General features: G+C 68.5%; 32 protein-coding genes. 17 read left to right on the forward strand and 15 right to left on the reverse strand.

The window, feature by feature from the left end; all coding sequences use genetic code 11:
- Positions 1 to 474: 474 nt before the first annotated feature.
- Positions 475 to 1,554 carry a porin gene (locus tag DPV79_RS31140; RefSeq protein WP_021158488.1) on the forward strand — a complete coding sequence of 360 codons (1,080 nt, stop codon included), beginning with the start codon at positions 475 to 477 and terminating at the stop codon, positions 1,552 to 1,554.
- Between the two features lie 136 nt (positions 1,555 to 1,690).
- Here DPV79_RS31140 and DPV79_RS31145 read toward each other — a convergent pair whose 3' ends face one another.
- Entirely contained in the window at positions 1,691 to 2,029 is a 339-nt protein-coding gene (locus DPV79_RS31145) for a P-II family nitrogen regulator (protein ID WP_006398637.1), read from the reverse strand.
- Positions 2,030 to 2,112: 83 nt separating this feature from the next.
- Entirely contained in the window at positions 2,113 to 3,828 is a 1,716-nt protein-coding gene (locus tag DPV79_RS31150; protein WP_059496626.1) for an NAD+ synthase, read from the reverse strand.
- Between the two features lie 111 nt (positions 3,829 to 3,939).
- Here DPV79_RS31150 and DPV79_RS31155 point away from each other — a divergent pair, with 111 nt between their 5' ends.
- Positions 3,940 to 5,118, forward strand: a complete 1,179-nt coding sequence (locus tag DPV79_RS31155) for a GNAT family N-acetyltransferase (RefSeq protein ID WP_113047262.1) — start codon at positions 3,940 to 3,942, stop codon at positions 5,116 to 5,118.
- A 95-nt stretch (positions 5,119 to 5,213) separates the two neighbouring features.
- On the opposite strand, the gene DPV79_RS31160 is transcribed toward DPV79_RS31155, so the two are convergent.
- Complete coding sequence (locus tag DPV79_RS31160; RefSeq protein WP_060218473.1) at positions 5,214 to 7,472, reverse strand: glycoside hydrolase family 3 C-terminal domain-containing protein; 2,259 nt, start codon at positions 7,470 to 7,472, stop codon at positions 5,214 to 5,216.
- Positions 7,473 to 7,622: 150 nt separating this feature from the next.
- Between DPV79_RS31160 and DPV79_RS31165 the strand changes: the two genes are divergently transcribed.
- Entirely contained in the window at positions 7,623 to 8,657 is a 1,035-nt protein-coding gene (locus DPV79_RS31165) for a helix-turn-helix transcriptional regulator (RefSeq protein WP_113047263.1), read from the forward strand.
- A gap of 49 nt (positions 8,658 to 8,706) precedes the next feature.
- Complete coding sequence (locus DPV79_RS31170) at positions 8,707 to 9,591, forward strand: GIY-YIG nuclease family protein (RefSeq protein WP_113047264.1); 885 nt, start codon at positions 8,707 to 8,709, stop codon at positions 9,589 to 9,591.
- Positions 9,592 to 9,647: 56 nt separating this feature from the next.
- On the opposite strand, the gene ppa is transcribed toward DPV79_RS31170, so the two are convergent.
- Complete coding sequence (ppa, locus tag DPV79_RS31175; protein ID WP_027786751.1) at positions 9,648 to 10,175, reverse strand: inorganic diphosphatase; 528 nt, start codon at positions 10,173 to 10,175, stop codon at positions 9,648 to 9,650.
- 233 nt (positions 10,176 to 10,408) lie between these two features.
- On the opposite strand from ppa, the gene DPV79_RS31180 reads away from it, so the two are divergent.
- The 5 genes from DPV79_RS31180 (at position 10,409) to DPV79_RS31200 (ending at position 15,996) form a co-directional block, all read left to right on the forward strand.
- Complete coding sequence (locus tag DPV79_RS31180; protein ID WP_021158433.1) at positions 10,409 to 11,848, forward strand: aldehyde dehydrogenase family protein; 1,440 nt, start codon at positions 10,409 to 10,411, stop codon at positions 11,846 to 11,848.
- A gap of 91 nt (positions 11,849 to 11,939) precedes the next feature.
- Positions 11,940 to 12,698, forward strand: a complete 759-nt coding sequence (locus tag DPV79_RS31185) for an SDR family oxidoreductase (RefSeq protein WP_027786749.1) — start codon at positions 11,940 to 11,942, stop codon at positions 12,696 to 12,698.
- Between the two features lie 124 nt (positions 12,699 to 12,822).
- Positions 12,823 to 14,127 (forward strand): MFS transporter, encoded by a 1,305-nt coding sequence (locus tag DPV79_RS31190; RefSeq protein WP_113047265.1) that lies wholly within the window; start codon positions 12,823 to 12,825, stop codon positions 14,125 to 14,127.
- Between the two features lie 226 nt (positions 14,128 to 14,353).
- Positions 14,354 to 14,773 carry a helix-turn-helix domain-containing protein gene (locus tag DPV79_RS31195; RefSeq protein WP_113047266.1) on the forward strand — a complete coding sequence of 140 codons (420 nt, stop codon included), beginning with the start codon at positions 14,354 to 14,356 and terminating at the stop codon, positions 14,771 to 14,773.
- A complete protein-coding gene (locus tag DPV79_RS31200; RefSeq protein WP_113047267.1) occupies positions 14,770 to 15,996 on the forward strand; it encodes an alpha/beta fold hydrolase in 1,227 nt (408 codons plus the stop codon). The genes DPV79_RS31195 and DPV79_RS31200 overlap by 4 nt, the downstream gene beginning before the upstream one ends.
- A gap of 114 nt (positions 15,997 to 16,110) precedes the next feature.
- On the opposite strand, the gene DPV79_RS31205 is transcribed toward DPV79_RS31200, so the two are convergent.
- Genes DPV79_RS31205 through hemC form a run of 3 tightly spaced genes read right to left on the reverse strand, consistent with a single transcriptional unit; the run spans position 16,111 to position 20,275 of the window.
- The gene (locus DPV79_RS31205) at positions 16,111 to 17,298 is read right to left on the reverse strand and encodes a heme biosynthesis protein HemY (protein ID WP_011352869.1); all 1,188 of its coding nucleotides are present in this window, start codon (positions 17,296 to 17,298) and stop codon (positions 16,111 to 16,113) included.
- Positions 17,299 to 17,300: 2 nt separating this feature from the next.
- Positions 17,301 to 19,271: a fused uroporphyrinogen-III synthase HemD/membrane protein HemX gene (gene hemDX / locus DPV79_RS31210; protein WP_059618841.1), complete on the reverse strand. Its 1,971-nt coding sequence runs from the start codon at positions 19,269 to 19,271 to the stop codon at positions 17,301 to 17,303.
- Positions 19,271 to 20,275: a hydroxymethylbilane synthase gene (gene hemC, locus DPV79_RS31215; RefSeq protein ID WP_059816324.1), complete on the reverse strand. Its 1,005-nt coding sequence runs from the start codon at positions 20,273 to 20,275 to the stop codon at positions 19,271 to 19,273. The genes hemDX and hemC overlap by 1 nt, the downstream gene beginning before the upstream one ends.
- A gap of 207 nt (positions 20,276 to 20,482) precedes the next feature.
- Between hemC and ppc the strand changes: the two genes are divergently transcribed.
- Positions 20,483 to 23,497, forward strand: coding sequence for a phosphoenolpyruvate carboxylase (gene ppc, locus DPV79_RS31225; protein ID WP_113047268.1), 3,015 nt, complete (start codon positions 20,483 to 20,485; stop codon positions 23,495 to 23,497).
- 135 nt (positions 23,498 to 23,632) lie between these two features.
- Here the strand turns inward: ppc and DPV79_RS31230 are convergent, their stop codons facing one another.
- The gene (locus DPV79_RS31230; protein ID WP_027786741.1) at positions 23,633 to 24,385 is read right to left on the reverse strand and encodes a class I SAM-dependent methyltransferase; all 753 of its coding nucleotides are present in this window, start codon (positions 24,383 to 24,385) and stop codon (positions 23,633 to 23,635) included.
- Positions 24,386 to 24,603: 218 nt separating this feature from the next.
- On the opposite strand from DPV79_RS31230, the gene DPV79_RS31235 reads away from it, so the two are divergent.
- From DPV79_RS31235 to DPV79_RS31245, 3 genes are all read left to right on the forward strand, one after another.
- A complete protein-coding gene (locus tag DPV79_RS31235) occupies positions 24,604 to 25,413 on the forward strand; it encodes a helix-turn-helix transcriptional regulator (protein WP_059531903.1) in 810 nt (269 codons plus the stop codon).
- Between the two features lie 138 nt (positions 25,414 to 25,551).
- The gene (gene argH / locus DPV79_RS31240) at positions 25,552 to 26,961 is read left to right on the forward strand and encodes an argininosuccinate lyase (RefSeq protein ID WP_113047269.1); all 1,410 of its coding nucleotides are present in this window, start codon (positions 25,552 to 25,554) and stop codon (positions 26,959 to 26,961) included.
- Between the two features lie 94 nt (positions 26,962 to 27,055).
- The gene (locus tag DPV79_RS31245; RefSeq protein ID WP_113047277.1) at positions 27,056 to 27,739 is read left to right on the forward strand and encodes an HAD family hydrolase; all 684 of its coding nucleotides are present in this window, start codon (positions 27,056 to 27,058) and stop codon (positions 27,737 to 27,739) included.
- An 81-nt stretch (positions 27,740 to 27,820) separates the two neighbouring features.
- Here DPV79_RS31245 and DPV79_RS31250 read toward each other — a convergent pair whose 3' ends face one another.
- The 5 genes from DPV79_RS31250 to apbC form a co-directional block, all read right to left on the reverse strand.
- A complete protein-coding gene (locus DPV79_RS31250; RefSeq protein WP_113047270.1) occupies positions 27,821 to 28,648 on the reverse strand; it encodes a lysozyme inhibitor LprI family protein in 828 nt (275 codons plus the stop codon).
- Positions 28,648 to 30,927, reverse strand: a complete 2,280-nt coding sequence (locus DPV79_RS31255) for an arginine/lysine/ornithine decarboxylase (protein ID WP_021163792.1) — start codon at positions 30,925 to 30,927, stop codon at positions 28,648 to 28,650. The genes DPV79_RS31250 and DPV79_RS31255 overlap by 1 nt, the downstream gene beginning before the upstream one ends.
- Before the next feature lie 81 nt (positions 30,928 to 31,008).
- Positions 31,009 to 31,578 (reverse strand): dCTP deaminase, encoded by a 570-nt coding sequence (dcd, locus tag DPV79_RS31260; RefSeq protein WP_006398615.1) that lies wholly within the window; start codon positions 31,576 to 31,578, stop codon positions 31,009 to 31,011.
- 112 nt (positions 31,579 to 31,690) lie between these two features.
- On the reverse strand, positions 31,691 to 32,227 hold the full coding sequence (gene sodC / locus DPV79_RS31265) for a superoxide dismutase [Cu-Zn] (protein WP_060062624.1): 537 nt from the start codon (positions 32,225 to 32,227) through the stop codon (positions 31,691 to 31,693).
- A gap of 133 nt (positions 32,228 to 32,360) precedes the next feature.
- Positions 32,361 to 33,452 carry an iron-sulfur cluster carrier protein ApbC gene (apbC, locus tag DPV79_RS31270; protein WP_113047271.1) on the reverse strand — a complete coding sequence of 364 codons (1,092 nt, stop codon included), beginning with the start codon at positions 33,450 to 33,452 and terminating at the stop codon, positions 32,361 to 32,363.
- A gap of 348 nt (positions 33,453 to 33,800) precedes the next feature.
- Between apbC and DPV79_RS31275 the strand changes: the two genes are divergently transcribed.
- A complete protein-coding gene (locus DPV79_RS31275; RefSeq protein WP_021163796.1) occupies positions 33,801 to 34,445 on the forward strand; it encodes a YiaD family glycine zipper/OmpA-like lipoprotein in 645 nt (214 codons plus the stop codon).
- A 376-nt stretch (positions 34,446 to 34,821) separates the two neighbouring features.
- Entirely contained in the window at positions 34,822 to 36,975 is a 2,154-nt protein-coding gene (metG, locus tag DPV79_RS31290) for a methionine--tRNA ligase (protein ID WP_059686614.1), read from the forward strand.
- A gap of 68 nt (positions 36,976 to 37,043) precedes the next feature.
- On the opposite strand, the gene DPV79_RS31295 is transcribed toward metG, so the two are convergent.
- A complete protein-coding gene (locus DPV79_RS31295; protein WP_113047272.1) occupies positions 37,044 to 41,135 on the reverse strand; it encodes a translocation/assembly module TamB domain-containing protein in 4,092 nt (1,363 codons plus the stop codon).
- A 25-nt stretch (positions 41,136 to 41,160) separates the two neighbouring features.
- The gene (locus DPV79_RS31300; protein WP_113047273.1) at positions 41,161 to 42,975 is read right to left on the reverse strand and encodes an autotransporter assembly complex protein TamA; all 1,815 of its coding nucleotides are present in this window, start codon (positions 42,973 to 42,975) and stop codon (positions 41,161 to 41,163) included.
- Between the two features lie 265 nt (positions 42,976 to 43,240).
- Between DPV79_RS31300 and DPV79_RS31305 the strand changes: the two genes are divergently transcribed.
- Positions 43,241 to 43,429 (forward strand): DUF3460 family protein, encoded by a 189-nt coding sequence (locus DPV79_RS31305; protein WP_006478107.1) that lies wholly within the window; start codon positions 43,241 to 43,243, stop codon positions 43,427 to 43,429.
- A gap of 4 nt (positions 43,430 to 43,433) precedes the next feature.
- Positions 43,434 to 44,306, forward strand: a complete 873-nt coding sequence (locus DPV79_RS31310) for a segregation and condensation protein A (protein WP_021164248.1) — start codon at positions 43,434 to 43,436, stop codon at positions 44,304 to 44,306.
- Positions 44,307 to 44,317: the final 11 nt, after the last annotated feature.

Raw genomic sequence — 44,317 nt, forward strand, 5'->3', positions numbered from 1 at the left:
GAAATACTTACTAATTTCTCCTGTCTGGCGCATACGCCCGCGCCCCCTGCAACGTCAATAGTGGCAATCCTTGATCCCTGTTTGCGAAAGCCGTGTCTCCCTTGTGGGACAAGGGTTTTCCGTTAATTGCAAACCCTCGGCGCACCTGTTGCCCACCGTGTTGCATGGCAATTTGGCGACAGGTGTTAGTCAAACAACGATTTCCATCGCCACAAAATTGTATTTTTGCTAAATTAGTAACCAAAGTAGCAAAACGAAGTTCGTGAAATGTAGTTTAGCTTCACGACACTACAAGGAGACCCCGCAGGCCGACCCGGCTGCGCGGGACCGCTCAACGGTTTTCCGTCCGCTTGCCCGCGTGCTGCGCTTACCGGCCCTGCACGAGGTCTCCCTGGTTATCCCGCTTTTGCCCGGCGCTCGCGCTCCGGGCATCTCGTGCAGTCTGGGTTGACTTTTTGACAGGGTATGGAGGAGATGATGAAGAAAGCTTTGGTCGCGGCCGCGCTGATGGCTGCTGGGGTGGTGACGGCGCACGCGCAGAGCAGCGTCACGCTGTATGGTCGCCTGGATGCCGGCCTCGAGTACCTGAACGGCCTGCAAAACGGCCACCAGGTGCGCGCGGAAAGCGGCGACTGGGGCACCAGCCTGTGGGGCTTGAAGGGCACCGAAGACATCGGCGGCGGCAACAAGATCCTGTTCCACCTCGAAGGCGCGTTCAATACGATGACGGGCGGCTTCAGCGGCTCGATCTGGGATCGTTTCGCGACCGTCGGTATCTCGAACGACCGTTACGGTACGCTGCTGCTGGGTCGTGAACTCGCGATCGCCAACGGCGTGTGGGACTTCGACCCGTTCGGCCAGTCGGCCTGGTCGACTGCCTCGCTGGTGCGCGGCCGCAACTGGAACAAGACCAGCAACAACGTGTCGTACCAGTCGCCGCAGTTCTACGGCCTCGACTTCTACGGCCAGTTCTCGTTCTCGAACTCGACCAGCTTCAACGGCAACACGACGGCCGGCCAACCGGGCCGTGCAGCCGGCGCACAGGTCACCTATACGAATTCGCTGTTCCAGTTGCGCGGCATCTACGACGAAACGCGCGACAGCAACGGCCGCTTCTCGGACGTGTTCAACTACTCGCGTGAATACTTCGCGGGCGTGAACGTGTTCCTCGGCCAGTTCAAGGTTCAGGCCGCTTACCAGGCCTCGCGCGCGGACGGCAGCGGCGGCCCGGCGGTGAACGCCGGCGTGACGGGCACCCAGCAGGTCTGGGGCGGCGTGACGTGGCAGGCAACGCCGGCAGCGGCGCTGATCGCGGCCGTGTATCACGTGAACGCGAACCACGGCGGCGGCAACGCGAACATCTACACGGTCGGCGGCTCGTACAACATCTCGAAGCGCACGCTGTTCGACCTGCAGGTCGCGACGGTGCGCAACAGCAAGAACGCCAACTTCGGCCTGAACGCGAACGGCGCCGGTACGGCCGTGTCGACGGGCAACCCGAATCCGGGCGGCAGCCAGACCGGCGTCTACGCCGGCATCCAGCACCTGTTCTGATCAGGCGCCGTCAAAGAACGATTCGACAACACTTTCCACGCTGCTGCGAGAGGCGCGTATCGGTGCGGTACCCAATCGGGTATCGCACCGTTTTTTATTGGCGGGGCCTGAAACGGCCCGCTGACGAATACGGCGCTCAGACGGCCGCTTCGTTCTCTTCGCCGGTGCGGATGCGGATCACGCGCTCGACATCCGACACGAAGATCTTGCCGTCGCCGATCTTGCCGGTGCGCGCCGCGCCGATCACGGCGTCGATCACCTGGTCGACCTGCGCTTCCGCGACGACGACCTCGATCTTCATCTTCGGCAGGAAGTCGACGACGTATTCCGCGCCGCGATACAGCTCGGTATGCCCCTTCTGGCGGCCGAAGCCCTTCACTTCCGTCACGGTCAGGCCCGTGAGACCCACTTCGGCGAGCGCTTCGCGGACTTCGTCCAGCTTGAACGGCTTGATGATGGCAGTGATGCGTTTCATGGTGGTTGTCCCCCAATGCTCGTTTGGATGAAAAATCGCGACCCCGATTGTAAGCCTGCGAGCCGCATGCGGCCCAGCACGGCTCAGTCGAGGCGTTCGGTAAAACGTGACGTGATCGGGTAGCGCCAGTCGCGCCCGAATGCGCGATGCGTGACGCGAATGCCGATCGGCGCCTGGCGGCGCTTGTATTCGTTGATCTTGATGAGCCGCGTCACGCGTTCGACGTCCGCCTGCGCATAACCGGCCGCGACGATCTCGGCGAGCGGCCGATCTTCTTCCATGTACATCCGCATGATCGCGTCGAGTACGTCGTAAGGCGGCAGGCTGTCCTGGTCGGTCTGGTTCTCGCGCAGCTCGGCCGACGGCGCACGCGTGAGGATCCGCTCGGGGATCACGTCGCGCAGGGCATAGTCGGCCGTTTCGTTGCGATAACGGCAGAGCCGGTACACGAGCGTCTTCGCGATGTCCTTGATCACCGCGAAGCCGCCGGCCATGTCGCCGTACAGCGTGCAGTAGCCGACCGCCATCTCGCTCTTGTTGCCGGTCGTCAGCACGATCGAGCCGAACTTGTTCGACAGCGCCATCAGCAGCGTGCCGCGGATACGCGCCTGGATGTTCTCTTCCGTCGCGTCTTCCGCGCGGCCCGCGAACTCGCCCGCGAGCGCCGCGCGAAATGCATCGAACATCGGCGCGATCGCGATCTCGTCGTAGCGCACGCCGACGCGCCGCGCCATCTCCGCCGCGTCGGTGGTCGAGATGTCGGCCGTGAAGCGCGACGGCATCATCACCGCGCGCACGCGCCCGGGCCCGAGCGCATCGCATGCGACCGCGAGCACCAGCGCCGAATCGACACCGCCCGACAGCCCGATCAGCACGCCCGGAAAGCCGTTCTTGCCGATGTAATCGCGCACGCCGGTCACGAGCGCGCGGTACACCTGCGCGTCGGTCGACAGCTCGGGCGCGATCGCGCCGGGCAGCGGCCGCGCGCCGTCGAATTCGACGATCGCGTGCCCTTCGTCGAACTGCGGCATCCTCGCGACGAGCGCGCCCTGCGCGTCGAGCACGAACGAACCGCCGTCGAATACGAGTTCGTCCTGGCCGCCGACGAGGTTCACGTACACCATCGGCAGCCCGGTTTCGCGAATCCGCGCGCGCAGGATGTCGACGCGCACCGCTTCCTTGTTCATGTGGTACGGCGAGCCGTTCGGGATCAGCAGCACCTGCGCGCCGGCCGCCTTGGCGATCTGCGCGGCCGATGCATGCCACGCATCCTCGCAGATGATCACGCCGTACTTCACGCCGTTCAGCTCGAACACGAGCGGCTCGGCGTCCGTCGCGAAGTAGCGCTTCTCGTCGAACACCTCGGTGTTGGGGAGGTCCTGCTTGCGGTAGGTGCCGACGATTTCGCCGCCGACGATCAGCGATACCGCGTTGTAGGTATCGGTGGGCGGCACACCGCGCTCGATCGGGCGGTTTGCATTACCATCGACGGCTGGCGCATGCGGATCGCCGCACGGCGCGCCCGCGCCGCGCAACGGATGGCCGACCAGCACCGCGAGCCCGTCGAACGCCTTCAAGGCGCCGGCGAGCGCGTCGAGCGCGGCCGCTGCCGCCGCGTAGAACGCCGGACGCAGCAGCAGGTCTTCCGGCGGATAGCCGGACAGCGCAAGTTCGGGTGCGATCATCAGCTGCGCACCATCGTTGTGCGCGGCGCGCGCGGCCGCGACGATCCGCGCGACGTTGCCGGCGAAATCGCCAACGGTGACGTTGATCTGGGCGAGAGCGAGTCGGGTCTTCATGGCGGGATCGGCGCAGCCCGGCGGCGCGCCCTGAACGGCTGACGAAATCGTCCCGGTGCGGGCCCGCGCAGGCCCTCGCATCCGGCGACACAGAATGGTACGGATTCACGCTTGAAACACGAACGCATCGATTATCGCACGGGCATCCTGTCGTCCCCCGCGGAGGTGCCGGCCGACGAATGGAACGCGCTGCTCGCCCGCGACGCGCAGCCGACGCCCTTCCTGCGCCACGAATTCCTCGACGCGCTGCACGTCGCGCGCTGCGCGGTCGACGACACCGGCTGGTCGCCGCATTTCGTCACGCTGACCGACGAGCGCACCGGGCGCCTCGCGGCCGCCGCGCCCGTCTACGCGAAGCAGCATTCGTACGGCGAATACGTGTTCGACTGGGCCTGGGCCGATGCGTACCAGCGCAACGACCTGCCCTACTACCCGAAGCTGCTGTGCGCGGTGCCGTTCACGCCCGTCCAGGGCACGCGCCTGCTCGCGGCCGACGACGATGCGCGCCGCCGGCTCGCGGCCACGCTGCTCGCATTCGCCGAGCAGAGCGACGTGTCGTCGCTGCACGTGCTGTTCCCGACCGGCGACGAAGCGGCGCTCCTCGAATCGATGGGCATGATGCTGCGCGAAGGCGTGCAGTTCCACTGGATCAACGACGGCTACCGCCACTTCGACGATTTCCTCGGCACGCTCGAGCAGAAGAGGCGCAAGAACATCCGCGCGGAGCGGCGCAAGGTGCACGAGGCGGGCGTGACGTTCCGGCGGCTGACCGGCGACCGGATCACCGACGCCGACTGGCGCTTCTTCTCGCGCTGCTACCGGCAGACCTATCGCGAACACTATTCGAGCCCGTACCTGAACCTCGACTTCTTCCGCACGATCGGTGCGACGATGCCCGAGAACCTGCTGCTCGTGATCGCGGAAGCCGGCGGCCAGCCGATCGCGAGCGCACTCGCCGTCTACCGGCGCGGCGAGAACGGCGGCGGCACGCTGTACGGCCGCTACTGGGGCGCGGTCGAGCACGTGCCGTGCCTGCATTTCGAAACGGCCTACTACCAGCTGCTCGAGTTCTGCATCGAGGCCGGGCTCGACACGTTCGAAGGCGGCGCGCAGGGCGAACACAAGCTCGCGCGCGGCTTCCTGCCGACCGTCACGCACTCCGCGCACTGGCTCGCGCACCCGGCATTCTCGGACGCCGTCGCGCGCTTTCTCGAACGCGAGACCGAGCACATCCACGCGTACGTCGACGAATTGCGCGAACACGATCCGTTCCGGCGCGGTGGCGGGTAACGGCTGCGCGCCGGAAGCCGCCGGAACGTGGCAGTACGTGCCGGCACGCGACGAGACCACGACCGGCCTCGCCGCGTGCCGCGTGGCCGCCCGGCTCAGTGCGCGGCGAGCGTCACCGTCGTCGACTGCGCCTGCGGGTCACGCGACGAAGCCGCCGCCGACAGCCCGTAGCTGCCCGCGGCGATCCGCCACGCATGCGCATTCGCATCCCACACCGCGAAGCGCTGCGCCGGCACCGCAACGCTGACGGTACGCGCCTCGCCCGGCTGCAGCGCGACCTTGGTCCAGCCGACGAGGCGCTTCGGCGGTTCACCGAGCGACGCGGGCAGTGCCGCGTAGATCTGCACCGTCTGCGCACCGGCCCGCGCGCCGGTGTTCGTCACCGTCACGCCGACCGTCACGTTGCCTGCCGCATCGGCCCGCGCGGACAGCGCCGACAACGCATACGTCGTGTACGACAGCCCGTAGCCGAACGGGAACAGCGGCTCGATCGCCTTCGCGTCGAACCAGCGATAGCCGTACGCGAGCCCTTCCGCGTAGACGGTCTGCGTGCGCGACGGATCGATCGCCGGCTGCGGCAGGTCGGCCTCCTGCTTCGGGAACGTCAGCGGCAGCCGGCCCGACGGGTTCGCATCGCCGAACAGCAGATCGGCGATCGCCTGGCCGCCCTGCGCGCCGGGATACCACGCTTCGAGCACGCCATGCACGTTCGCGAGCCACGGCATCAGCACGGGGCTGCCGTTCTCGAGCACGACGATCACGCGCTTCGCCTTCGCCGCGACCGCCGCAATCAGCGCGTTCTGGTCGTATTGCTGGTTGTACGGATCGGCCTTCGCATCGGGCAGCGACAGGCTCGCGAGGTCGAGCCCTTCCGTCTGCCACTGCGTTGCGAACACGATCGCGACATCGGCCTGCGCGGCCGCGCTCGCCGCGGCATTCGCGTCGGTTCCGTCGAGGTAGCTGACCGCCGCGTTCGGCGCCTTCGCGCGAATCGCCGCGAGCGGCGCGGACTTGTACCACGTCGCACAGCCGCCGAACAGCGTGTCGGCGGGTTGCTGGCAGGTCGTCACCGCATTGCCGTCGATCGCCGGCACCGCGCCAGAGCCGCCGCCCGACAGCACGCCCGCGTCCGCATGCCCGCCGATCACGACGACCGACTTCAGCGCGCCGGCCGCCAGCGGCAGCACGGGCTGCGCATCGCCGGGCGCGGCCGCGTTCTTCAGCAGCACCGCGGATTGCCGCGCGATCGCGAGCGCATCGGCGTTGCCGGCCGCTTCGTCGATCGCGCCGCCCGGCTTCGGCGGTGCATCCATCACGCCGATGCGGATCAGCGTGCGCAGCTTGCGCTGCACCATGTCGTTCAGCCGCGCGGCCGACACGCTGCCGGCCTGCAGCGCCGCACGCAGCTTCGTGTTGAAGAACGAGCCGAGCGGCGCGTTGTTGTCGTCCGCCGCGCCCGGCTCCTCCTCGTCGAGCCCCGCCTGCACGGCCGCGACCGTCGAATGCGTCGCGCCCCAGTCGGACTGCACGACGCCCTTGAAGCCCCATTCGTTCTTCAGCACCGTGGTCAGCAGATACGGGTTCTCGCACGCATACACGCCGTTCAGCTTGTTGTACGAGCACATCACGTTGCCCGGCTGGCCGTCCTTCACGCCGATCTCGAACGCGAGCAGTTCGGCCTCGCGCATGGTTCGCTCGTCGACGACCGAATCGATCGTCATCCGGTTGGTTTCCTGGTCGTTGAACGCGAAATGCTTGATCGTCGCGATCACCTTCTGCGCCTGCGTCGCCTGCGTGCGCGCGGCGCTCAGCGTGCCCGCGAGCACCGGATCCTCGCCCATGTATTCGAACGTGCGGCCGTTGCGCGGCTCGCGCGCAAGGTTCACGCCGCCGCCGAGCCCTTCCGCGAACCCGAGCGCACGCAGTTCGAGCGCGATGCGCGTGCCGTAGGTGCCGGCGAGCGCCGGGTCCCACGTCGCCGCGAGCGCGACCGGCGCGGGCAGCGCGGTCACGCGCGCGTTCTTCACGTTCACGCCGCCCGCCGAATCGGCACTGCTCACGGCCGGAATGCCGAGCCGCGGCACGCCCGGGATGTAGCTCGCGCCGTTCAGCGCGTCGGCCGGAAACGGGCCGCCCAGGCTGAGCGCCGGCATGCCGGTGCCATGCACGAGCTGCAGCTTTTCGTCGGTCGTCAGTTGCGCGACGAGCGCGGCCGCGCGCTGGTCGGCTGCGGCATCGGGGTCGGCCGGCGCGGCCGGCCCCGCGTGGATGTCGTCGCCGCCGCACGACGCGAGCAGCACCGTGAGCGCGCACGCGGACGCAATCGTCGAACACCGGAACAGCGAAGTTTTCATTGATCCTCCTGAATCGATCTGTTGTACTTGTCGCCACACTCCAGCGTCCGAGTCTAAAAATCGACCGGTCACCACGCTTGACCGGCAGGAGCATGCGTTGACCTCTCGCAGCGGGGACAAACCCGAACGGCATGACGAAGGGGGACAGACATGGAGTTGCAACAGAAGTCGGTATCCGTGCGGATCTACCGCTGGCTGTGCGAAGACGCGCGCGCGAACGGCATCGATCTCGCGCCGTTGTATGACACGCTCGGCATCGGCCCGGCCGAACTCGCCGACGACACGCGCCGCATCGCGGGCGACCGGCACGTCGCCGCGATGCGGCTCACGAACGAATGGCCGCTGTCGTGGCATCGGCCGCCGCCGCAGGTCATGCCGTGGCTCGTCCCGTTTCCGGAGCTCGCGGGCATCACGTGCAACGCGGCGACGCTGCGCGACGCGCTGCACGACTACCTGCGCTATCGCGAGCTGATCGGCAACGTCGACTGGGTGTTCGCGCACGAGAACGGCGACGCGATCGCGCTCGAATACGTGAACGAAGGCGACGGCCGGCACGCGGGCAGCGCGTTCGCGAACCTCGCGATCCTCGCCGCGCTCGCCCGCCTGTACGATCCGCACGTGCGCGTCGACGAAGCCGCCTTCGCCGGCCGCGCGTTCGCACCCACCGCCGCGCTGCGCGACATGCTCGGCGCACCGGTGTCGTTCGATGCCGCGCACAACCGCATCGTGCTGCGTTCCGCGCACTTCGACACGCCGTTCGAACGCTACAACGCGCCGCTCGCCGGCATCCAGCGTCATGCGGCCGACGCCGCGCGCGAGCGTGTACGCGTGCGCTCGACATTCGGCTCGTCGGTCGAGCAATGCGTGCGCGACTGGCTGCGTACCGCCGACGAAGCCGATGTACCGACCGACACACTGATGCAGCACGTGTGCACGCGCTTCGCGATGTCGCGCTGGACGCTGCGCCGGCGGCTGCATCGCGAGGCGGTCGGCTTTCATGCGCTCGTCGCGCAGGCGCGGCTCGGCGAGGCGCGCGACCTGCTGCTGAATACGCAACTGCCGATCGGCGAGATCGGCGTGCGCGTCGGCTTCCGTTCGACGAGCGCGTTCACGCGCTTCTTCACGCGCGAACTCGGCGCGGCACCGAGCCGTTTTCGCGACGGGCACGGTGATCGATGGCGTTGACGCGCGCCTTTTCTGAGACACTGGCGGCTTCGCATCCCGCCGCCCTGCCATGTCCTGGTTTCTGTACCTGATCGAATGCGCCGACGACAGCGTCTACACGGGCATCACGACCGATGTCGCCGCGCGCTTCGACGAGCACGCGTCCGGCAAGGGCGCGCGCTACACGCGCTCGCGCAAGCCGCGCGCGGTGCTCGCGTCGTTCCCGCTGCCCGACCGGTCGATCGCATCGCGTGCCGAGTACTGGGTGAAGCGGCTCACGGCCGCGCAGAAACGCGAACTGGCGGCCGGGATCCGGACGCTCGAGTCGATGTTGCCGGCCGGGATGTCGATCGACGGGAACGTCGATGCGGCCGGGTTGAAGGCCGAACTGAAGGCCGGTAAGCGCGGGCGGAAGAAGGCAAAGGCGCAGTCGGCCGACATCGCGACGCAGACCGCTGAAACGGACAAGCCCGTCAAGAAAGCCGCGAAAGCCGGGAATGACGGGAACGCGTCCACGCCCGCAAAAACCGTGAAGCGCGGACAAGCCACGCAGGCGCCCAAGACGACCAAGGCCACGCCCGCCACGAAGCGTGCAAAGACCGACGACGCGGCCGAACTGAAAAAGGGCTCGCCTCGCGGCAAGTCGGCCACGAAAGCCACGAAAGCCACATCGAAGCAGAAAGCGCCGGCAGCCGGCGGCAAGTCCGTGGCAAAACCACGCACCGACGTTGCTTCCGCGCCGGCGCGCAGCCGTGCATCGGCAACAAGGACCACCACCGACACGGTCGAAACCCCGGCGAATCCCGTCACCGCCATCCGCCGCGCCACACGCGCGAATCGTGCGAGAAGCGCATCGAACGCCACCGCCCTGCCTGCGCCGGCCCCCGCGCGCCCCCGAAAGAAGGCCACCCCGGGCGCCGGCCCGCGCACAAAACAAAACCGCGCGGCCTCCTGACGAGACACGCGCGGTTTGCGTTCCGAACGAACCGGCCGAGAGGCCGGCCAGACGGCTTACTTCTTGTAGTTCGCTGCGCCGTCGGCGATTTCCTTGTGCGCGGCTTCGATGCCGGCCCAGCCTTCGACCTTCACCCACTTGCCCTTCTCGAGCGCCTTGTATTGCTCGAAGAAGTGCTTGATCTGGTCCTTCAGGTACTCGGGCACGTCGTCGATCGACTTCAGGTTGGCCGTCATCGGGCAGACCTTGTCGTGCGGCACCGCGACCAGCTTCGCGTCGACGCCCGACTCGTCGGTCATCTGCAGCATGCCGAGCACGCGCGAACGCACGATCGAGCCGGCCAGCAGCGGGAACGGCGTGATCACCAGCACGTCGACCGGATCGCCGTCGCCCGACAGCGTCTGCGGGATGTAGCCGTAGTTCACCGGATAACGCATGCCCGTGCCGATGAAACGGTCGACGACGAGGAGGCCCAGTTCCTTGTCCGCCTCGTACTTCACCGGGTCGCTTTGCGCGGGAATCTCGATGATCACGTTGAAATCTTGCGGCAGGTCCTTGCCGGCCGGAACATGGTTGAAGCTCATGAGCACTCTCTGTAGGTCGATGGGAATTCGGGACAGGGCGCCGCGACCGATGCATCGCCGCAGGCGTCCCCCAACGGAATGCGCCATTATAGCCAATCGACCGGTGGCGTCCGGATGACGATCGGCGCGATAATCGTTCCCGATGTCCGGCCGTCGAACCACCGGCCGCGTTGCATGGAACCGGCGTCGGCGCCAGAGCACCGTCGGCGGTCGACGCGAAGACAGGAGCACGCATGGAAGAGGCGAAGCACTTCATCGCAGGCGAATGGACGTTGCCTGCGCAACTGGAAACCATCGCGGTCGTCGATCCGTCCGACGGCCAGCCGTTCGCAGCCATTGCCCGCGGCACGGCGCCCGACATCGAGCGCGCGGTCGCCGCGGCCCGCGACGCGTTCGCGGGCCCATGGGGCGCCAAAAGCGCCGCCGAGCGCGGCCGCGTGCTGATGCGGCTGTCGGCGCGCGTGGCCGATTCCCTCGAGGAACTCGCCACGATCGAGGCACGCGACACCGGCAAGCCGCTCAAGCAGGCACGCGCGGATGCCGCCGCGCTCGCGCGCTACTTCGAGTTCTACGCGGGCGCGGCCGACAAGCTGCACGGCGAAACCCTTCCCTACCAAGCCGGCTACACCGTGCTGACGGTGCGCGAGCCGCACGGCGTCACGGGCCACATCGTGCCGTGGAACTACCCGATGCAGATTTTCGGGCGCAGCGTCGGCGCCGCGCTCGCGGCCGGCAACGCATGCGTCGTCAAGCCGGCCGAGGATGCATGCCTGTCGTTGCTGCGCGTGGCCGAGCTGGCCGCCGAGGCCGGGCTGCCGGCCGGCGCGCTCAACATCGTCACCGGCTACGGCCATGAGGCCGGCGCCGCGCTCGCGCGCCATCCCGGCATCGACCACATCTCGTTCACGGGCTCCCCCGCTACCGGCAAGCTGGTCACGCAGATGGCGGCCGAGAACCACGTACCCGTCACGCTCGAACTCGGCGGCAAGTCGCCGCAGATCGTGTTCGCCGATGCCGACCTCGACGCGGCGCTGCCCGTGCTCGTGTCGGCGATCGTGCAGAACGGCGGGCAGACCTGCTCGGCCGGCAGCCGCGTGCTGATCGAGCGCGCGGTGTACGAGCCGCTCGTCGAGCGGCTCGCCACCGCGTTCAACGGGCTGCGCGTCGGCCCGAGCCGCGCCGACCTCGACTGCGGCCCGCTGATCAACGCGAAGCAGCAGCAGCGCGTGTGGGATTTCCTGTCCGACGCGCAGCACGACGGCATTCCGATGGCCGCGCATGGGCAGGTCGTCGCCGAGGCACCCGAAAGCGGCTTCTACCAGGCACCCGCGCTGTTGCGCGACGTGCCGCCGTCGCACCGGCTCGCGCAGGAGGAAGTGTTCGGCCCCGTGCTCGCCGCGATGCGTTTCGTCGACGAAGACGAAGCCGTCGCGCTGGCGAACGGCACGCCGTACGGCCTCGTCGCGGGCATCTGGACGCGCGACGGCGCACGCCAGATGCGTATCGCGCGGCGCCTGCGGGCGGGCCAGGTGTTCATCAACAACTATGGCGCGGGCGGCGGCGTCGAGCTGCCGTTCGGCGGTGTCGGCCATTCGGGGCATGGCCGCGAGAAAGGCTTCGAGGCACTGTACGGCTTCACCGCGCTGAAAACGATCGCGATCCGGCACGGCTGAACACGCGGCAAGCAGGACGCGGCATGCGGCCGGCAGCACGCGGCCGCATGCCGAAGCACGACGACACTAGATCCAGCACAGGAGACACACCATGCGGTTGAGCGGCAAGACGGCAATCGTCACGGGCGGCGGCTCGGGGTTCGGCGAAGGCATCGCGAAGACGTATGCGCGCGAAGGCGCGAACGTCGTCGTCAACGACCTGAACGGCGCGGCGGCCGAGCGTGTCGCGAGCGAGATCGCGCTCGCGGGCGGCAAGGCAATCGCGGTGGCCGGCGACGTGTCGCGGCAGGACGACTGGCACGCGCTGCTGCAGGCGACGCTCGACGATTTCCACGCGGTGCAGATCGTCGTGAACAACGCGGGCACCACGCACCGCAACAAGCCGGTGCTCGACGTGTCGGAAGCCGAATTCGACCGCGTGTACGCGGTCAACATGAAAAGCCTGTTCTGGTGCGTGCAGACCTTCGTTCCGTACTTCCGCGAGCGGGGCGGCGGCGTGTTCGTGAACGTCGCGTCGACGGCCGGCGTGCGGCCGCGGCCGGGCCTCGTCTGGTACAACAGCACGAAGGGCGCGATGATCACCGCGAGCAAGTCGCTAGCGGCCGAACTCGGCGCCGACCGCATCCGCGTGAACTGCATCAACCCCGTGCTCGGCGAAACCGCGTTGATGACGGAATTCATGGGCTGCGAGGATACCCCCGAGAACCGCAGCCGCTTCCTCGCGACGATCCCGCTCGGCCGCTTCTCGACGCCGCAGGACATCGCGAACGCGGCGCTGTACCTGGCATCCGACGAGGCCGAGTTCATCACGGGCGTCTGTCTCGAAGTCGACGGCGGGCGCTGCATCTAGCCGTATCCCCCTTGCCGCAGCGTGCCGCGGCCGGCAATCGCCGCGGCACACGCGCATGGCTTCGCACGACTCCGGACAGGCACCGCTACGCCTTCTCCGGCCAATGACAAGGACAGGAGACAACATGGCAACATCGACGCAGTCGCTGCCGGGCTCGTCCGGCGCATTCGAGGAAGCAACCTATCGCAAGGTGTCGTGGCGGCTCGTGCCGCTCCTGCTGCTGTGCTACGTGGTCGCGTATCTCGACCGCGTGAACGTCGGCTTCGCGAAGCTGCAGATGGCGAGCGACCTGAATCTCAGCGACACCGTCTACGGGCTCGGCGCCGGGATCTTCTTCTTCGGTTATTTCCTCTTCGAAGTGCCGAGCAACATCATCCTGCACAAGGTCGGCGCGCGCGTGTGGATCGCCCGCATCATGGCGACGTGGGGCGTGATCTCGATCCTGACGATGTTCGTCACGACACCCGCGATGTTCTACGTGATGCGCTTCCTGCTCGGCGTCGCCGAGGCCGGCTTCTTCCCCGGCGTGATCCTCTACCTCACCTACTGGTATCCCGCGCATCGTCGCGGCCGGATGACGACGTTCTTCATGACGGCGGTCGCGTTGTCCGGCGTGATCGGCGGGCCGATCTCGGGCTTCATCCTGAAGGCGTTCGACGGCGTGAGCGGCTGGCACGGCTGGCAATGGCTGTTCCTGCTCGAAGGCATCCCGTCGGTGCTCGCCGGCGTGCTCGTGTTCTTCTCGCTCGACGAGCGGATCTCGAAGGCGAAGTGGCTGACCGACGAGGAAAAGGCGCTGCTCACCCGCAACGTCGACGCGGAGGAAGCGACCAAGGAAGACCTGCCGCTCGGCACCGTGATGTCGAGCCCGCGTGTGTGGCTGATGGCGATGATCTATTTCTCGTTCGTGATGGGGCTCTACGGCGTCGGCTTCTGGCTGCCGACGATCATCAAGGCCACTGGCGTGACCGACACGTTCATGATCGGCCTGCTGTCGGCGATTCCGTATGCGGCCGCGGTGGTCGCGATGATCCTGATCGCGCGCAGCGCGGACCGGCACCGCGAACGCCGCTGGCACGTCGCGATTCCGGCCGCGATCGGCGCGCTCGGGCTCGTGCTGTCGGTGGTCTGGGCACACCAGACCGCGCTCGCGATGCTCGGCCTCACGCTCGCGACGATCGGCATCCTGACCACGCTGCCGCTGTTCTGGAGCCTGCCGACCGCGTTCCTCGGCGGCACGGCGGCGGCGGCCGGCATCGCGATGATCAACTCGATCGGCAACCTCGCCGGCTTCCTGAGCCCGTACCTGATGGGCTGGCTCAAGCAGGCGACGGGCGCCAACGATTCGGGCATGTACATGCTCGCCGGGTTCCTCGTGCTCGGCGGGCTGCTCGCGCTGTCGGTGCCGAAGTGGCTGGTCGACAAATGACGCGGGGCGCATCGGCGCCTCCCTGCCGGCGGACGATCCGCCCCGGAAACGCCCCGCTGGCCAGAACCGCTCCGGCCAGCGGGGCGTTTCTGCTTCCACCTGCGTGCCGACCGGACGATGCCGGCTCGGTATCCCGCCAGCTCTGATGCCATGATTCCCGCAATACTCCCTGTTGATCCTTATTTCATGGAACAATAGGGAATATATTGAGCATCACGAGCCGATCATGTTCCATACCGTCGACGAGTCCGCCGCCCGCCTGCGCCTCCACCCGAAGACCGTCCTGCGCTTCATCCGCGAGGGCAAGCTGCGTGCGACGCGGGTCGGCCGCGCCTACCGCATCCTCGACACCGACCTCGCCGCGTTCGCGCAAACCGAGCCGGCCGCGCCCGCGCCCGTGCCGCGTGCGGTGCGCGTCACCAGCATCGTCGACATTCCGGACGCGTCGCAGTCGCTGCACCAGTACCTGTCGCGATCGCTGCATGCGATGGCGTCCGGCCGCACGTCGTACGTCGACCCCGTGCGGATCGACGTCACGTTCGATCCCGCCGCGAGCCAGGTCAAGATCATCGTCGCCGCGACGCCGGCCGACACGGCCGTGCTGATGTCGTCGCTCGAGGCTTTGCTGCAGCAAAGCGGGACATGAGCGCGATCTTCAGGTCGCCGCGCCATGCACGCGCCATTCGCGCGGCTTATGACACCGCGCTGTCGCACTGGCCGGCCGGGCATCGGCGCGTCACCGTGCAGACGCGCCATGGCGCGACGCACGTGATCACCTGCGGCCCCGAGCACGCGCCGCCGGTCGTGCTGATCCACGGCGCGCAGACGACGGCGGCGAGCTGGCAGCATTACGCGGCGCAATGGTCGACACACTTCCGGCTCCATGCGATCGACGTGATCGGCGAAGCAGGACCGAGCGCGCCGTCGCGACTGCCGCTTGCGGGCGACGCGCATGCGCAGTGGCTCGACGACGTGCTGGACGGCCTGCAGGTGTCACGTGCCGCGTTCGTCGGCATCTCGCTCGGGGCGCGAACGGCGCTCGACTTCTCGTTGCGGCGGCCGGCACGCGTGACGCGGCTCGCGCTGCTCTGCCCGTCCGGCATCGGCCGGCAGAAGCGGTTTCTGTGGTGGGCGCTGCCGTTGTTGCTGCTCGGCGATGCCGGGCGCGCATGCGTGCGACGGCGCGTGCTCGGCCGCCTGCCGCCCGCGTCGACGGCGGCCGAACGTGACACGCTCGCGCTGATGCACGCCGTCGATCGCGGGTTTCGCCCGCGCATCGAACCGATTCCGGTGTTCGCCGACGACGTGCTGCGCACGCTGTCGGTGCCCACGCTGGCGATCGTCGGCGGCCGCGACGTGATGCTCGACTCGCAAGACACGCGTGAGCGCCTGACGCGTCTCGTACCGCACGCGCAGATCCTGTTTCTTCCCGAGCAGCCCCACTTCATCCGCGGGCAACGCGACACCGTACTCGCGTTTCTCGCGTCGACGGAAACCATCGACATGCCCCACCGAATCGTTCAGGCAGCCGGCCGCCGCGTGCTGGTCCGCGCCCCCTCCGCTCCCGTCGTGCAGCGGGAAAGCGATGCGCTCGACCTCGTCGCCCTCGCGCACGAGCACGAAGCCGACTGGATCGCGGTGCCCGCGGATGCGCTGCACGACGACTTCTACCGGCTCGAAAGCGGCCTCGCGGGCGCCGTCCTGCAGAAGCTCGTCAACTACGGCGTCAGGCTCTGCGTGGTCGGCGACATCGAGCGCTGGCTCACGCGCAGCGAAGCGTTCCGCGCACTCGTGCGCGAATCGAATCGCGGGCAATCGGTGTGGTTCGTCGCCAGCGAGGACGACCTGCTGCGCAAGCTCGGCGCATGACGTGTCGTCCAAGGTCACCCTGGACGAAAAAAAGCCCCGAAGGCCTTCCGGCATTCGGGGCTTTCTTGCGCGGGTTGCGCGGGCCGCCTGCGGCAGGCGGCCACGCCGCCCGCGTCAGACCACGGTGATCGCGAGCGCGCTTTCGCGGTAGTGCTTCGCGGCCTTGTCGGTTTCGCCGAGATGCTCGAACAGGCGCGCGAGCGCACGATGCGCACGCACCTTCAGCGCCTCGTTGTCGGCGAGCTTCAGCGCCGATTCGAGGAACGACTGCGCCTTGCCCCACAGCTGCTGCTGCTGGCACAGGCGGCCGAGCGCGAACAGCAGGTCGGCATCCTCCGGGTGATCCTTCTTCCACCCTTCGGCCTTCTGGATCAACGGCAGCGCATCGGCGCCGGCCGTATCCGGGTAACGGCGCAGCAGGCGCGCATCCCAGTTGTGGGCAAGCGCGTCCTCGACGATGCGACGCGCTTCGTTGCGGCGCTCGAGCGGAACGAGAAGATCGGCCGCGAGATCGGCGAGACGCGGCGACTGGCGCTCGACCGGCGACAGCGACTGCCACACCTCGAGCAGCGCGTCCGGGTCGTGCCGGCGTTCGCGCAGCAGGTTTTCCGCAGCCTGCTGGCGCAGCCGCACGGCCGCGGCCGGATGCAGTGCCTCGCGCTTCTCGAGCGCCTTCGCAAGCTTCAGCACCTCGGCCCAGTTCTTCAACTGCTGCTGCGCGCGCAGCGCAACCTGCTGCGCATGGATACGCTTGCCGCCCGCCTGCAGGTCGGCCAGCGCGGCGAGCGCGCCGTCGGCATCGCGCGCATCCGCGCGCATGTCGGCCGCGGCGAGCAGCCGTGCGTCCTGCCATTCGGGTGCGTCGACCTTCGACAGCCAGTCGTCGCGACGCGTGTACTCGTGCATCCGGTGCGCGGCAGTCGCCGCGACGAGACTCGCCGCGCCCTGGTTCGCGTCGACCGACAGCGCTTCACGCGCGGCCTTCTCCGCGCGCGAGAAGCGGCCCGCGTACAGGTTCGCGATCGCGTCGCGCAGCGATGCCTGCGCCTTCTCGTTGCGCGAACGCGCACGATACGCGGCGACCCGCTGCGGCATGCGCCAGATGTTGCGCACGATGCGCAGCAGCGCATACACGACGATGAACAGCACGACGATGGCGATCACGAACAGGTTCAGCGACACGTCGATCCGGTACGGCGGATAGACGAGCAGCACCTGCCCCGCGTCGAAACGGCCGACGGTGGCGAGCGCAGCGGCGATCGCGAACAGGACCGCGAGCCAGACGATTCCTCGAAGCGTCATCGTTACCCCCGGCTCTTGAACTGCTGAACGGCGTTCAGGCTCGTGTTCAGGTTCGGCACCGCGACCGTCAGCGATGCGCCGTCAACCTGCTTGAGCAGATCCTCGACGGTCTGCGTGTCCTTCGATGCCTGGTCGAAATACTTCCCGAGCGACGCCTGCGCGGCGTGCAGGTCGGCCTTCATCGCGCCGTCGTTGCGCGCGAGCAGCGACAGGCGCGCGGTCAGCAGGCGCAGCTTCACGTTCTCGCGCACGAAGTAGCCCTGGTCGGGCGACGCGAGCATCGCGTCCGCATTGTCGATCCGGCGCACCTGCACGAGCCCCTTCAACTGCTGGCCGAGGCCGGCCGAGAAGTCGTGCCACCACACCTTCCAGCGCGGCTCGCCGGCCACGGCCGACGATGCGGCATCGGCCGGCGCGGCTTTCGGCGCTTCGTGCGGGACGATCGCCTCGCCGGACAGCGGCAGCGCGTCGATCTTCGCGATCGCGTCGTCGAGCTTGATCGCGAGGCCCGTGAGGTCGGCCGCCGGTGCGGCCTTCAGCTTCTCGATGTCCAGCGCGAGCGCCTTGCGCACCGTGACGGCCTGCGCGCTCTGCGAGGTGGCGAGGCGCGCGTCGGCATTCTGCAGCGCGATCAGCGCGAGCTGCGTGTTGCCGGTCAGCTGAAGCTGCTGGCTCGCGCTCGACAGCATCTGGTCGACTTCCTCGAGCATCCACGCATCGCGGTTGCGCGACAGGTCCTGGTATTGCTGCTGCAGCGCCTGCTGCGCGCTCTGCGCGTCGGCGAGCTTGCCGTCGAGCTGCGCGAGCTGCGTGTCGACCTGGTGCGTGCTCGCCAGCGCCTGCTCGGTCTTCATCCGCGTTTCGGCCGTCTGTGCGTCGAGCGCCTTCTGGCGCGCGACGAACGTGCCGTCGAGCCGGTCGATCTTGCGGTTCAGCGCGTAGCCGCCGACGCCCGCCGCGCAGCCGAGCACGACGACGACGAACCACAGCACCGCGCTGCCGCCGCGGCGCGCGGGCGGTTCGGACGCCATATAGGCGGGACGGGACGGCGGTGCGGATGCAGCGGCCGGCTGGGAAGCGACGCTTTTGGAATCGTTGGTATCTGTCATGCGTTTAGTCACCGGTGCGGCTGTCGCCGGTTGGACGGCCTCGTCGGCCATCGTTCGAAACGCGCGGACGATGCGCTCATCGCCCGCGCCGGTCAGCGTAATCCTATCAAAACCCAATGCGCGCGCGGTCTGCTCGATGCGCGGATGCGGCGTGACGAGCGGCGCATGCTTCAGCGCGGCGATCTCGGCATCGTTCAGATGCGCCCGCGCGAGTTCGTGCAGGTTGCGCACGCCTTCCGAGCTCGTGACGAGCCACGCATGCGGTTCGCCGTCGAGCAGCGCATGCACGCGCTCCCACGCGCCGACGCGCGGCTCGGGCACGACGCGCCGGTACGCGGCGACGAGCGTGACGTCCGCGCCGGCCTCGCGCAGCCGGTCGGCGAGCCATTCGCGCCCGCCGTCGCCGCGTACGATCAGCACGCGCTTGCCCGCCAGCGCGGGCGCGCCGCCGAATTCGGCCTCGATGCGCGCGAACAGGCTTTCCGAATCGTAATGGGGTACGCCGCCGTCGGCCGGCGCCTGCGGCGCGATCACCCGATGCGCGGGCGCCGCGATGCCGTGACGCTCGAGCGCCGCCACGCTGCCGGGCCCGACCACGCCGACCGGCAGCGCATTCGGCCAGATCGCGCCGTACTGCGCGAGCGCGCGGTCGATCGCGTTCGGCGACACGAAAATCACCAGCGCGTAATCCGCGAGCGCCGCGAACGCGGCGTCGAGCGGCGCCGGATCGTCGACGGGCGCAATATCGATCAGCGGGAATTCGAGCACGTCGCAACCGGCCTCGGCCAGTTGCGACGCGAGCGCGCCGGACTGGCCGTCCGGGCGCGTCAGGACAGCGGTGAACGCGCGCGCGCCGCCCGCCATCAGGCGTCGCCCTTGCCGGCGGCCTGCGAGCCCGCGAGCAGCGCCTGGACGATCTCGAGCGCGCCTTGCGCCTCGAGTTCGTCGGACACGGCGCGGCCGAGCGCGAGCGCATCGGCGACGCTCATGACGGCCCCGCACGCCTCGGCGGTCAGCACGCGCTTGCCGTCGGTCGTCGACACGCGGCCCGTCAGGTACAGCTCGCCCGCGCGCCACACCGCATGCGCGGCGAGCGGCACCTCGCAGCTGCCGCCGAGCGCGCGCGACACCATCCGCTCGGCCTCGACCGCAAGCGCGGTCTGCGGGTCATGCAGCGGTGCGAGCCACGCGGCGACATCGTCGCGGTGCGACGCGATCTCGATGCCGAGCGCGCCCTGGCCCGCGGCGGGCGGGCTCGCATCGACGTCGAGCAGCGCGCGGATCCGCGCCTCCAGGCCGAGGCGCTTCAGGCCGGCGGCCGCCAGGATGATCGCCGCGTAATCGCCGCGATCGAGCTTCGACAGGCGCGTGTCGAGGTTGCCGCGCAGCGGCAGCACGTCCAGGTGCGGGTAGCGCGAGCGCAGCATCGCCTCGCGGCGCAGGCTCGACGTGCCGACCACGGCACCGGTAGGCAGCGCGTCGAGCGACGCGTAGTCGTTCGACACGAAGGCATCGCGCGGGTCCTCGCGCTCCATGATCGCGGCAAGCGAGAAGCCTTCCGGCAGCGCCATCGGCACGTCCTTCAGCGAATGCACGGCGAGATCGGCGCGGCCGTCGGCCAGCGCGGCCTCCAGTTCCTTCACGAACAGGCCCTTGCCGCCGACCTTCGACAGCGTGCGATCGAGAATCTGGTCGCCGCGTGTCGTCATTCCGAGGATTTTCACGTCACAAGCTGGATATAATTTGCGCAGCGCATCACGCACATGTTCGGCTTGCCACATCGCCAGGCGGCTCTCGCGCGAAGCAATCGTCAACGTCGCGGGCGGCTGTGCCTGTTGCGGCCCGGCCGCAGGAGTCTCGGAATTCATTGCTGGAACATCGAAGGACGGGATTGAAGATCGAACAATGGTAGCACGCACGCCCCCGCCCGCCCGGGCCCGGAGCCTGCGTCCGGCCTGCCGCCGGGCGGGTCGCGGCGCCGATGTGCGGATGTGCCGCACGTAGCTGGTTGCTTGACCGCAGTTTCGCAGTTTCCGCAGTTCCTTTTGACTCGAGCTTTCCCAAGGAAACCCATCGTGAAGTCTTCCGGATCGGCGCGTACGGCGCGCCGCAATGCTGCCCTGTCCTCCTCCGACGCCTCGACGGACACCGTCGCCACCGCCGCGAACGGCCGTGCGAAAACGGCAACGAAACCGAAAGACCCGATACATCAGACAAAACGCACGGCGAAGGCCGCCGGCCCGGCCGCCCGCACGGCCGGTGCGACGAAGGCCGGCACCCGCACGCGCGACGACAAGGACGGCCCGCTGTTCGACGACATCCGCTTCCTCGGCCGCCTGCTCGGCGACGTCGTGCGCGAGCAGGAAGGCGACACCGTGTTCGACGTCGTCGAGACGATCCGCCAGACCGCCGTCAAGTTCCGCCGCGAGGACGACAGCGAAGCCGCGCAGACACTCGAGAAGAAGCTGCGCAAGCTGACGCCGGAGCAGACGGTGAGCGTCGTGCGCGCGTTCAGCTATTTCTCGCACCTCGCGAACATCGCGGAAGACCGCCACCACAACCGCCGCCGCCGCATCCACGCGCTGGCCGGCTCCGCGTCGCAGCCCGGCACGGTCGCGTACGCACTCGAGCAACTGAAAACGACCGGCAATGCGTCGAAGCGACTGCTGCAGCGCTTCTTCGACGATGCGCTGATCGTGCCGGTGCTGACCGCGCACCCGACCGAAGTGCAGCGCAAGAGCATCCTCGATGCGCAGCACGACATCGCGCGCCTGCTCGCCGAGCGCGACCAGGAGCTGACCAGCCGCGAGCGCCAGTACAACGAATCGATGCTGCGCGCGCGCGTCACCACGCTGTGGCAGACCCGCATGCTGCGCGACGCGCGCCTGACGGTCGGCGACGAAATCGAGAACGCGCTGTCGTACTACCGCGCGACGTTCCTCGACGAACTGCCGGCGCTGTACGGCGACATCGAGGCCGCGCTCGCCGAGCACGGCCTGTCCGCGCGCGTGCCCGCGTTCTTCCAGATGGGCAGCTGGATCGGCGGCGACCGCGACGGCAACCCGAACGTGACCGCGTCGACGCTCGACGAAGCGATCAACCGCCAGGCCGCGGTGATCCTCGAGCACTATCTGGAACAGGTGCACAAGCTCGGCGCCGAACTGTCCGTGTCGAACCTGCTCGTCGGCGCGAACGACGCCGTGAAGGCGCTCGCGGCCGCGTCGCCCGACCAGTCGCCGCACCGCGTCGACGAGCCGTATCGTCGCGCGCTGATCGGCATCTACACGCGGCTCGCCGCAAGCGCGCGCGTGCGTCTCGGCGAAGGCACGGTGCCCGTACGCAGCGCGGGCCGCGGCGCGCCGCCCGTGCGCGCGATCCCGTATGCGGATTCCGAAGCGTTCGTCGCCGACCTCAAGGTGCTGACCGCGTCGCTCGACGAACACCACGGCACGTCGCTCGCCGCGCCGCGCCTCGCGCCGCTCGTACGCGCGGCCGAAGTGTTCGGCTTCCACCTCGCGAGCATCGACCTGCGCCAGAGCTCCGACATCCACGAAGCCGTGGTCGCCGAGCTGTTCGCGCGCGCGGGCGTCGAGGCCGACTACGCGGCGCTCGCCGAGGAAGACAAGCTGCGCGTGCTGCTCGCCGCGCTCGCCGATCCGCGTCCGCTGCGCTCGCCGTACCTCGAATACTCCGCGCTCGCCCAGAGCGAACTCGGCGTGTTCGAGAAGGCGCGCGACGTGCGCGCCCAATTCGGCGCGCGCGCGGTGCGCAATTACATCATTTCGCATACGGAAACCGTCAGCGACCTCGTCGAGGTGCTGCTGCTCCAGAAGGAAACGGGCCTGCTCGAAGGCGCGCTCGGCGTGCCCGGCGGCAACGCGCGCAACAGCCTGATGGTGATCCCGCTGTTCGAGACGATTCCCGACCTGCGCGACGCCGCGCGCATCATGCGCGAGTACTTCGCACTGCCGGGCATCGACGCGCTGGTCGCGCACCAGGGCGCCGAGCAGGAAGTGATGCTCGGCTATTCGGACAGCAACAAGGACGGCGGCTTCCTCACGTCGAACTGGGAGCTGTATCGCGCGGAACTCGCGCTCGTCGACCTGTTCCGCGACCGCAAGATCACGCTGCGGCTGTTCCACGGCCGCGGCGGCACGGTCGGCCGCGGCGGCGGCCCGACCTACCAGGCGATCCTGTCGCAGCCGCCGGGCACCGTGAACGGCCAGATCCGCCTGACCGAACAGGGCGAGGTGATCGCGAGCAAGTTCGCGAACCCGGAAATCGGCCGCCGGAACCTCGAAACGGTCGTCGCCGCGACGCTCGAGGCGACGCTCCTGCCGCAGAACAACGCGCCCGCGCAGCTGCCGGCGTTCGAGGCCGCGATGCAGACGCTGTCCGATTCGGCGATGGCCGCGTACCGTGCGCTCGTCTACGAAACCCCGGGCTTCACCGACTATTTCTTCTCGTCGACGCCGATCACCGAGATCGCCGAGCTGAACATCGGCAGCCGCCCGGCCTCGCGCAAGCTGCAGGATCCGAAGCAGCGCAGGATCGAGGACCTGCGCGCGATTCCGTGGGGCTTCTCGTGGGGCCAGTGCCGGCTGCTGCTGACGGGCTGGTACGGCTTCGGCAGCGCGGTGAGCGCATATCTCGACGGCGCGCAGGATGAAGCCGAGCGCACGAAGCGCGTCGCGCTGCTGAAGAAGATGAACAAGACCTGGCCGTTCTTCTCGAACCTGATGTCGAACATGGACATGGTGCTGGCGAAGACCGACCTCGCGGTCGCGTCGCGCTACGCGCAGCTCGTCTCCGACCGCAAGCTGCGCAAGCACGTGTTCGAGCGGATCGTCGCGGAATGGGAGCGCACGTCGCAGGCGCTGGCGGAAATCACCGGGCACGAAGGCCGCCTCGCGACCAACCCGCTGCTCGCACGCTCGATCAAGAACCGCTTCCCGTATCTCGATCCGCTGAACCACCTGCAGGTCGAGCTGATCAAGCGCCACCGCGCGGGCGACACGAACGCGCGGCTGCGCCGCGGGATTCACCTGACGATCAACGGGATCGCGGCCGGCCTGCGCAACACGGGCTGATCCGCATGCGGCGCGGCGCGATGCCGCGCCGGCCGGCGACGTGAAAGCCGCGATACCCACCGTATGCACGGTGGTGTATCGCGGCTTTTTTCATGCTCGCGGGCGTCGACGAAACCGTGCCGGCGCACCGCACGCTCAGTGCGCGTCGATCAGCAGCGCGTCGTGCTCGAACGATCCGTCGGGCTGCACCGCGTAATAGCCGCGCACCTCGTCGGGCGCATGCGCCCACAGCGCACGAATGCCGGTCACGCTGTCGGCCGGCGTGCGGATGCGCGCGACCCACGTATCGAAATCGATCGGCAGCCGCCAGCGGCTGTGCACGTGCGCGTCGAAGCCGGCATCGCGGAACATCGCGAGCCATTCGTCCGCGCGGTAGTCGCGCACGTGCGACGCGTCGCGCAGCACTTCCGCGGCCTGCAGGTACGTATCGAGGAGCGGATGGTCGTTGCCGGCGATGTCGATCATCAGCACGCGGCCGCCCGGCTTCAGCACGCGGCGCACTTCGGCGAGCGCCGCGCGCATGTCGTGCCAGTGGTGCGCGCTCATCCGGCTCACGACCCAGTCGAACGTCGCCGTCTCGAACGGCAGTTTCTCGGCCGGGCCCTGCTGCGTACGGATGTTCGCGAGCCCGCGCTCGCGCGCCGCGGCGTCGACCGTCGCGAGCATCTGCGCGGCGAGATCGTAGGCAACCACGTCGCGCACGTGCGGCGCGACCGCGAAGCTCGCGTGGCCGGCGCCGCAGCCGAGATCGAGCACCGCGGCATCGGGCGTCGCACGCACCGCGTCGGCGAGCGTCTGCAGGTCGGCGCCCGTCGCGTGGACCGTGCTCGTCAGGTAGGCGGCGGCCGTCGTGCCGAATGCGTCGGCGACCTGGTCGTGGTGTTTCATCGTTCTCTCCTTTCTCTTGCGCAATCGGCCGGCGCGGATGCGTCCGTGCACTTTCCGGCCCCATGCAACACGTTTTGTGGGACGCCCGCTCCCCTGGCAGCGCGCGAGCCGCTACAATAGGCCTGCGCTTGTACCAGTACAAGTTAAGCAGTTATTCTGGTATTCGATACACCTGTCTGATCATTGCCGCGTCCCCGCTTCCACTTCGCCGTTTCCGCATGAACCAGCCGTCCTCCGCCCCCGTCCCGCCGCTCGACGCCACGCCCGCCCGTGCGCTCGGCGAATTCATCCGCGCCCACCGCGAGCGGCTGTCGCCGCAGGCCGTCGGCCTGCCGCCCGGCCCGCGCCGCCGCACGCCGGGGCTGCGGCGCGAGGAAGTCGCGCAGCTCTGCGGCGTCAGCCCCACCTGGTACACGTGGATCGAACAGGGCCGCCCCGTGTCCGCGTCGGCCGATGCACTCGCGCGGATCGCCGTCGCGCTGCAACTGTCGAAGGCCGAGCGCGCGTACCTGTTCGAGCTGGCCGCGCAGCGCGACCCGGCCGAGCCCGACGTCGCGGGCGGCGACCTGCCGCCGACGCTCGCCGCGACCGTCGCGGCCATTGCGACGCCCGCCTACGTGCTCGACCGGCAATGGAACGCACTCGCGTGGAACGCACCGGCCGCCGCGCTCTTTTCCGGCTGGCTCGACGGCGAGCACGACCGCAACCTGCTGCGCTTCACCTTCATGTCGCCGGCCGCGCGCACGCTGATCGTCGACTGGGAAACCCGCGCGCGGCGCCTAGCGGCCGAATTCCGCGCCGATTCGATCCGGCACCTGACCGACGCGCCCACACGTGCGCTGATCGACGCACTGACCGCCGGCAGCGATGCCTTCGCGCAGTACTGGGCATCGCAGGACGTGTTCGAACGCGAAGGCGGCCTGCGCGAATTCGACCATCCGGCCGACGGCCGCCTCGTGTACCAGCAGATCACGCTGAAGCCCGCGCACCGCGAAGACCTGAAGCTGGTCGTGCTCGTGCGCGACTGAACGGGCCGGCCCGCGCGGGCCACGGCCGGCGGGCCGCCGCGAACGGCTGCGCGCCGCGGCGGGCAGGCCCGCGAATGTTAGAATCGCGGGATTCCCTCGGCGGCGCACGCCGCCCAACATCCCCTTCGAAGAATCGCCATGACGTCCCAACTGCACAAAAAGGGCGAGGCCTGGTCGGCCCGCTTCTCGGAACCGATGTCGGAGCTGGTCAAGCGCTACACGTCGTCGGTGTTTTTCGACAAGCGCCTCGCGCTCGTCGACATCGCCGGCTCGCTCGCGCACGCGAACATGCTCGCCGCGCAGAAGATCATCAGCGCCGACGACCTGGCCGCGATCGAACGCGGGATGGCGCAGATCAAGGGTGAAATCGAGCGCGGCGAATTCGAATGGCAGCTCGACCTGGAAGACGTCCACCTGAACATCGAGGCGCGCCTCACCGCGCTGATCGGCGATGCCGGCAAGCGCCTGCACACGGGCCGCTCGCGCAACGACCAGGTCGCCACCGACATCCGCCTGTGGCTGCGCGGCGAGATCGACCGCATCGGCGGCCTGCTGAACGACCTGCGCGGTGCGCTGCTCGACCTCGCGGAACACAACGCCGACACGATCATGCCGGGCTTCACGCACCTGCAGGTCGCACAGCCGGTCACGTTCGGCCACCACCTGCTCGCGTACGTCGAGATGTTCTCGCGCGACGCGGAACGCATGCGCGACTGCCGCACCCGCGTGAACCGCCTGCCGCTCGGCGCGGCCGCGCTCGCCGGCACCAGCTACCCGATCGACCGCCATGCAGTGGCGAAGACGCTCGGCTTCGACGGCATCTGCGCGAACTCGCTCGACGCGGTGTCGGATCGCGACTTCGCGATCGAGTTCACCGCGGCGTCCGCGCTCGTGATGACGCACGTGTCGCGCTTCTCCGAAGAACTGGTGCTGTGGATGAGCCCGCGCGTCGGCTTCATCGACATCGCCGACCGCTTCTGCACCGGCAGCTCGATCATGCCGCAGAAGAAGAACCCGGACGTGCCCGAGCTCGCGCGCGGCAAGACGGGCCGCGTGAACGGCCACCTGATGGCGCTGCTGACGCTGATGAAAGGCCAGCCGCTCGCGTACAACAAGGACAACCAGGAAGACAAGGAACCGCTGTTCGACACGGTCGACACCGTCGCCGACACGCTGCGGATCTTCGCCGAGATGGTGGCCGGCATCACCGTGAAGCCGGACGCGATGCGCGCGGCCGCCCTGCAGGGCTTCTCGACCGCCACCGACCTCGCCGACTACCTGGTGAAGCGCGGCCTGCCGTTCCGCGATGCGCACGAAGCCGTCGCGCACGCCGTGAAGATCTGCGACGACCGTGGCATCGACCTGGCCGACCTGACGCTCGACGAGATGAAGCAGGAACTGCCGAACGTCGCGCACCTGATCGGCGAAGACGTGTTCGGCTACCTGACGCTCGAAGGTTCGGTCGCCAGCCGCAATCACCCTGGCGGCACCGCGCCCGACCAGGTGCGTGCGGCGGTCAAGGCAGCCCGCGCCGCGCTCGGCCGGTAAGCCCGCTGTTCCGGACGGACGCCATCGGCGTCCGTTTTTCATTCGGGCGGCCGTCGCGCCGCCCATCGCCTTCCCCGCTTCCCGAATGCCGCCGATGACCTTTTCCGCCGCGCTCTTCGACATGGACGGCCTGCTCGTCGATTCCGAGCGGACCATCATGAACACGTGGATCGACGTGTCGAATGCGCACGGTGTCACGCTGACCACCGCCGACTACCTGCAGATCGTCGGCCGCTCGTTCGCCGAAGGCCAGGTGATCCTGGCGCGGCTGATCGGCAACCCCGACACGTTCGACGCGGTGCGCACCCGCGTGCGCGAGCAGCTCGCGGCGCCCGAACCGCATCCGAAGTTTCCGCTGAAGCCCGGCGCGTTCGCGCTGCTCGACACGCTCGCGCAAGCCGGCATTCCGTGCGCGGTCGCGTCGTCGTCCTCGAGCGAGGTGATCCGCGCGCGGCTCGACGCGGTCGGCGTGCTGCCGTTCTTCCGCGCGATCGCGGGCGGCGACGAAGTCGCGCGCGGCAAGCCCGACCCGGCCGTCTACCGGCTCGCGGCCGAACGCCTCGGCGTGCCGGCGCACGCATGCGTCGCGTTCGAGGACAGCGATTTCGGTGCGCAGTCGGCCGCCGGCGCGGGCGCCGCGGTCGTCACCGTGCCCGACCTGAAGGCGCCGACGCCCGAGATCATCGCGCTGAGCCTGCACGTGCTCGCCTCGCTCGACGATGCGCTCGCGCTCGTGCCGTCGTGGTTCGGCGGGCACGATACGCGACGGCCCGCGTAGATCGCGTGCCACCCAATGCAAAACGGGCACCCGAGGTGCCCGTTTTGCCATCTCGCCGAACAACCGGCATCGCGGTTGCGCTTACTTGTTGCCCGCCGTCTCCGACAGCCGTTTCATCGTCGCGATGCGCGCGCCGATCAGGTCGACACGGCCGTCCTCGCCGACGAGCGGCGCCGTCGCATCGCGGAACCCGACCCACGCGCGCTGCGCGCGTACGAGCGTCGCGGCCGAATGCGCGGGCATCTTGCGGCGCAGCTTCTGGTAATAGCGGTTCAGGTCGAACAGCGCGTGCTCGCACGCGGCGTCCTGTTCGCACGGGCGCACGCGGCGCACGGCCGGATCGCGCGGCGCGTTCGCCGGCTTGCCGTTCGGCCGGGCGCCACCCCGGGCTGCACTCGTGCCCCCCTGCGCGCCGCTCGTGGCCGCCACCGGCACGGCGGCGGGCGCCGGGGCATAACGATCGGCCGCGCCGCGCAGCGCCAGCGCGCGATCGCGCACGGGCTGCAGCTGCAGGTCGGCACTCGACATCGCGTACGAGGTGCCGCGCGTGGTGTCGTACACGGCCTTCAGCAGATGCACTTCATCCTTGCGCCACGTGAGCCAGCGGCGCTGGCTGTCCTGCCAGCCGCGCTTCGCGTCGGCCGGCGCATCCTTCAACAGGCGCTGGTATGCGCCGTCCATCACGGCCTGCCACTGCTGCTGCGCTTCGCCCATGCACTGGATCTGGCCGGCCGGCGAAGACCGGTCGCGCCGCGCGAGGCATTGCCGCATCGCGACGTCGATCGGGTCGGCCGCCGCGACTTCCGCGTGCGCGACACCCATGCCCGCCAGCCCCGACACGCCTGCCGCCCAGACGACGAGCGCGGCCACCGCCGCACGCATCGCCTGGATTCGTCCGTGCGTCGCCATCAGTCGCGCACGCAGTCGACGAAGTACTCGACGCGGCCGTTCACCTCTTCCGCGACGAGGCCGTGGATGTCGGTGTGGAAGCCCGGGAAGCGTTCGTTGAAGTCGCGCGCGAACCGCAGGTAGTTCACGATCGTCTTGTTGAAGCGCTCGCCCGGAATCAGCAGCGGAATGCCCGGCGGGTACGGCGTGAGCAGGATGCTCGTCACGCGGCCTTCGAGCTCGTCGAGCGGCACGCGGTCGATCTTGCGGTGCGCGAGCTTCGCGAACGCGTCCGACGGCTTCATCGCCGGTTCCATGTCCGACAGGTACATCTCGGTCGTCAGGCGGGCGATGTCGTTCGCGCGGTACACGTCGTGGATCTGCGTGCACAGGTCGCGCAGGCCGACACGCTCGTAGCGCGGATGCTGCGCGACGAATTCCGGCAGCACGCGCCACAGCGGCTGGTTGTTGTCGTAGTCGTCCTTGAACTGCTGCAGCTCGGTCACCATCGAGTTCCAGCGGCCCTTCGTGATGCCGATCGTGAACATGATGAAGAACGAGTACAGGCCGGTCTTCTCGACGATGATCCCGTGCTCGGCCAGATACTTCGTGACGATCGCGGCGGGGATGCCCGTCTCGCCGAACTCGCCGTCGACGTCGAGCCCCGGCGTGATGATCGTCGCCTTGATCGGGTCGAGCATGTTGAAGCCTTCCGCCAGCGGGCCGAAGCCGTGCCAGTGGTCGTTCGGCTTCAGCATCCAGTCGTCGCGCGAGCCGATGCCTTCCGCCGACAGCTCGTCCGGGCCCCACACGCTGAAGAACCAGTCGTCGCCGTATTCGGCGTCGACCTTGCGCATCGCGCGGCGGAAATCGATCGCCTCGGCGATCGATTCCTCGACGAGCGCGGTGCCGCCCGGCGGCTCCATCATCGCGGCCGCGACGTCGCACGACGCGATGATCGCGTACTGCGGGCTCGTCGACGTATGCATCAGGTACGCCTCGTTGAAGCGGTGCTTGTCGAACGTGCGGTTCTCCGAATCCTGCACGACGATCTGCGACGCCTGCGAGATGCCCGCGAGCAGCTTGTGCGTCGAGTGCGTCGCGAACACGAGCGCGCCCGTGCGCGGACGGCCGTCGCCGATCGCGTGCATGTCGCGGTAGAAATCGTGGAACGTCGCGTGCGGCAGCCACGCTTCGTCGAAGTGCAGCGTGTCGAGCAGGTCGCCGAGCAGGTCCTTGATCATCTCGACGTTGTAGACGACGCCGTCGTACGTGCTCTGCGTGATCGTCAGGATGCGCGGCTTCATGTCCGGGTTCTGGCGCATCGCCTCGCGCGCGAACGGGTTCGCCTCGATCTTCTTGCGGATGTTCTCCGGCTTGAACTCGTCGCGCGGGATCGGCCCGATGATGCCGAAGTGGTTGCGCGTCGGCGTCAGGAACACCGGAATCGCGCCCGTCATCGTGATCGCGTGCAGGATCGACTTGTGGCAGTTGCGGTCGACCAGCACGATGTCGCCGGGCGCGACCGTCGCGTGCCAGACGATCTTGTTCGACGTCGACGTGCCGTTCGTCACGAAGAACAGGTGGTCCGCGCTGAAGATGCGCGCCGCATTGCGCTCGGACGCCGCGACCGGGCCCGTGTGGTCGAGCAGCTGGCCGAGTTCGTCCACCGCGTTGCAGACGTCGGCGCGCAGCATGTTCTCGCCGAAGAACTGGTGGAACATCTGGCCGAGCGGGTTCTTCAGGAACGCGACGCCGCCCGAGTGGCCTGGGCAGTGCCACGAGTACGAGCCTTCGTCCGCGTACTTCACCAGTTCCTTGAAGAACGGCGGCGCGAGCGAGTCGAGATAGACCTTCGCTTCACGGATGATGTGGCGCGCGACGAACTCCGGCGTGTCCTCGAACATGTGGATGAAGCCGTGCAGCTCGCGCAGGATGTCGTTCGGCAGGTGGCGCGACGTGCGCGTCTCGCCGTACAGGAAGATCGGGATGTCCGCGTTGCGGCGGCGCACTTCGGTGACGAACGCGCGCAGCTCGATGATCGCGGTCGCGAGTTCGGGCAGTTCGCCGTCCGGGCCGGTTTCGCCGAGCATGAGTTCGTCGTCGTCGATCGACAGGATGAAGCACGACGCGCGGCTCGACTGCTGCGCGAACGACGTCAGATCGCCGTAGCTCGTGAGGCCGAGGACTTCGACGCCCTCCTTCTCGATCGCTTCGGCCAACGCCCGGATGCCGGAGCCCGAGATGTTCTCGGAGCGGAAATCTTCGTCGATGATGACGACGGGGAAACGAAACTTCATGGGCGATTCTCCAAAAAGAACGACCGCGGCGCGTCACGCGCAGCGGTCACCCGGAAACTGGTGAGACGTTATGCAACCAGATCAGGTTTTCGGCAGCGTGACACCGCGCTGCCCCTGATACTTGCCGCCGCGATCCGCGTACGACACGTCGCACACTTCGTCGCTTTCGAAGAAGAGCACCTGCGCGACGCCTTCGTTCGCGTAGATCTTCGCGGGCAACGGCGTGGTGTTCGAGAATTCCAGCGTGACGTAGCCTTCCCACTCGGGTTCGAACGGCGTCACGTTGACGATGATCCCGCAGCGCGCATAGGTCGACTTGCCGAGGCAGACCGTCAGCACGGTGCGCGGGATGCGGAAATATTCGACGGTGCGGGCCAGCGCGAACGAGTTCGGCGGGATGATGCACACGTCGCCCTTGAAATCGACAAACGAACCCTCGTCGAAGTTCTTCGGATCGACGATCGTCGAGTTGATGTTCGTGAAGATCTTGAATTCGTCCGCGCAGCGGATGTCGTAGCCGTAGCTCGACGTGCCGTAGCTGACGATCCGGCGGCCGTCCTCGGACGCGCGGACCTGATCGGGCACGAACGGCTCGATCATCTTGTGCTCTTCGGCCATGCGCCGAATCCATTTGTCGGACTTGATACTCATATCGGGGCGCCTGGAAACGCTGCGTGACGGTCAGGGAGGGCCGCTCGCGCGAGACGGCGGCCGGGAAAGGCGGACATTTTACGCGATCATCGGCGCGCGCACGTGGCGGCCGTCAACGGATCACGCCGCAGGCGAGCGCGGGCCCCGCGCCATGCTGCGGAAACGCGGGATCGCTCGGGTCGCGGTGCACCAGCGCCGCGCGGTTCATCGCCGAGCGCACGCCATCGAGGGCCAGATCGGGCGCGACGATGAAGCCGGCCGCGACGCCGTTCGCGTCCGCATGGATGTTGCCGAGATCGCCGGCGACGCGGGCGCCCGCGCGCAACCGGTCGGCGGCCGGCGCGAACACCTGGCCGGCGCTCGAGCCGTCGCCCGCGTTGCAGTCGCCGCGTTCGTGCACCTGTAGCGCGTGATCGCTGTTGGGCGGAAGGCCGGCCAGGTTGTACGTGACCTGAACGCCGTCCGGACGCTCGACGAACGTCACCGCGCCGCGCGCCTGCGAGCCGACCGTCGGCTGCAGTTGTGCGTCGGCCCGTTTTTCGTGCGACGAGGAAAAGGAAGTGCAGCCGGCCAGCAGGCCCAGCGCGGCGGCGGCCAGCAGCGCGCACCGCACGCGGCCGGCACGCACGCCGTGATGTCGTTGTTTCATTCGATCCTCATGCCGGCTGGCGGCCGTTTGACACGACGGCCGCGCCGGGCGGGTAAAGGGACCCGGGAAAAGTCGCCATGATACCGCGCCTCGCGGCGCCGTAAACAGCGTGAGGCCCCGCCCCGCAAGGGTTTTACGTATTTTGAACAACGATCGACGGGAACTTCGACGTCATGTCGCGCGAACGCTCGGCAATCGCCAGTGCGACGCCGCGCGCGATGTCGCGGTAACGACGGGCCAGCGCGCCTTCGGGATCGGCCGCGACCGTCGGCGTGCCGCTGTCGGCCCGCTCGCGGATCGCGATGTCGAGCGGCAGGCTGCCGAGCACGTTCACGTCGTAATCCTTCGCCATCCGCTCGGCCCCGCCGGCGCCGAAGATGTGTTCTTCGTGGCCGCAGTTCGAACAGACGTGGATGCTCATGTTCTCGACGATGCCGAGGATCGGAATCCCGACCTTCTCGAACATCTTCAGGCCCTTCTTCGCGTCGAGCAGCGCGATGTCCTGCGGCGTCGTGACGATCACCGCGCCCGTGACGGGCACGCGCTGCGCGAGCGTGAGCTGGATGTCGCCCGTGCCGGGCGGCATGTCGACGATCAGGTAGTCGAGCTCGCGCCAGTTGGTCTGGCGCAGCAGCTGCTCGAGCGCGGAGGTCGCCATCGGGCCGCGCCATACCATCGGGTTGTCTTCCTCGATCAGGAAGCCGATCGAGTTCGCCTGCAGCCCGTGGCCGACGAGCGGGTTCATCGACTGGTTGTCCGGCGACTCGGGGCGCTGGCCGTGGATGCCGAGCATCGTCGGCAGCGACGGGCCGTAGATGTCGGCGTCGAGGATGCCGACCGACGCGCCTTCGGCGGCGAGCGCGAGCGCGAGGTTGACGGCCGTCGTGCTCTTGCCGACGCCGCCCTTGCCCGATGCGACCGCCACGATGTTCTTCACGTTCGGCAGCAGTTTCACGCCACGCTGCACCGTGTGCGCGACGATCTCCTGCGACACGGCGACGCGCGCGTCGCGCACGCCGGGCACGGCCTGGAGCGCCGCGGTGACGCGTGCGCGCACGTCGTCGTGCTGGCTGCGCGCGGGATAACCGAGCACCACGTCGAGCGCCACGACATCGCCGTCGATCGCGACGTTGCGCACGCCCTTGTTCGCCGCATACGGACGGCCGGTATTGGGGTCGACGACAGCCGCCAAAGCGGCGTCGACTTGTGCCCGGTCAATGCTCATCGAAACTCCGTGAAAACGTTTTTCTCGCGCGCAAACGTCAAAAAATATCAAATTACGCTGCGAAAATCGGGAAAAGTGAAAGAATCTGTTGCACGCCATTGCGCGAACGCGCGACCCGGCGCACTCTTCGCCTGCGGCATGCTATGGGGCCAAATCGGCCGCCAACCGCCTATATTGTAGAGGCTGACGCGTCGCACTGCCCGAACAGCCACGCTGACGGACAGGGCATGCGGCCACCTCGGCGGCTGCCGCTGGCGCAGGCCTGCCCTCCTTTTTCGGGCGGCCCGCGCGTGGAGCCGTAACTGTTGTCGTCGTTGTCGACTCGTTCAACCAAGAGAGGAATCCAAGATGAACATGAAAATCGCGACCCGTCTGTCCGTCTTCGCATTGGCCGGCGCACTGCTGGCAGGCTGCGCCACGCAGCAAGGCAACAATACGGCCGTCGGTACCGGCACGGGTGCGGCGCTGGGCGCAGGCATCGGCGCGCTGGCGGGCGGCGGCAAGGGCGCGGCGATCGGCGCGGGCGTCGGCGCACTGGTCGGCGGCGTGACGGGTTACAACTGGCAGGCGATCAAGAACAAGCTCGCGCCGTCGGCAGCCAAGACGGGTACGCAGGTGACCGAGCAGCCGGACGGCTCGCTGAAGCTGAACGTGCCGAGCTCGGTGACGTTCGCGACGAACCAGTACGCGATCACGCCGGCCTTCACGCCGCTGCTGAACGACCTGGCGACGACGCTGAACCAGAACCCGCAAGTGACGGCATCGATCGTCGGCTACACGGACAGCACGGGTTCGCAGCAGCTGAACCAGACGCTGTCGCAGAACCGTGCGCAGAGCGTCGTCAACGCGCTCGTGCAGCGCGGCGTCGCCGGCGGCCGCCTGTCGGCACAGGGCATGGGCCCGTCGAACCCGATCGCGGACAACGCGACGGAAGCCGGCCGCGCACAGAACCGCCGCGTCGAAATCTACCTGCGCGCAGCACAGGCGCAGTAAGCGCACGACGAGGGGAAGGCGCGGGCCCGCCGCCCGCGCAGCCCCGCCGGACAAGGCTTCCGGCGGAGCCGGTAACAAATCGAAAAAATTTTCGAACTTCTGTCGCAGGCCGCGGTCAGTATTTACGGTACGCGGCTGGTGTTGCCGGCGCGTCACCATTCTCCTCTTGTCGTTGTTGCTCCGGGGCCGTATCCGCCCCGGTTTTTTTTGCCCGCGGAATTCGTGTTGCGCCGCAGCACGTCACCTCCGGGCATGCCGCTTGCGCGGCCCCGCCCGTTCCGGCGCCCCGTCAGCGGCGCCCTGCCCGCGTCGCTGGCGCGCGCCCCTGCTAGAATCGCAGTTTCCCGTCGTTTTCCGCCGTTCCTCTACAGACCCTATGTCCGCATCCGACCTCACTTCCGTGCAGGCTGCGGCGCCGCAAGGTGACCGCCAGATCCTCGTTACGTCCGCACTGCCCTATGCCAACGGGCAGATCCACATCGGCCACCTGGTCGAGTACATCCAGACCGACATCTGGGTGCGGACGCTGCGAATGCATGGCCATGAGGTCTACTACATCGGCGCCGACGACACGCACGGCACGCCGATCATGCTGCGCGCGGAGAAGGAAGGCCTGACCCCGAAGCAGCTGATCGACCGCGTGTGGACCGAGCACAAGCGCGACTTCGACAGCTTCGGCGTGTCGTTCGACAATTTCTACTCGACCGATTCGGACGAGAACCGCGTGCTGAGCGAGAAGATCTACGTCGCGCTGCAGGAAGCCGGTTTCATCGCCGAGCGCGAGATCGAGCAGGCGTACGATCCCGTCAAGGAAATGTTCCTGCCCGACCGCTTCATCAAGGGCGAGTGTCCGAAGTGCCACGCGAAGGACCAGTACGGCGACAACTGCGAAGTGTGCGGCTCGACCTACCTGCCGACCGAACTGCTGAACCCGTATTCGGTCGTGTCGGGCGCGACGCCGGTACGCAAGACGTCGAAGCACTACTTCTTCCGCCTGTCCGATCCGCGCTGCGAAACGTTCCTGCGCGAATGGGTGAGCGGCCTCGCGCAGCCCGAAGCGACCAACAAGATGCGCGAATGGCTCGGCGACGCCGGCGAGGCCAAGCTCGCCGACTGGGACATCTCGCGTGACGCACCGTACTTCGGCTTCGAGATCCCGGGCGCACCCGGCAAGTATTTCTACGTGTGGCTCGACGCGCCGGTCGGCTACTACGCGAGCTTCAAGAACCTGTGCGACCGCAACGGCGTCGACTTCGACGCGTGGATCCGCCCGGGCTCGACCACCGAGCAGTATCACTTCATCGGCAAGGACATCCTGTACTTCCACACGCTGTTCTGGCCCGCGATGCTCGAGTTCTCGGGCCACCGCACGCCGACCAACGTGTTCGCGCACGGCTTCCTGACGGTCGACGGCGCGAAGATGTCGAAGTCGCGCGGCACGTTCATCACCGCGCAGAGCTACATCGACACGGGCCTGAACCCTGAATGGCTGCGCTACTACTTCGCCGCGAAGCTGAACGCGACGATGGAAGACATCGACCTGAACCTCGACGATTTCCAGGCGCGCGTGAACAGCGATCTCGTCGGCAAGTACGTGAACATCGCGAGCCGCGCGGCAGGCTTCCTGATCAAGCGCTTCGACGGCCGCGTGCAGGACAGCGCGATGAACCATCCGCTCGTCGTGAAGCTGCGCGATGCGATTCCGGGGATCGCCGCGCACTACGAAGCACGCGAGTACGGCCGCGCGCTGCGCCACACGATGGAGCTCGCGGACGAAGTGAACGCGTACGTCGACGGCGCCAAACCGTGGGATCTCGCGAAGGATCCGGCCAACGCGGTCGCGCTGCACGAAACCTGCAGCGTGAGCCTCGAGTCCTTCCGCCTGCTGTCGCTCGCGCTGAAGCCGGTGATGCCGCGCGTGGCCGAGGCCGTCGAGTCGTTCTTCGGGATCGCGCCGCTCGCATGGGCCGATGCCGCGAAGCCGCTGTCGTCGGAACAGCCGATCAAGGCGTACCAGCACCTGATGACGCGCGTCGACCCGAAGCAGATCGAGGCACTGCTCGCCGCGAACCGCGATTCGCTGCAGGCCGAGGCCACCGGCGCGGCCGCCGCGAGCGCGAACGCCGCCAAGGAGGCGAAGAACGCCAAGGCGAACGCGAAGCCGGCCGCCGTGAACGGCGCCGACGATGCCCCCATCTCGATCGACGATTTCGCGAAGATCGACCTGCGCATCGCGAAGATCGTCGCGTGCCAGGCCGTCGAGGGTTCGGACAAGCTGCTGCAGCTCACGCTCGACGTCGGCGAGGAAAAGACCCGCAACGTGTTCTCGGGCATCAAGTCCGCGTACCAGCCCGAGCAGCTCGTGGGCAAGCTGACCGTGATGGTCGCGAACCTCGCGCCGCGCAAGATGAAGTTCGGCCTGTCCGAAGGGATGGTGCTTGCCGCGTCGGCCACCGACGAGAAGGCGGAACCGGGCCTCTACATCCTCGAGCCGCACAGCGGCGCGAAGCCCGGCATGCGCGTGAAGTAAGCCGAACGCGCTGCCGCTGGCGCGAAACAAAGCCCCGCACGATTCGTTTCGTGCGGGGCTTTTTTCATTCAGGGCTGCTCGGCACGCCGCGCCCGCGCCGCGTCGCTGCCGAACCACCGGTCGAAACGCCGCGTGTAGTTCAGGTCGACGCCCTGGAACGTGCCGCCGTACGCGGACACGGACCAGAAGCGCGTCAGGTTGATCGTCGCCTTGAACGCGTTGCTCGCCGATTGCAGCCCCTGCTCGAAGCCGAGCACGAACCGCTCGTTGATCGCCTTCGACACCAGCACGACCTGCGGATCGGTGAGGCCCACTTCGCTGCGGCCGACCGAGACCTCGTCGAGACCGAAGGTCTGCGCGACGCGCTTGCCGGTCACGCTGCCGAGCAGCCCGAGCGCCGCCGTCATCGTGCCCTGCTGGCCGACGTTGTTGCCCTGGTCGGTGCCGTGCCCGAACAGCAGCCACGACAGCTTTTCGTTGTCCGTGACGTTCGGTTCCGACACCAGCTTGACCGTCAGCGACTGGATCGTGCCCGTGACCTGCACGCCGGCCTCGACTTCCTGGTTGCGCCGCATCGCGAGGATGTTGACGCCCGGGTTCGACACGGGGCCGTTGAACGTGAAGAAGCCGTTCTCGATCGCGAGCTTGCGTCCGAACGACGTGTACGTCGACCCTTCGGTCACGCGCACGTTGCCGACCGCGCGCAGCGGCACGCCCGGCGCGCTCATCACGGTGATCGTGCCGCGCAGCCCGAGATCCGCGCCGTGCCCCTTGAAGCGGAAGTTGTTGCCGAGGCCGATGTCGATGTTCGCGCGCGGCGCGAGCGACGGCGCCGGCTTGTCCGCGGCCGGCTTCGGCTTGGCGACGGCGGTGCCGGTCGGCGTCTCGCCGCGCACCGTGCCGTCGGGTTGCACGATCACCACGTCGTCCGACAGGTGCGGCGCGGACTCCTCGGGCAGGTCGAACAGCGCGCGATCGACGACGAACTTGCCGTCGATCGACAGCGCGCCGCGCGGCCCGTCGTTCGCGACCGTCGCCTTGCCCGACAGCGACAGCTTCCGGTCCGGTGCCGCGAACAGCTCGAGCTTGTCCGCGACGATGCTCGCGGTCAGGTCGGGCGCCTCGCCGTCGAGACGCACGCGGCCAAGTGCGCGCAGCGTGCCGTCGCCGCCGTGGAACTCGACCTGCTGGAATTCGACGAGGTTTTCCGACAGCTTGATGCGCACGATGCCGTCCTTCAGCTGCACGCCCTGGTCGACGAGCGTCGCGGACAGGTCGTCGCCCGTCAGCGTCCCCGACAGGTTCGGCTTCACCGGCGTGCCCGCGACGGTCAGCTTCAGCGCCGCGCGCCCGCCGAGCAGGTAGCTCGGCCCGAACAGGTTGCCGGTCGTCTTCAGCGCCGGGACGTCGACGTCGATGCGGCCCGACAGCGGGCCGTCGTCAACCACGCCGAACATGCCGTCGCGCAGCGCGAACGGCACGGTGACGTTCGCATCGAGCGTGCCGATCCGGTTCGCCTTCGCGAGCGCCGTCACGTTGAGCCGGTTGCCAGGCGTGAAGTTCGCGCGTGCGGACAGGTCAGTCAGCCCCAGCGACGCGATGCCGCGCCCGCTCTCGATCGTCACGTCGCCGCCGCGCCGCTTCACCTGCACATGGCCGGTCGAGTTCGCGCCGAGCGAGAAATCCCAGTCGGCGTCGAGCACGACGTCGGTTCGCACCGGCGGCCGCTGGCCCGTCAGCTCCTGGCGGACCTCGAGGAAACGCGCGACCGACACGCCGCTCACGGAGCCCGCCGAGCGCATCTGGCCGTGATCGAACACGAACGACTTCAGGTCGATCGCCGCGCCCTCGAGCGTGAGCCGCGTCGCGCCGAGCGTCACGCGGCCGGCACCGGCCGATACGGTCAGCGGCGCCTGCAGCGCGACGGCCGGCGTGCCGCGGTTCGCGAGCCGCGTCACGGTACCGTCCCAGCGCATCCCGTCGCGGCTCTCGACCACGCCGCCGTTCGCCGCGAGCGTCATGTCGATCACGCGGCCGCCGGCCGTCCCGAGCGCCGACGCGTCGAGCGTGTGCTTCGCGCGCGTGCCGTCGAGGTTCGCGCGCAGCGATTTCAGCGTCAGCGAGCCGAGCGCGAGGTCGGTCGCGTCGGCCGTGAACACGAGGGCGCCGTGCACGCCGTCGCGGATGTCCGCGCGGCCCTGCGCGGCACCGATCCGGTTCGAGCCGACGACGACGTGCTCGGCCTTGTAGGTGGCCGTCACGTTCGGGTGCGCGAAGCTGCCGGTCAGGTCGCCCTGCGCCTGCACGAGCCCTTCCACGCCGAAGCCGAGCCGGTCGAGCTGCGGCGCGTCGACGACGAAGCGCAGCCGGTCGCCGGGTGCCCCGAAGCTGCCGCGCAGGTCGACATGATTGCCCGCGATCGACAGGTTCGCGTTGCTCGGCAGGATCCGCGAGCCGGCGAGCTGCACGACGCCGGCGCCGGTCAGCGGCACGCCGTCGTACAGGCTGTCGCCGAGCTTGAAGGTCGCCTTCGTCGACACCTGCGGCGCGAACGCGCCCGACGCCGTCAGCGTGCCCGACACGCGCGTCTCGCCGCGCCTGGGCGGCGCCTTGGCCGCCTTGGCGGGCGCCTTGCCGCCGCCGGCCTTCGGCGCGCTCTGCGCGGCGAGCAGCAGCGGATCGAACGCCGTCAGCGTCGCCTTCGCGTCGTAGCTCGAATGCGCATCGTGGCGGAACACGCCCGTCAGGTCGATGCGGCCCTTGCCCGCCGTCACGCGCGCGTCGGTCAGCACGGTCTGCTGCGACGTCAGCGCAACCTTCGCGCGTGCGCCGAGCGCGAGCTTAGGATCGTTCAGGTTGAAGTCGACGGTCGTCACGTCGCCCGCGAGCGTCACGCCGAGCGGGCCGCCCAGGCGCATCGGCCGCAGCTCGGCGACGAAGGCGTTCAGGTCGAGGTTCGCGACCTTCAGGTCGAAGCGGCCCTTGCCGCCCGTCAGCGTGCCGTTGCCCGTCACGCTGCCGTCGCGGATCAGCTTCAGCGCAAGCGCGTCGATCCGCTGCGCGTGCGCGTCGAGATGCACGTTCGCGTGCGCGTCGATCACCGGCAACAGGTGGTCGCCGAGCGTGCCGGGCTTCGCGTTGACGATCGACACCGGGCCCGTCACCGCGAACCCCTTTGCGGGCGCCGAGCCGGCCGGCGCGGTCACGGGTGCGAGTTCCGCGCGCACCGCGAGATCGGCGGCCGGCGCGCCGGGCGCGAGCGCTTGCGGGTTCACGTGATCGAACGCGAGCGACGCGCGCGTGAGCGGCACCGCGCCGAACGGCGCGGCCTCGACGTGCGCGCGCCCGTTCAGCTTCATCCCGCTCGCGTCGACTTCCGCGACGAGCGCCTCGAGCGAGCCCGACACGCGAGCGCGCGCATCGACCGGCTCGTCGGACAGCTTGCCCGCGTAAGTGGCCTCCCCCGTCAGCGCAAACGGCTTCACGCCATCGAGTTTCGCGCGCGCGGTCAGCGCGCCGTACGGCGTATCGACGCCGTCGAGCACGAGTTCATGGTGACGACCGTCGCTGCGGCCGTTCAGCGCGAGATGGTCGAGCTGCGTCGTCGAGCCGCCGTCGTGGATCGCCAGGCGATCGACGCGCAGGTCGTCGATCCGCAACTGCAGCGGCAGGCTCAGGTCCTGCGGCGTCGTACTCGGCGTCGACGGCCCCGGCGGAATCCGCACGTCGATCGTGCCGGCGCGAAGATACGCGATGGACAGACGCCACGGCGCGCGGGTCAATGCCCAGCGGCCGTCGAGCCGGTCGATGCGGATTTCGGTACCGGTGCCGTCGGGGCTCGTCCACGCGAACCCGCGCAACCGCACGCCGGTCGCGAGCGAGCCGCCGTCGAGCGTGCCCGCGAGCCGCGCGCCGAGCACGCGCTCCGCCGCCTGCCACGCGAGCCGCGTACCGTGCTCGGTCGTCACCGCGGCCAGCACGAGCCCGACGGCCAGCACGACGAGCAGCACGACCGTCGCGAGCGTCCATGCGACGAACCGCCCGATGCGCGCGACGGCCCCGCGGCGCGGCGCGCGCGGCGGCGCGGCGGGCGCGCCGTCGGGCGTGTCCGGATCGCCAGGCGGCGGCGTGTCGTTCGTATCGTTCGGGTCCTTCGTCATGCGGTTCGTCGATGAAGCGGTACGTTCAGAAAGCGATGCCGAGCGTCAGGTACGGGCGCACGCTGTGGTTGCGCAACCCATACGCGACGTCGACGTTGATCGGGCCGACGGGGCTGCGCCAGCGCGCACCGACGCCGACACCCGGGTAGAACACGCGTTCGCCCCACGCATCGGTGGCCGTGCCGATGTCGAAGAACGTCGCGGCGCCCCAGTCGCGGTTGAACCAGTGCTGGTATTCGGCGGTGCCCGTCATCAGGTACTTGGTCGGCAGGACGGAACCGTCGACGCTGTTGCCGATGCTCTGGTAACCGTAGCCGCGCACCGAGTTCGAGCCGCCCGCGCGGAACAGCAGCGACGCCGGCACACCGGTCGAGCTGCCGCCCGTGAACACGCCGCCGAGCTCCGCGCGGAACACGAACAGGTCGCGTTTGCCGACCGGCAGGTACTGCTGGCCACGCGCGTAGCCGCGGATGAAGGTCTGGTCGGTCAGCACGCCCTTGACCGCGAAGCCGGCCTCCGCATGGATCAGGTTGCCCGAACGCGGGAACAGCGGATCGTCGACGTTGCGGCGCGTCCATGCCCATTGCGGCACGAGCGCGCGGCTCGTGGTCGGCCCCGCGCCGTTCTGGTCGAGCCGGTCCTGGTAGTACATCAGCGAATACGAATAGTCGATGAACTGGCCCGTGCGCGTGCGCTGCACGCCGACCCGCGCGCTGTAGATGCGCGTATCCGACACGTTCGTGTTCGTGTACGACGCGAGCACGCTGTTGGTCCACCCCTTCTCGCCCGGCGGCATCGACAGCTGGACCTGCCCGTATTGCTGGATCTGGTCGAGCCGGCCCGACACGGTCAGCGGCCACGCGGCGCCGAACGTGTCGAGATACGTGTAGGAGCCCTGCACATGCGGCCCGGTGTCGGTCGCGAAACCGACGCCGCCGCGGATGTTGTTGTACGGGAACTCGCTGACCTTCACGTGCACGGGCGTGCGCTCGGGCTTCGCCGTATCGTCGCCGACGTCGATCGCGACGCTCGCGTAGTACGGCGTGTTCTGCAACTGCCGCTGCAGTTCGGTGATCCGCTGCACGTCGTAGATCTCGCCTTCCGACAGCGGATTGACGTTCGTGACGATCTTCTCCGGATAGCGCCGCACACCGTCGACGTCGACCTTGCCGATCGTGAACGTCGGACCGCTGTCGAACGTGACCGCGAGCGTCGCGCGCTGCGTGCGCGGGTCGATGCGCGCCTCCGACGACGCGATCTTCGCGCCGAGATAACGGCGCGACTGCAATTGCCTGAGCGCCGCGCCCTTCGCGCCGTCCCAGTCGGACTGCGTGAACGGGTCGCCCGGCTTCAGCGAAAACGCGAAACGGGTCGCGGCTTCCTGCTTCGGGTCCTCGGTGTCGACGGGCCCGTTGAAGGTCAGGTCGACGCTCGACACGACGGTCTGCTTGCCCGGATCGACCGCGATGCGCACGTCGCGCTTGCCGTCGCGCGTGCGCACGTCGGTGCGCACGACCGGCGAGAAATACCCGGCCGTCGCGGTCAGGTCGCGCACCTGCTGCGGGGTGGCCGTCACGAGGAAGTCGAACTGGTCGTCGCTGATGTCGTCGCGCTTCGCGAAGCGCGCGATGTCGAGGTGCGTCTTGAGCAGCTTGCGAACCGAGCGCGGCGCGTCGATGTCGACGTCGTACTTCGCGTGGGCCGGCAGCGCGAAGCATGCGGCCAGGCAACCCGCGAGGGTCGCCCGCGCGGCACGGGCCGCGGCGCCGGCGCGATTGCGTTCCACGCGCGGGCCCGCGTCATGTGCCGGATGTGCTTGCTGGTTCGACTGCCCCGCCAAATATGACCTCGCCCTCGGTTGTCACGGTTTTGTGGAAACCCTGTATTTGACCACAGCGTGCCGGCGTCAAAGCTTAATGTTTGTAAACCGCCGCGCGAGCGCCCGTGGCCGCTGCGTCATGCCCGGCGGCGCGCTTGCGGCCGCCGGCTGCGCGCCAGCCCGCGGATTCGACGCGCGATTGCCGCCGGCCGTTCCCGCGATGCGGTAAAATCCCGCCATCGTGAATCCGGCGCATCGTGCGCCGCCCGAAACGGAAAATCCAGCCATGCCGTACCAGTCCGATGTCACGCAGTTCCTGAACCAGCTCAAGCAACAGAAGCCGACGCTCGAGGAAGAGCAGCGCAAGGGCCGTTCCCTGCTGTGGGACAAGCAGCCGATCGACCTCGAAGAGCGCGCCGAGCAGCAGGAATCGCGCGTGAAGCAAACGTCGTACGTCTACTACCAGAACTTCTGACGACGTGAGCGCCGCCGACGAGGCCAGCGCCGCCCGCCAGGACGACGCGATCGCCGCGCCCGCGGGCGCCGATTCGACGCCCGACACGGTCGACGGTGTCGCGGCGTTCGCTCGCCTGTACGGCGAGCCGCTGTTCAAGCTGCCGCAGGATCTCTACATCCCGCCCGATGCGCTCGAGGTGTTCCTCGAGACCTTCGAAGGCCCGCTCGACCTGCTGCTCTACCTGATCCGCAAGCAGAACTTCAACGTGCTCGACATCCCGATGGCGCAGGTCACCGCGCAATATCTGGGCTACGTCGACCAGATCCGCACGTCGAACCTCGAGCTCGCGGCCGAGTACCTGCTGATGGCCGCGATGCTGATCGAGATCAAGTCGCGGATGCTGCTGCCGGTCAAGAAGGCCGACACCGGCGAGGAAGCCGAGGATCCGCGCGCCGAACTCGTGCGCCGCCTGCTCGAATACGAGCAGATGAAGCTCGCCGCGCAGCGGCTCGACCAGTTGCCGCAGCTCGGCCGCGACTTCCTGCGCGCCGAGGTCTACATCGAGCAGAGCGTCACGCCGCGCTTCCCCGACGTGAATTCGGACGACCTGCGCGCCGCATGGGCCGACGTGCTCAAGCGCGCGAAGCTCGTCCAGCACCACAAGATCTCCCGCGAGGAGCTGTCGGTGCGGGAGCACATGAGCCTGATCCTGCGCCGGCTGCAGAACGCGCGCTTCATGGAATTCGCCGAGCTGTTCGACACGTCGCGCGGCGTGCCGGTCGTCGTCGTGAATTTCATCGCGATGCTCGAACTCGCGCGCGAATCGCTCCTCGAGATCACGCAGGCCGAGCCGTTCGCGCCGATCTACGTGCGTCTCGCGTACCTGCCCGCGTAACCGGCCAGGCG

The organism is Burkholderia reimsis, assembly GCF_003294055.1.
GTDB classification, from domain to species: domain Bacteria; phylum Pseudomonadota; class Gammaproteobacteria; order Burkholderiales; family Burkholderiaceae; genus Burkholderia; species Burkholderia cepacia.

Coding starts and splice junctions, on each gene's coding strand:
- DPV79_RS31140 (WP_021158488.1), top strand. CDS start 475: ATGATGAAGAAAGCTTTGGTCGCGGCCGCGCTGATGGCTGCTGGGGTG.
- DPV79_RS31145 (WP_006398637.1), bottom strand. CDS start 2,029: ATGAAACGCATCACTGCCATCATCAAGCCGTTCAAGCTGGACGAAGTC.
- DPV79_RS31150 (WP_059496626.1), bottom strand. CDS start 3,828: ATGAAGACCCGACTCGCTCTCGCCCAGATCAACGTCACCGTTGGCGAT.
- DPV79_RS31160 (WP_060218473.1), bottom strand. CDS start 7,472: ATGAAAACTTCGCTGTTCCGGTGTTCGACGATTGCGTCCGCGTGCGCG.
- DPV79_RS31165 (WP_113047263.1), top strand. CDS start 7,623: ATGGAGTTGCAACAGAAGTCGGTATCCGTGCGGATCTACCGCTGGCTG.
- DPV79_RS31170 (WP_113047264.1), top strand. CDS start 8,707: ATGTCCTGGTTTCTGTACCTGATCGAATGCGCCGACGACAGCGTCTAC.
- ppa (WP_027786751.1), bottom strand. CDS start 10,175: ATGAGCTTCAACCATGTTCCGGCCGGCAAGGACCTGCCGCAAGATTTC.
- DPV79_RS31180 (WP_021158433.1), top strand. CDS start 10,409: ATGGAAGAGGCGAAGCACTTCATCGCAGGCGAATGGACGTTGCCTGCG.
- DPV79_RS31185 (WP_027786749.1), top strand. CDS start 11,940: ATGCGGTTGAGCGGCAAGACGGCAATCGTCACGGGCGGCGGCTCGGGG.
- DPV79_RS31190 (WP_113047265.1), top strand. CDS start 12,823: ATGGCAACATCGACGCAGTCGCTGCCGGGCTCGTCCGGCGCATTCGAG.
- DPV79_RS31195 (WP_113047266.1), top strand. CDS start 14,354: ATGTTCCATACCGTCGACGAGTCCGCCGCCCGCCTGCGCCTCCACCCG.
- DPV79_RS31200 (WP_113047267.1), top strand. CDS start 14,770: ATGAGCGCGATCTTCAGGTCGCCGCGCCATGCACGCGCCATTCGCGCG.
- DPV79_RS31205 (WP_011352869.1), bottom strand. CDS start 17,298: ATGACGCTTCGAGGAATCGTCTGGCTCGCGGTCCTGTTCGCGATCGCC.
- hemDX (WP_059618841.1), bottom strand. CDS start 19,271: ATGGCGGGCGGCGCGCGCGCGTTCACCGCTGTCCTGACGCGCCCGGAC.
- hemC (WP_059816324.1), bottom strand. CDS start 20,275: ATGAATTCCGAGACTCCTGCGGCCGGGCCGCAACAGGCACAGCCGCCC.
- DPV79_RS31230 (WP_027786741.1), bottom strand. CDS start 24,385: ATGAAACACCACGACCAGGTCGCCGACGCATTCGGCACGACGGCCGCC.
- DPV79_RS31235 (WP_059531903.1), top strand. CDS start 24,604: ATGAACCAGCCGTCCTCCGCCCCCGTCCCGCCGCTCGACGCCACGCCC.
- argH (WP_113047269.1), top strand. CDS start 25,552: ATGACGTCCCAACTGCACAAAAAGGGCGAGGCCTGGTCGGCCCGCTTC.
- DPV79_RS31245 (WP_113047277.1), top strand. CDS start 27,056: ATGACCTTTTCCGCCGCGCTCTTCGACATGGACGGCCTGCTCGTCGAT.
- DPV79_RS31250 (WP_113047270.1), bottom strand. CDS start 28,648: ATGGCGACGCACGGACGAATCCAGGCGATGCGTGCGGCGGTGGCCGCG.
- DPV79_RS31255 (WP_021163792.1), bottom strand. CDS start 30,927: ATGAAGTTTCGTTTCCCCGTCGTCATCATCGACGAAGATTTCCGCTCC.
- dcd (WP_006398615.1), bottom strand. CDS start 31,578: ATGAGTATCAAGTCCGACAAATGGATTCGGCGCATGGCCGAAGAGCAC.
- sodC (WP_060062624.1), bottom strand. CDS start 32,227: ATGAAACAACGACATCACGGCGTGCGTGCCGGCCGCGTGCGGTGCGCG.
- apbC (WP_113047271.1), bottom strand. CDS start 33,452: ATGAGCATTGACCGGGCACAAGTCGACGCCGCTTTGGCGGCTGTCGTC.
- DPV79_RS31275 (WP_021163796.1), top strand. CDS start 33,801: ATGAACATGAAAATCGCGACCCGTCTGTCCGTCTTCGCATTGGCCGGC.
- metG (WP_059686614.1), top strand. CDS start 34,822: ATGTCCGCATCCGACCTCACTTCCGTGCAGGCTGCGGCGCCGCAAGGT.
- DPV79_RS31295 (WP_113047272.1), bottom strand. CDS start 41,135: ATGACGAAGGACCCGAACGATACGAACGACACGCCGCCGCCTGGCGAT.
- DPV79_RS31305 (WP_006478107.1), top strand. CDS start 43,241: ATGCCGTACCAGTCCGATGTCACGCAGTTCCTGAACCAGCTCAAGCAA.